This is a genomic window from Streptomyces sp. NPDC057900, from assembly GCF_042887885.1.
Taxonomy (GTDB): Bacteria; Actinomycetota; Actinomycetes; order Streptomycetales; family Streptomycetaceae; genus Streptomyces.
This window is the reverse complement of the sequence record NZ_JBHVOI010000006.1, coordinates 1-40,418: the sequence shown is the minus strand read 5'-3', so window position 1 is coordinate 40,418 and position 40,418 is coordinate 1. Positions and strand designations below refer to the sequence as shown.

Below are 40,418 nucleotides of genomic sequence, written 5' to 3'. Positions count from 1 at the left end.
CCGCCCGGCGCGGGGCGCTCGGGGCGGTGCGCGACACCAAATTCCAGTGGGGGGGGCCCCCGACCTTCCGGTGGGGCCCCCACCCCTGTGCGATGCCCGCGTGTTCAGCCGGTTCAGCTTGGTTCCGCCGGTTCAGCCCGTGATGTGGACCGCCCGGCCGGGCGCGTACGCCGCGACGAGTTCCGCGACCCGGCCCACGTGGTCGTTCAGGAAGAAGTGGCCGCCAGACAGCACATGCAGCTCGAAGGGGCCCGTGCCCTCCTCCTCCCAGGCCCGCGCGCCCTCGACGGAGACCCTGGGGTCCCTGTCACCGGTCAGCGCGACGACCGGGCAGCGCAGCGGCGGCCCGGGAACGTGGGTGTGGGAGAAGAGCATCGCGTAGTCGGCGCGCAGCGGCGGCAGGGCGAGCCGCAGGATCTCCGGATCGGTCAGCAGCTCCTCGCCCGTGCCGGACAGCAGCCGCATCTCGCCGATCAGGTCGTCGTCGCTCGGCGGGTTGGGCAGCCGGGCGTGCCGCGGCAGCGCCGGGGCCTCGCTCCCGGAGACGAACAGGGCGGCGGGCGACCGTCCCTTCGCCGCCAGCCGCCGCGCCGTCTCGAACGCGAGGAGCGCGCCCATGCTGTGGCCGAACAGCACGAGGGGGCGGCCGTCGCCCGTGGGGAGCGAGGCCAGCACCGCGTCCACGACCTCGCCGAACCGCTCGGCGAACGGTTCGGCGATCCGGTCGTGCCGCCCCGGATACTGCACGACCAAGGTCTCCGCCACCCCCGCGAGCTCGGTCGACAGCGGGTAGTAGCCACTGGCCGAACCTCCCGCGTGCGGGAAGCACAGCACCTGGACCCCGGCTTCGGGGGCCGGGCTGAAGCACCGTATCCAGTCGTTCACAACTGTCCCTTCTCTCGTGCTCGGTCCGGTCCGCGACCGGCTCCTTGAGCGGACACGCACAGTGAGCGGGCCCGCTCCGGTGAACGGACCCGCTCCTGTGAACGGCTCATCTCATTGTGCGGCGGCAACCCAGCTCTCCAGCTGTTCGCGGGTGGTCGCCGGGTCCGCGACGAGAACGGCGAGTTCGTTGTCGCGGGGTTCCAGCGTGGTGAGGGCGGGGCAGCGGTGGCAGGCCTCCACACCGGTCTGGTTCCACCACTTGCAGTGCGGGCGGAGGTGGCACCGCGGCACGGCGGCCGGTACGTTCCCGGCCGGCACGGTCGTGATCCGTTCGATCAGCCCGCAGGCCTCACCGACCCGGTTCGCGCAGTCCGACACGCAGTGCGAGGCGAACCGGAGCACCCTGTTGGGGGCGATCCCCTCCGGAATGGCTCCGAGTACGTCGACGGCCGGTACGGGCTCCGCCAGGTACACGACCTGGCCGTCGTCCCCGGACCGCACGCCGAGGACGACGGACTCCGGACGGCTCACATCGCCGCTCGGACACCATCTCAGAGGAGTCTCCTGCCCGTCCCGGGCAAGGTCCGCAGTGCTGTCCACGGTGCTCACCTCCTCTTCGTCAGCAGGAACTCGCGACAGATGTGTTGAGTACTATTCCGCCGATGACCCCGTCGGTGACGGCGCCGCTCTGCTGCTCGGCGGCGACCGCCTTGGCGATGCTCTGTGCGAGCTGCTCCTGTCCGGTGATCCGGTCCGGACGCTCGGCGGCGTCGGCGGTACCGCTCACCGTGACGAGACCGGCGACGAGAGCCGCGGCAGCGGCAGCCGTACGAATGCTGTTGTTCATGCCTGTCCTCCAAGACGTCGGATATGGCTTACAGGAGTTGACGGTAAGTTCCCCATCCCACCGCGATCGGCAGTTAGGGCGGCATCTTCGGCCACCCGGTTCCGACGGGACACTGCCCCGGCAGCTCCCCGAATCAGACGCGTCGACCCAAGTCCACCCGTACGGGTCGGGCGGGGCCGGGCCGGGCTCGCGGGATCCGGCACGCGGCCCCGTCCGATCTGGTACAAACCTGGGTAACTCATTAACTGGAGGGCCCTGTTGAGCACTTCACCGGTGAACCCCGCCGCCGACCTCCCGCACCGCATGGACCCGGCGGGCGGCTGTCCGCACGCGGCCAACGCCCGGCTGCTGGCCCGGGGCCCCGTCGCCCCGGTGACTCTCCCCGGCGAGGTGGCGGGAATGGCCGTGCTGGGCCACGACGCGCTCAGGGAGTTCCTCTCGCACCCCGATGTCGCCAAGGACGCCCGGCACTTCGCGGCGCTCAGGTCCGGTGAGATCGACGACGGCTGGCCGCTGCGGACCTTCGCCACCGTGCAGGGGATGACCACCGCCGACGGAGCCGATCACCGGCGACTGCGCTCACTGATGAGCAAGGCGTTCACCGCGCGCCGCGTCGAAGAACTACGTCCGCGCACGGAGGCGTTGACGGCCTCGCTGCTGGACGGTCTCGAATCGGCGGCCGCTAACGGCGGCGGTGTCGTCGATCTGCGTGCGCGCTTCGCGCTGCCGTTGCCGATGGGCGTCATCTGCGAACTGCTGGGCGTGGACGCCGCGCTCCACGACCGGCTGCACGAGCTGTCCAACCGGATCGTCGCCACGGACATCGGTCCGCGGGAGGCGAGGGCGGCCAACCGGGAGATGGTGGAGCTGCTGAGCGCGGTGGCCGCCGCCAGGACGGAGAGTCCGGGGGACGATCTCACCAGCGCCCTGATCGCGGCCCGCGAGGACGGCGGCGACCGGCTCGGTCCGCACGAGCTGATCGGCACCCTGATGCTCACGATCATCGCGGGCCACGAGACGACGCTCAATCTGATCACCAACGCCGTACGGGCCCTGTGCGCCCACCGCGACCAGCTCGACCTGGTGCGCTCCGGCGGCGCGAGCTGGGCGGACGTGGTCGAGGAGACGCTGCGCTGGGACAGCCCGGTCAGCTACTTCCCGTTCCGCTACCCGACCCGCGACCTCGACATCGGCGGCACCGTGATCCCCAAGGGCACCCCGGTGCTCGCCGGATACTCCGCCGCCGGCCGCGACCCGTCGGCCCACGGCCCCGATGCCGGACGCTTCGACATCACCCGCGACAGCGGGGTCCGGCACCTCTCGCTGGGCCATGGCGCGCACTACTGCATGGGCGCCCAACTGGCCCGGATGGAGGGCGTCACGGCACTTGAGCGGCTCTTCGCGCGCTTCCCCCGCCTCGATCTGGCCGTGCCCGAGTCCGAACTGCCCCGGCACGCGTCGTTCGTCGGCAACAGCGTGCGGCGGCTGCCCGTACGGCTGCGCGGCTGAGGAGGCCGGTGGCTCCGGCGGATTCCGACCTGTCATGGTGTCGCCATGACTCCCCCCGCCGACGCCCCGGCCCCCGCACCCGCGTCTCCACCTGCCGGCGCCACAGCCGATGCCCTCGCCACCGCTGCCGAGCGGTTCCCGCTCCAGTTCGCCCGCACCCGGCGCTTCTCGCTCGGGGTGCCCCGGCAGTTCACCGTCTCCCCGGACGGCGAGCGGGTGCTTTTCGTACGCGGCACCTCGGGCACCGACCCGGTGAGCCGCCTCTGGCTCTACGAGAACGGCGCGGAGCGGATACTCGCGGACCCCGTCGGGCCCGGCCTCGCGGACGGGCCGTCGGGCGAGGTGCCGGCGGAGGAGCTGGCGCGGCGGGAGCGGGCCGGGGAGACCTCCTCCGGGGTGGTCTCCTACGCGACGGACAAGGCCGTACAGCTGGTGGCCTTCGCGCTGCGGGGCACGCTCTGGACGGTGCGCTGCGACGGCGGGGAGCCGCGCCGGATCCGCACGCCGGGACCGGTGGTGGACCCGCGCCCCTCGCCCGACGGTTCCCTGGTCGCGTACGTGTCGGACGGCGCGCTGCACGTCGTCCGGGCCGACGGGACGGGCTCCCGGACGCTCGCCGGTCCGGACGGCGAGCAGGTGACGTACGGGTTGTCGGACTACGTGTCGCAGGAGTCGATCGGGCGCTCGCGCGGCTACTGGTGGTCGCCGCGCGGCGATGCGCTGCTGGTGGCGCGGGTGGACACGGCGGGGGTCCGGCGCCGGTACATCAGTGATCCGGCGGATCCGGAGCGGCCGCCGCGCGCGGTGCCGTATCCGGCGGCGGGCACACCGAACGCGAAGGTGTCGCTGCATCTGGTCCGGGTGTCGGGGGAACGGACCGATGTCCGGCTGCCGTCGGCCGCCGGCCCGGACCACCCCGAGGGCACCTGGACCGACCGGGCCTTCGAGTACGTCGTGTCGGCGGGCTGGGACAGCCGTGGGCCGCTGGTCTCGGTGCAGACGCGTGACCAGCGGTCCGTCCACGTCCTGGAGGTGGACGAGCACACGGGCGGCACCCGGGCCGTGCACATGACCCACGATCCCGCCTGGGTGTCGCTGCGGCGGGGCACTCCGCTACGTCTCGCCTCAGGCGCGCTCACCGTCGCCGCCCGGCCGGGCGGCGACAGCCAGGGGCTGGACATCGGTGGTACCCGGACGCCGGCGGGCCTTGAGGTCCACGAAGTGGTGGGCGAGGCGGACGGGCTGGTGTACTTCACCGCCTGCGAGGAGCCGACCGAGACCCACGTCTGGTCGTACGCGCCCGACTCGTCCGAGGCGGGTTTCGTGCGGGTCAGCGGCGCACCCGGTGTGCACACGGCGTCGGTCGGCGGGCCGACGGTCGTACTGGACAGCAGGACCCCGGACGGCCACACCGTGACGGTGCTGCGGTCCGGCGTTCCGGCGGGCCGGATCGCGGTACTGGCGGAGGAACCGCTCGTCACCCCTCGGCCGCTGACGCTGAGCCTCGGGGAGCGGGAGCTGCGGAGCAGGCTGTACCTGCCGTCGTGGCACCGCCCGGGCGACGCTCCGCTGCCGGTGCTGCTCAGCCCCTACGCGGGGCACGGCATGCAGGTGGTGCTGAAGGTGCGTACCTGGTGGGTCGCGGTCGCCCAGTGGTTCGCGGAGCAGGGCTTCGCGGTCCTGGTGACCGACGGGCGGGGTACGCCGGGGCGTGGCGAGGACTGGGAGAAGGCGGTGCACGGGGACCGTCTCACCGCCGTGCTGCGGGACCAGATCGACGCGTTGCACGCGGCGGCCGCGCTCCACCCGGAGCTGGACCTGACCCGGGTGGCGATGCGCGGCTGGTCGTTCAGCGGCTATCTGGCGGCGGCCGCGGTGCTGCGTCATCCGGAGGTCTTCCACGCCGCGGTCGCCGGTGCCGCGTCGGTCGACCGGCGGCTCTACGACACCCATTGGGAGGAACGGTTCCTGGGCCACCCGGAGGTGTTTCCCGAGCGCTACTCCCGCAATTCCCTCCTGGACGAGGCCGGTGCCCTGGTCCGGCCGCTCATGCTGGTGCACGGTCTTGCCGATGACAATGTGGCCGTGGCTCACACGCTGCGGTTCTCCGCAGCGCTGCTGGCCGCCGGCCGGCCGCATACGGTGCTGCCGCTGTCGGGCGCCGGCCATCTGGTCAGGCAGGAGCGCACAGCGAGCGGTCTGTTGCTGCTGGAGCGGGATTTCCTGAGGAAGTCCCTGGGGCTTTGACCACGGGGTGCCCGCCGGACGCGCCCGTGGACGGAGCTCCGGAGCCGAGTACACCGTGGAAGGGACAGCAAGTATGAGCGCATCGCAGGACCACGAGGCCCGTCCGGGACGCCGCGGCGTCGTCACGGCGGCCGGTGCCGTCTCCGTGGCCGCCGTACTCACCGCGTGCGGCGGACCGAAGGAGGCGTCCGCCGGTTCCGGTGCCGTGAAGCAGAGCGGCGAGAGCGGGGCCGGCGGCGGGGGTTCCGTCCTCGCGAAGACCACGGACATCCCGGAGGGCGGCGGCAAGATCTTCACGGAGCAGGGAGTGGTGGTGACGCAGCCCGCGGCCGGTGAGTTCAAGGCGTTCTCGTCCAAGTGCACGCACATGGGCTGTGCGGTGTCGAGCGTCGCGGACGGCACCATCAACTGCCCATGCCACGGCAGCAAGTTCGACGTGGCTACGGGCGATGTGAAAGCGGGCCCCGCCACCGAGCCGCTGCCGGCCGCCCCGATCAGCGTGCAGGGCGACTCGATCAGCCTCGCTTCGTAGGGCCCCGGCCCAGCCAGCAGCCGAGCACGTCGTCCGTGGTGGCGACGGTGGCGACCAGGGCAAGGGTGTTGCGGATCATCGCGGGGGTGTATTCGGCGGGCACCCCCGCGATGGCGTCGGACGGCACCACCGCCGTGTAGCCGAGGTTCACGGCGTCGAACACGGCGTTAGGGATGGCCACGTTGGCCGACACCCCGGTGACGACGAGCGTGCGGCAGCCGAGGTTGCGCAGCAGCGCGTCCACGTCCGTGCCGGCGATGGGCGAGAGCCCGTGGAGTCTGCGGACGACGAGATCCTCGTCCGCCACCTCGATCGGCTCGGCTATCCGTACCGCCGTGGTTCCGGAGTGCTGCTGCACGGGCAGCCGCCCGGCGGCGCGGAAGAGCCGGGCGTTGTGGTTGGCGCCGCGGCCGTCCGGGCGGCGTTCGGCCACGGCGTGCAGCACCTGGACACCGCTCTCGTGAGCCGCGGCGACCAGCCTGGCCACGTTGTGCAGCGCCCCCGACGACCTTGCCTCCTTGGCGAGTTCGGGCAGTGCGCTGTCGGTCCCCACCACACCCTGCTGGCACTCCACCGTCAGCAGGACGGTGGAGGCCGGATCGATCTGCTCCGCGAGCTGTTGCCTGGACGGCACGGGCTGCCCCTCTCGGTGAAGTCGCATCGGGTGAAGTCGCATCGGTGAAGTCGCTGAAGGAGCGGGCGCGCGAGGCTAACCGCCATTGCGCGATGAGGGAAGAGCCTCCATGATTTCTGACACATAGTCAGCTAACAGGAGGAGGCTCTCCATGGCCGTCACACAGCGACGGGGCCGCCGGATCATGATGACGGACGAGGAGCGCGACGCCTATCTCGCGCAGCAGCGCACCTGCCGGGTCGCCACCGTCGGCCCCGACGGACGCCCGCACGTCGGAGCGCTCTGGTTCTGCTGGGACGGCAGCTCGATGTGGCTGTACTCGATCACCCGGAGTCTGCGCTGGTCACAGCTCGGCCGGGACCCGAGGATCGCGGTGGTCGTCGATGACGGAGTGGAGTACGGGGAGCTGCGCGGCATCGAGCTCTCGGGCGACGCGGTGTTCGTCGGGGAGGCCCCGCGCACGGGCGATCCCTGCCCGGAACTCGCCGTCCCGGAGCAGCTGTTCGCCGCGAAGTACTTCGGCATGGAGGTGATGCCGCACGACGGCCGGCATGCGTGGCTGCGGCTCACACCGGAGGCCGTCACCTCCTGGGACTTCGGTAAACTCGTCGCCCTGCCCGGCATCTGACGGCGACGGGAGGGGCGTACGTCGTCGCCTCGGCCCTACTCCCCCTCCAACGGCTCGTTCAGGGCCCGGCCCGCCCCCCGCAATGCCGCGACCGCCGCCCTGATCGAGGGCCGCCGGTCCGCGTCCACCCGCCAGACGGCATGGACGTGACGCCGCATCCGCTGCCGTACGGGCACCAGCCGCACCCCGTCCGGCACCGGACCGCGCCCGAGCCTGGGCGCCACGCATACCCCCATTCCGGCGGCGATCAGGGCGAGTTGGGTGTGGTGCTCACCCGCGAGATGGGTGATGCGCGGCTCGATGCCCTTGGAGCGCAGGGTGAACATCAGCCACTCGTAACAGAACTCACCCTCGGGCCAGGAGACCCAGTCGTCGTCCGCGAACTCCTCCAGATCCACCTCCGCCCGGTCCGCCAGCCGGTGCCCGGCCGGCATCGCGATGTCCGGTACGTCGTCCAGCAGTTGAGCCGTGGCCAGACCACCCGGCACCGGCAGCCGCTTGTTGCTCCAGTCCAGCACCACCGCGAGGTCGACGTCCCCCCTGAACACCGCACGGATTCCGGCCTCGGGCTCCAGCTCGCTGGTACGCACCCGGAGTTCGGAGTGATCCGCGCGCAGGGCGAGCAGGGCGGACGGGAAGAGGCCGCGCGCCGCGGTGGGGAACGCTGCCAGCCGGATCTCACCGACCACCTCGCCCCGCTGCGCCTCGATGTCGGACTGGGCGAGCTCGACCTGGGAGAGAATCCGGGCCGAGTGATCGGCGAGCAGCTGCCCCGCGTCGGTGAGCCGGACCCCGCGGCCGTTCTTGGCGAGCAGCTGCTGCCCGACCTCGCGTTCCAGCTTGGCCAGCTGCTGAGAGACGGCCGACGTGGTGACGTGCAGACCCTCGGCGGCGGCACTGACAGAGCCGAGCCGGGCCAGGGCATCCAGGGTGCGGAGGCGCTCCAGGTTCAACATATAAGCGATGCTACGCGGATGGTCGCACAAACTCTCACTTGTGCTACGAGATCGCCTTCGTCATCGTGGACCGCATGAGCGCACCGCCTGCTTCTCCCCCGCCTCCCGCGTCTTCCGCAGCCCCCGCATCTCCCGCAGCGGCCCGGCCGGCTCTGGACTGGCGGCTGCGTTTCGCGGCGCTGTCGCTCATCTGGGGTTTCAGCTTCCTCCTGATCAAGGTCGGCACCGACGGGTACGCGCCGTTCCAGGTCACCCTCGGCCGACTGCTGTCGGGCACGGCGGTGCTGGTGGTGGCGATGACGGTGAAGCGGGAGCGGCTGCCACGCACGGCCCGCACCTGGGGCCATCTGGCCGTGGCCGCCTTCTTCCTCAACGCGCTGCCGTTCTCGCTCTTCGCGTACGCCGAGCTGACCATCCCCTCGACGCTGGCCGGAATCTGCAACGCGACCTCGCCCCTGTGGGGCATGGCGCTGTCCGTGGTCGCGCTCTCGGAGGACCGGCCCACCCGACGCCGGGTCGCCGGTCTCGGACTCGGCTTCCTCGGAGTGCTGACCGTACTGGGTGCCTGGCAGGGCTTCTCCGGACTGGACGTCACCGGTACCGCGATGGCTCTGCTGGCCTCCCTCAGCTATCCGGTCGGCTGGATCTACGTCCGCCGGACACTGGCGGGCAGCGGCTCCTCCGCGCTCGCACTGACGGGCAGCCAGCTCTTCCTCGGTACCGTGCAACTCGCTCTGGTCACCCCGTTGTTCACCTCCGCCCCGGCAGGGTTTCCGTTGCTTCCCACCCTGGCCGTGGTCGCTCTCGGGGCCCTCGGTACGGGACTCGCGGTACTCCTCCAGTACGGACTGGTCACCGAGGTCGGCCCGACGACCGCGCAGATGGTCACCTATTTCATCCCGGTGATCGCCACCGCCGCCGGAGTCACCGTGCTGGGCGAACAGCTGAACTGGAACACCCCGGTCGGCGCCCTCGTGGTCCTGGCGGGGGCCGCTCTGACCCAGAGCAGACCCCGGCCCACCAGGCACGCCGCCCCAGCCTGCGAAGCGCCCGCGACCGGCTGCGGAGACCGGTCAGCCCCAGGTGAGCGGGTCGAGATGGAGGTAGAAGCGCAGCCGGTCGTGGTCGAGCGCGATGCCGTACCTCGCGGCGAAGGCCGTGTCGGCAGCCCGAGCCCGCTCCTCGTCCGTCCAGGTTTCCCGCGCGTTGGCGAGCAGCAGTGCCAGGTCGGCATAGCGGTCGGCCAGTCCGAGGCGGCCCAGGTCGATGAAGCCTGACACCTCCATGGTCCGCGGATCGAGGATGATGTTGGGCAGGCACAGGTCCCCGTGACACACGACCGTGTCGGCGGCTTCCTGCTCCCGTCGCCGGGAGACCTGCCGGGTGAGGCGGGCCAGCAGGTCAGGGGCGGGCGTCCGCTGCTGTTCGACGGGGAGGAACTCGGGGCTGACGGCGTCACGGGCCACGACGTCGCGCGCCAAGGCGACCATGTCGTCCAGATTCCGGCGGAACGGGCACTGGGACACGGGCAGATCGTGCAGCCGGCGCACCGCGTCCGCAATGTGTTCCCAGGCGGCCCACAGATCCTCGGCAGGCACCTGGTCAGCGGGTACACCGGGGACAGCACGCGTCACCAGACAGGCGCCGTCGTCACCGGACCGCCAGTCGAGCACCCGGGGGCCTGGTACACCCTGGCCACTCAGCCACGCCACCCGGTCGCGCTCGGCCTCCAGATCAGCCACCTCCGCGGCGGGCACACACTTGGCGTACCGAGTGGCGTCCGCGCTGCGGAAGACGGTTGCTCCCGACTCGCCCGCGGTGACAGGCGACCAGCCAGAACCATCCACGCCGAGCAGCACCGGCGAGGGGGTCCGAGTTCCGCGACGATCGCTCATGGCGGCCACTCTAGCCAGCCCGGCACAGCGGGCCGGGACCGCGGATCTCCACCCCCGGCGACGCGCCCGAGCCTCCGGCCGGCCGGGGCACTCACGCTGTTCCACGTCCGGGCCGGTGCCCCCTCTCCCCCTCCCCGCCAAAGCGCCGGCTCAGGGCTGGCTCAGCCGTAGCTCAGCGGCCGGGCGGGCCCCGCCGCTGCCGCCACCGCGTCCGCCAGCGGGCCGATGTCCGCGTCGACGAGCGGGGACACGGTGATCCGGATCCCCTGCGGCGCGGACAGCCGGAACCGGGCTCCGGGCGCCACCGCCCAGCCCGTGTGCAGGAGCCGCGCCACGGCCCCGGTCTCGTCGCTCACCGGGACCCACACGTTCATCCCGCTCCGGCCGTGCGCCGCGACGCCCCGCGCCTCCAGTGCCCGTACCAGCGCGTCCCGGCGCAGCGCGTACGACCGGGCCACCTCGCGCGGATCCACGGCGCCCGAGGTCCACAGGTGCACCATCGCCCGCTGCAGCAGTTTGCTGACCCAGCCGGGCCCCAGCCGCTGCCGCCCCGACACCCGGTCGGCCGTGACCGCGTCGCCCGTCAGCACGGCGACCCGCAGATCCGGCCCGTACGCCTTGGCCACCGAACGGACCACCGCCCAGCGGTCGGTGGCGCCCGTCAGGGTGTGCAGCGGCAGATCGACGATCGCGTGCCCGTGGTCGTCCTCGATCAGCAGCACGCCCCGGTGCCCCGCGAGCACCGCGCGCAGTTCGGCCGCGCGCCCGGCTCCGATCGCGGCTCCGGTCGGATTCTGCGCCCGGCCGGTGACGACGACCGCACGGGCGCCCGCTCGCAGCGCCGCTTCGAGGGCGTCCGGCAGCGGCCCGTCGTCGTCGAGCGCCACCGGAACGGGGCGCATTCCCAGCGCGGGCACGAGATCCAGCAGACTGCCCCAGCCCGGATCCTCGACGGCCACCGCGTCGCCCGGTCTGAGATGGGCGGTCAGCACCCGCTCGATCGCGTCGAGCGATCCCGAGGTGGCGACCACCGGCCCGGCCGGGACGCCGTCGGCGTCGAACGCGCCTCGCGCGAGCGCGGCGAACTCCGCGTCCACGGGCGCCTGCGCGTACATCCCGGGCGACTGCGCGTAAGCCTCTGTGACCGCCGCGAACGCCTCGCCCAGGGCGGGCAGCAGCGCCGGATCGGGATCCCCCGTGCCCAGGTCCCGTACGCCCGGCGGCGCCTCGACCCGCAGCGACCCCCGCGCGGTGCTCGCGGGGCGCGGCCGGACCCGGCTCCCTCTGCGCCCCGCCGTCTCGATCACCCCGCGCTCACGCAAGGTGCGGTAGGCGGCCGCCACCGTATTGGGATTCACCTCCAGCAGCGTCGCCAACTCCCGCATGGGTGGCAGCACTTGGCCGGGAGCCAGCTCCCCCGAGCCGACTGCCCGCTCCACGCTGGCGGCAATTTCCGATGCCCGCCGTCCGGTGATCCGATACTCTCCTAGCACAAAGAACAGTATGCACTAGTGCAATGGAGTACGCAATGCCGGACACCCAACCACCGCAGACCACGGGCCCGGACGCCGCAGCCGCTTACGAACCGACCGGGCGCACGATCCCGACCCGCTCCCGCGAACGGGCCGGGTACGACCGCGAGCAGATCCACTCGATACTCGACGAGGCCTGTGTCTGTCACCTCGGCTTCGTACGCGACGGCGCCCCCGTCGTCCTTCCGACGCTCTTCGGCCGGATCGGTGAGCGGCTCTACGTGCACGGCTCCACCGGCTCCCGCCCGCTGCGGACGGCCGGCGGGAGCTCCGAAGGACTCGCCGTGTGTCTGACGGTGACGCACGTCGACGGGCTGGTGCTGGCCCGCTCCGCCTTCCACCACTCCATCAACTACCGCTCGGTGGTGGTCCACGGGACCGCGCACGCGGTGACGGACCCCGAGGAGCGGCGCACCGCGCTCGACGCGATCGTGGAGCAGGTCGTTCCGGGGCGCTCACGGGACTCACGTCCGGCCAACGAGAAGGAGCTGGCGGCCACCGCCGTGCTCCGGCTGGATCTGCGGGAGGTGTCCGCCAAGGTCCGCACCGGCGGCCCGAACGACGAACCCGAAGACCTCGCACTGCCCCACTGGACCGGTGTCGTCCCGCTCACACACGGATTCGCGGCCCCAGTCCCCGCGGCCGACCTCGATCCCGCCATCGCGGTTCCGGATTACCTCAAGGCGCTCTGAACCGCACCGGGGAGGGCGGGCCGGCCCGTCATGTGGGACCGGCCCGCCCTCCGTCGGTCATACGTGGGCAGCCGCCGCCTCCCGGCGGGTGTTCGCGGCGCCCCGCATCTCGGTCACCGCCAGCCCGGCCACGGCGATGAGCAGCAGCAGGGTCCCGGTGACCGTGGCCGCGGTGAGCTCCTCACGGAGCACGACGACGGCGATGAACGCCGCGCTCACCGGTTCGAGGAGCATGATCACCGAGACGGTGGCGGCGCGCACCACCGCGGCCCCCTCGAAGTAGAGCGCGTAGGCGAGTGCGGTCGGGATGGCGGCGACGTACACCATCAGGGCCACCACCTGTACCGGGTGCGCGGTCGTCGGCATGATTCCCTCACCGGCCGCCATCGGCAGCAGCAGTACCGCCGCGATGGCGAACGCCCAGGCGCTGGTCGCCAGCGCGTCGCCCCCGCCACCGTCCCGGCCGAGCCAACGGGTCAGCAGGGTGATCGACGCGTAACCGGCCGCGGAGAGCAGGGCCAGCGCGATACCGGCGGGCCGCACCGTACCGGCGTCGCCGCCGAGCACCAGTACGGCGAGCCCGGTCAGCGCGCCCGCCACCGCGGCGATCCCGCCGCCGCCCAGCCGCTCCCCCATGGTGATCCGGGCGCCGACGGCGATGAGGACCGGGCCCGCCCCGAGTGTGACGACGGTCCCGACCGCGAGGCCGGTGACCTGGACCGCGGCGAAGTAGGCCGTCTGGAAGACGGTGAGCCCCACACCGGTACCGACGGTCCGCAGCAGCCGCCGCCGACGGGGCTCGGCAGCGGCCGCCGCCCGCGCGGGCCGCAGCCCCAGCGCGGCGAGCAGGAGTACGAGGCCGCCCGCGCACCGCCAGAACGACAGCGCGAGGGGTCCGAGATCACTGGCCCCGAAGATCAGCGAGGCGGCGGCACCGGCCGTGCCCCAGGCCACTCCGGCGATGATCAAATAGCACAGGCTCCGCCCGGTGGACAGGCCGGAAGCAGGATTCGACACGTGACTTCTCCAAGGAAGACGGGAAAGTGGTCGCTCGGCCGCGCACGCGGGCAGCGACGAACCGCTCGGGGACTGCCCGAGCCCGGTCTTCGTCAGAGGTGGCCGCCCGCGCTAAGCGGCGGGAGGCGGAAGTACGGTGAGACGCATGATCGTCACCCTACGAGGCGGCACGACCGGCGGACAACTCCCCCTCGGCGCCGGCGAGCTCACCGCCCGGCCCTGAAGCGACGGGCCCCGAGGGCGCCTTCGGTGTCGAGGACTGCGCGATGAAGGCACCGAAAAGCACCAGGAATCCGCCGATGAGCTGCGGCGCCGCCAGATGCTCCCCGAGCAGAACCCAGGCGAGCACGGTCGCGATGACCGCTTCCAGACAGGCGACGACGCCCGCGACGGCCGGGGACAGCATCCGCACCGAGATGACTCCGGTGACGTACGCGATGACGGTGGCGAGCAGCACGATCCAGACGAGCAGCGCCCAGGCGGGCACATCCGTGCCATTCATGGTGGTGCTCCCGCCGAGCCGGGACCAGTCCATGCCCCAGGGCCGGGCCACCACGGTGAGGACCGCGGTACCGATCAGCAGCCCGTAGGCGATGACCCCGACCGGGTGCGGAGTCCCGGCACCCGCCGCCTGCTCGCCGCTGCCCTGGTCGGAGAGGACGAAGTAACCGACCTGGCAGCAGGCCGCGCCGAGCGCGAGCAGCAGGCCGACGATGTCGAAGGTCAGCCCGGACCACACCTCGACCACGCACGCCAGACCGCCCACGGCCAGGACCACGCCCACCGCGGCCGCCCTGGTCACCGGGCGGTGCTGGACGAAGCGCACCCAGCCCAGGACGAGCGCCGGGGCGAGGTATTCGACCAGCAGCGCCACCCCGACCGGGATGCGGGAGATCGCCATGAAGTAGCAGGCCTGGACGCCCGCGACGGCGAGCAGCCCGAAGCCCAGCAGCAGCACGGGCCGGCTGCGCACCAGTGCGCGGTGGCGCCAGGCCACCGGCAGCATGACGAGCGCGGCGCCCGCCACCCGGAGCCACACCACATGGAGCGGGTCGATCCCCGCCTCGATCAGCGGCTTGGCCGCCACTCCGGAACCACCGAACGCGAAGGCCGAGGCGAGGGCGAGTCCCAGGCCGGCGCTTCTACCCTGAGACGCGTGCATCGGCACATCATGACAGCTGCCGTCAGGAGCGTCACCCCGGTGACACCTGACGCGGCTGACACCCCGCCGTCACCGCCTCCCCCGCCTACGAGAGCAGACGGACATGGACGCGGCGCTGTTCACGCAGCGCTTCGGCGCCGAGCGCGGGGCCACCGGTCCGGCCCGGCAATCACTCGTGGCCGGAGGTGTCGACGATCCGGTCCGCGAGCAGCCCCGCGTCCACGCCCGCCCGCTCCAGCACCTCGACGGCCCGGCACCGCGGGTCAGCGGCGAGCGCGGCGAGCAGATCGAGCCCGCAGGCCCGTTCCCGGCCCAGGAGCCGGGCGCGACGATGGGCGTCCTCCATCGCGGACCCGGCGGCCGGCGACCAGCCCTCGGCCACCGCGTTCGGCGCGGCCGGGACGACCGGGATGGCACCGGAGTCCTCGATCGCACCCTGCCAGCGGAGCCCGTAGCCGATACTGCGCTGGACGAGATAGCCGAGCACCCTGGCCAGCTGCGGGCCGCCGTCGAAGGCGGTGCGGACCGCGGGGTCGGATTCGATCAGGGAGTGCAGCAGATGAGCCGTGTCGATCTGCTGATCGCCGTCACGGAGGGCTCGCCTGCGCGCACCCGTGACCACGGCGGCCAGCTCGTCGGTGAGCTCGGCGTCGGCCTCGGCACGGTGGTTCGGTGCGGGTTGCTGAGGAATCCGCGGTGTCCGGTTCTGCACTCTCCTACCTCATCAGCCCTGACGGACCGGATCGTCCCCGGAGAGGCCCATTGACGCATCCCACCCGAGTTGGGCACAGAAGCGCGACTCCTCCTCCTTACGGATGAGATCGCGCCGTTCTGGAATCCAATGCCGGGAATCGGCGCGCGCCGCCTTGCCCTGCGCTCCCGGAGCAACCGGAAACGTCTCCGTGCACGTCCCACAGCCCGGAGCACTGTTGCGGCGACGGGAGGGGTGCCGGAGGTGAGCTGGCTGGTCGCCCTGCCCGCACTGGACGGACGTGACTACGTCTACCGGGTCCACGCGCCCCGCGACGCGCTGCCCGCCGACCTGTTCTGGGCGGCGTTCCACTGCCACGACGACGGTCCGCACCCGCGCGCCTCGGACAGCTTCGACTCGGCGCGGATCTGGCGGACCGGAACGGAACCCCGGATCTGACGGTTCATCAGTATTGAGTATTGAAGCCCCTGCGGCTACGTTCCGCGACACCGTAACCCGCCGAGAAGGGGTGGTCGCATGGCCGAAGTCAGTGCAGAGGCGCGCATCGAGGCACCGGCCGAGAAGGTCTGGGCCCAGCTGACCGACTTCAGCACGTACGGGGAGTGGAACGCCACCCACACCAGCTTCCCCAAGGGCGGACCCGCCACGCTGGAGCTCGCCGGCACCTATGAGGAGAACATGAAGCTCATGGGGTTCCCGGCCGAGGTGACGTGGACGATCGCCGAACTGGATGACGGCCGCCTGCTGACGACCACCGGAAAGGGCCCCATGGGTGTCAACCTGAAGATGCGCTACGCGCTGACACCGGACGGGGACGCCACAACAGTCCGCATCGACGGCGAGTTCACGGGGGCGGCGGTCTCCCTGATGGCCGGCAAACTCAAGGACTCGGCCACTGCCGCCCTCATCGAGTCGCTGCGCAAACTGGACGGACTGATCGTCGTCTGAAACCGACGGACGGCCGGACCGGCGGACCGGCCGCACACGCCGGCCGTTCGCACACCGGCGTCGAAAAGGCCCCGCAGGACATTCCGCGGGGCCTTTTCGACGTACAGCTCATCAGCCTTCGCACCACCGGCTCAGTGCTCGTCGGCGAGGATCAGGTAGAGCTTCTTGCGGGCGTCGTTGATGACCGTGAGCGCCTTCTCGCGCTGATCCGCGGAGCCGGTCTTCCAGACCTGGCCGAACGCCTCCATCAGACCGAATCCGGCCTGCCGGATCTCGTTGACGCCTTCCCAGTCGACGCCGCGACCGGCCTCTTCCCAGGGCGCCTCGGGGCCCGACTCCGCCTCGGTGCGGCCGGTGTCGGTCAGCGTGAACAGCTTCTTGCCGCCCTCGCTGGCGCTGACGATCAGGCCCTCGTCCTCCAGGAGCTGGAGGGTCGGGTAGACCGAGCCGGGACTGGGCCGCCAGGCCCCGCCGCTGCGCTCGCCGATCTCCTGAATCATCTCGTAGCCGTGCATCGGCCGGTCCTTCAGCAGGGCCAGGATCGACGCGCGTACGTCACCGCGGCGTGCCCTTCCCCGGCCACCGCCCCGGCCGCGCCCACCCCCGAAGGGGCCACCGCCGAACGGTCCGCCGCCGAAAGGCGGTCCGAACTGCCCGAAGGCCGCCCGGCGCCCTTCGAAGTCACCCCGTCCGCGCTCGCCGTGTCCACCGGGGCCGTGCCCATGCCCATGCCCGTGCCCATGTCCGTGTTCATATCCATGTGATCGCATGACTGTTCTCCTTCTATCGTTGATCGGTCGCGATGCTTCAACGATATATCGGAACCGGTCGCCTGGCAAACCCCCTTCCGGGCTACGCTCGTCGGCATGCTGAATCGTGTTCCGTTCAATGAGGCGCTGCACTCCACCGTGGGCACGCCCGAGCTGGCCGAACTCCTGGACAGCAGTCCGCGGTCACGGGTGTGGCGGGTGCGGCTGACCGACGGGCGGCTGGTGATCGTCAAGCAGATCACCGACGGAGGGGACGCGGGCGCCGACGCGGACACGCGCTTCGCGCGGGAGGTCGCCGGGCTGCGCCTGGCGGGGCGGGCCTCCGGTCCCGCCGTGGCCCCCGTGGTGCTCGCCACGGACCTGCCCTCGCGGGTGATGGTCCTGGAGCACCTGGACGACCTCGGCAGGACGGACGACTGGATGCCGGGGTACGCCGAGTCGCTCGCCCGGCTGCACGCCCTGACCGGACCCGCCGACGCGGGCGCACTACCGGTCTCGTCGGGGCCCACGGCCACCGACGCGGAGTCCTTCCTCACGCTGGCCAGGGCGCTCGACGTGCCCGTACCGCCCACGGTTCCCGATGAACTCGCCGGTCTCCTGGAACGGCTGGACCCCACCCCGCACCATGCGCTGCTGCACGGCGACCCCTGCCCCGGCAATGATCTGCGCACCGCCGACGGCGTCCGCTTCGTCGACTTCGAGCGGGCCTCGCTCGGCAACGGCCTGGTCGAACTCGCCTACTTCCGCATCGGCTTCCCCACCTGCTGGTGTGCCATGTCGGTCACCGCGGCCCCGCTCACGGAGGTCGAGGACGTCTACCGGACCACCTGGCGCGGCCTCACCGGGAAGGACGTGCCGGGCGACCTCGCCGACGCGTGCGCGGGCTGGCTGATCCAGGGCGACGCGCTCGTCGAGCGGGCCCATCGCGGGACCGCTGACCAGCTCGCCCGGGTGCCCGCGGAGGACTTCGAGTGGGGCTACGTCTCCGCCCGTGAGCGGCTCGTCCACCGCCTCGACGTGGTCGCCGGCATGACCCGCGACCACGATCACCTGCACGCCGTCGGCCGCCTCAGCTCCGACCTGGCCGGGCGCCTGCTCGAACGCTGGCCGAAGCTGCGTCCGCTGCCCACGCATGACGCCCGCCCTTGGTACTAGGGCATGTTCCTTCGGCCGGATCCGCACGCCTTGCGGTTGGCGGTGTCGTGAGTGTTCCGGACGGTTTCGCCCGGAACACTCACGACACCGGAGCGGCAGCAACCGGCCTACCTGGCGAGTTCGGCCGGTTCGTCCAGTCGCGTCAGCTTCCGCGGGTTTCTCACCAGGTAGACCCGGGTGATCCGCCCGTTCTCCACCACCAGACTCACCGCTGTGGCCGGCTCGCCCTCGATCTCGATCCGGCCCGCGGGGGCGCCGTTGAGCCACACGGCCGTCGTCGTGAGCACGGCCGCGTCCACCTGGTTGGCGCGCCCGAGCACCTTCGCCACCAGCTCGACCCCGTGGATCGGCGCCAGAGCGGCGGCCGCCAGCCCGCCGCCGTCGGCGATCAGGACCACGTCCGGCGCCATGACCTCGACCAGCTCCTGCAACTGCCCGGTGCGCAGTGCCCGCAGGAACCGCTCCACCACGGCCTGCTGCTCCGACGGGCTCACCTGGACCCGCGGACGTCTGGCCGCCACATGCTCGCGTGCTCGCCGCGCGATCTGCCGCACCGTGGCCGCGGACTTCCCGATGGCCCCGGCGATCTCGCCGTACGGCAGCTCGAAGACCTCGCGGAGCACGAACACCGCCCGCTCCGTCGGCCCCAGCGTTTCGAGGACGGTGAGCATCGCGATCGAGACGCTCTCCGCCAGCTCCACGTCCTCGGCGACATCAGGGCTGGTCAGCAACGGTTCCGGCAGCCACTCGCCGACATAGTCCTCGCGGCTGCGCGCCAACGTCCGCAGCCGGTTGAGCGACTGCCGTGTGACGGTCCTGACGAGGTACGCCCGCGCGTCGTTCACCCGCGACCGGTCGACCTCGGCCCACCGCAGCCAGGACTCCTGCAGCACGTCCTCCGCGTCGGCCGCCGAACCGAGCATCTCGTAGGCGACCGTGAACAGCAGACTGCGATGGGCGACGAACGGGTCCTCGGTCATGACGTCGACGCTGCGTCGGACGTCTCAGGACGCGCGGCCAGCGGGATCCCGCAGGCTTCGGAGTAGCCCTGTGAGGTGATCCCATGTGCCGTGTTGCACCTGGCCGCCAGATTGGCGAAGCCGATGAACACGGTGATCTCGACCAGCGCCGCCGGGCCGAGCCGGCCGAGCAGACTCGCCGACAGCTCATCGGTGACGGTCGGCGGCGTGTTCGTCATGGCCTCGGCGTACTCCATCACCTCCCGCTCCAGCGGCGTGAACACCTCCGACTCCCGCCAGCGCGGCACCTGGCTCGCCTTGGTCAGGTCCAGGTTCTGGTTCAGTGCCGCGAAGTAGTTGATGTCGAGGCACCAACTGCAGCCGATCTGCGCCGCGACGGTCATGTGAGCGAACGTCTTGAGGCTCTCGTCGGCCGCGTCCCAGGTGGCCACCTGGGCCGAGAACGCCAGGTTGGCCTCGGCGAGCTTGGGGTTGTTCCACAGCACCTCGTTGGGCTCGGGCACGGAACCGAGCTGCTTGATCAGGTTCTCACGGAGCTCGGCGGGGAGCTCGGCCTTCGGAACGCGCAGTGCCATCGTGTTCTCCTCTGAGGTTTTCCTGCTTTGGCATGAAGACACCGCCGGGCCCGCGGATGTGACACCCGCCCGGAGGCGGGACAGATCAGTCCGCCGATCCGGAATTGGCCTTGGCCTACGGATTCGCGGCGCGCCTACGGTCGCGGCATGAGGATTCGAATCGTCGACGCGTTCACCGACCGCCCCTTCACCGGCAATCCCGCAGGCGTCCTGCTGCTCGGCCCGGAAGGCTTCCCCGATGACAGCCGGCTCCAGCAGATCGCGGCGGAGCTGAATCTGTCCGAGACCGCGTTCGCGCACCCGCTGCCGCCGGGCGGCGCCGCGGACTGGGCGCTGCGCTGGTTCACCCCGGCCACCGAGGTCGACATGTGCGGCCACGCCACCCTCGCCACCGCCCACGTCCTGCACACCACGGCCGTCGCGAGCGGCACCGTGCGCTTCACCGCCCGGTGCGGCATCCTCACCTCGACCGCCCGGCCGGACGGCTCGCTCACGCTCGACTTCCCCACCGCGCCGCTGACCCCGGAGCCCACGCCGGACTGGCTGGCCGCCGCACTGGGCGCGGAGCCCGTATCCGTACACGACACGGGCCCGCACACCGGCGACCTGCTCGTGGAACTGGCCGACGAGGCGGCCGTACGGGGACTGACCCCGGAATTCGCGGCGCTGACCGCCCACTCGCGGCGCGGCGTCATCGCCACGGCCGCGGCCACCGGGTCCGGCTACGACTTCGTCTCCCGCGGCTTCTTCCCCGCCGTGGGCATCGAGGAGGACCCCGTGACGGGCAGCGCCCACACCGCCCTGGCGCCGTTCTGGTCGGCCCGGCTCGGCCGCGACGACCTGACAGGCCTCCAGGCGTCCGCCCGGTCCGGTCTCGTCCGCACCACGCTGCGGGGCGACCGGACCCTGCTGACCGGCGACGCCGTCACGGTCCTGGACGGAGAACTGCTCGTCGCCCCGTAGCGGGCAGGATCCCCGCCTCCGGCCGCTCACGGCGTGGGCAGCCAGCCCACCTTCCCGGCGAGCAGCGCGTATCCGACGAACGCCCCGATGTCGAGCAGGGCGTGCGCGGCCACCAGCGGCCCCACCCGCTGCCAACGGCGGTACAGCAGCACGAAGACGACGCCCATCACCATGTTCCCGATGAACCCGCCGATCCCCTGATAGAGGTGGTACGAGCCCCGCAGCACCGAACTGGCCAGCAGGGCGGCCATCGGGGTCCAGCCCAACTGCCCCAGCCGGCGCAGCAGGTATCCGACGACGATCACTTCCTCCAGTACGGAGTTCTGGACCGCAGAAAGGATCAGTACCGGGAACTTCCACCACACGTCGGGCAGCGACTCGGGGACGACCGTGAGGTTGAATCCGGCGGCCCGCGCCACCAGATAGAAGGCCAGCCCGGCGCTGCCGATGCCCGCCGCCACCAGCGCGCCGCGCCCCAGATCCGGTCCCGGCCTGGTCCGGTCGAAACCGATCGCCCGCAGGCCCGTCCCCTCGCGGAGCAGGAGATGGGCGACCAGCGCGACGGGCACCAGCGCGGTCGCGATACCGAAGAGCTGCCAGGCGAGATCGAGCCAGGGACGGCCGGGTGCGGCGGAGCTGTTGAGCGTCGCCGCCTGGTCCTTCAAACCCCCTGGTTTCGTCAGCGATCCGACAAAACTGATCAGGGCAGACACCCCGCTGGCTCCCAGTGAGAGCGCCAGCACCAGCACCGTCTCGGACCGCAAGATCCGTCGTGACACGGCCTCCTGAGGATAAGAATCAGCCACGCGCCCCGCCTCCACCTGTACACCTGCCTTCAGTTGTGCATTCACGTCCCATGCCGCTCCCCGCCCCGCTAGGGTCTCGAATACAGGTACGAAGATCATGCGCGACAGGCCGGGGGACAAGCACCATTGCCGATGGTGTGGTCCCCCTTTTCCTTGTTCATCCTCAAGGAGGGGCACCACCGACATGGGACGTCACAGCTTGCCCGACGACTACACGACGGACGGAAGCGGGGACCGTGCACCGAACCGCCGTCGTACCGTAGCCATCGCCACCGCCCTCGTTCTCGCCGTGGCGGCGGGAACGGCGGTAGCGGCCCAGGGGGGCTTGCTGTCGTTCTCGAAGTCCTGCGAGGACTCCGCGGTGCACCTGTCCATGGTGGCCTCGCCCGATATCGCGCCCGCCGTGCGCGCGGTGGCCGACAAGGCCCGCAAGGACGATCTGAGATCCGACGGCCACTGTCTCGACGTCGAGGTGCTGGCCCGTGACTCGTACAAGGTCGCCGACGCGCTCGCCGCCGGCACCGGCAAGCCCGACTACCAGATGTGGCTGCCGGATTCCGACCTCTGGCTGAGCCGGGCGAAGGGGACCGGCGACGCCGTTCCCGTCACCCCGGGCGACTCCGTGGCCTCCTCCCCGGTGGCCCTGGCCATGGTGCCCTCCGCCGCCAAGACCCTCGGCTGGCCGGAGAAGAAGTACACCTGGGCCGAGCTGATGGCCACGGCCATGGAGTCCGACAAGGTGCGGCTGGGCTCGGCCGACCCGGCGCGCAGCGCCACCGGGCTGCTGGCGCTCACCAGCATCGGCGCGTCCTCCGACAAACAGGGCGGCGACAGCGACACCAGGGTCGCGGCCACCGCCAAGCTCCTCGCCCAGCGGATGTCGGACGGCGACACCCAGGTGCTCGGGACCCTGGCCGGCGACGACTCGGGCGCCGAGGAGGGCAACCCCGCCCGCAACCAGGCGGTGCTGCTGTCCGAGCAGGCCGCGTTCACCCACAACGCCGAGTCGACCGGGGCCGGGAAGCTCAACCTGTTCTACCCGAAGGACGGCACCCCGCTGCTCGACTATCCCTTCGCGCTGGTCAACGAGGACCAGCTCAGCACGGACAAGAGCCGGGCGGCGCTGCGGTTCATGACCCTGCTGTCCGAGGAGAGCGCGCAGCGCACACTGGAGGAACACGGGTTCCGGACGGTCGACGGGACGGCGGGCGACACACTGGTTGCCTCCGCGGGCGGCAGGTCGCCGCAGCCGTACGCCACCTCACCCGCCACGGCGCCTTCCGACGAGACGCTTCAGGAAACCCTCGGGATGTGGACGATCACCGTCCAGAGCGCGCGGCTCACCACCGTCGTCGATGCCTCGGGATCGATGGCCACGATCGTGCCGGGCCGCAACCAGTCCCGGATGGACGTCACCAAGGCCTCCCTGATCGAGGCCCTCAACCAGTTCACCCCGAACGACGAGATCGGCCTCTGGGAGTTCGCCACCCGGCTCGACGGCGACAAGGACTACCGCCGGCTGGTGGCGACCGGCCGGCTCGGGGAGAAGACGAAGGACGGCGGCACCCACCGTGCGAAGCTCACGGACGCCTTCTCCGCCCTGCATCCCGTGCCTGACGGGGCGACGGGGCTGTACGACACCACGCTGGCCGCCTACAAGGAGGCGCAGCGCACCTATGTGAAGGGCAAGTTCAACGCCGTCGTGATCCTCACCGACGGCTCGAACCAGGATGACCATTCCATCTCGCGCAGCGCCCTGATCGCGGAGCTCACCCGGATCGCCGACCCCGAGCGACCGGTGCCGCTGCTCGCCATCGCGGTCGGCCCCGACGCCGACCGCGAAGAGGTGAACGAGATAGCCAAGGTGACCGGCGGCGGTGGTTACCAGGTCAACGACCCGGCCGAGATCCAGGCAGTGATCCTTCAGGCGGTCATGACCGCCGGGCAGAGCGGCCGCGCCGCCCAGGAATAACCACCGGCCGCTCATGTTCCCGCGATGCCCACCGGCCAGCTGTGCACAGGCTCCCCGGCCTGCATCAGTTCGACGTACCGCCGGGTCATGGCGGCGAGCGCGTCGTCCCGCCCCAGTCCGGACTCGCGCGCCCGGTGGTAGGTGTCCGCCTGCCAGGAGGCGCCGTTGGTCCGCCGTTTGCAGCGCTCCTCGATGATCCCGAGGTAGTGGTCGCGGTCGGCGGGTTCGATGTTCCACGCGTCGAGCCCGGCGGCCGCCAGCGGCAGCAGTTCGTCCCGTACGAGCTTGGCGGCCGGGACCCGGGTCAGCCCGCCGGCGCGGCCGGGCCGGGGCCAGAGCAGCTCGGCGTCGATGCCCCGGCGGCAGGCGGTGTCGAAGTTCTCGGCGGCGGCGGCGAACGGCATCCTCGTCCACACCGGGCGGGCCTCCTCCGCCAGGGCCCGCACGAGCCCGTAGTAGAGCGCGGCGTTGGCGATCACGTCCGCGACGGTCGGCCCGGCGGGCAGCACCCGGTTCTCCACCCGGAGGTGGGGAACACCGTCGGCCAGCCCGTACACCGGCCGGTTCCAGCGGTAGACCGTGCCGTTGTGGAGCACGAGTTCCTGGAGCCGGGGCACCCCGCCCTCGTCGAGGACCCGCAGCGGCTCCTCCTCGTCGCAGATGGGCAGGAGCGGGGGGAAGTAGCGCACGTTCTCCTCGAAGAGCTCGTACGCCGAATCCGTCCACCGCTCCCCGAACCAGGTCCTGGGACGCACCCCCTGGTTCTGCAGTTCGGGCGGCCTGGTGTCCGTGGCCTGCTGGAAGAGCGGCGGACGCGACTCCCGCCACAGCTCCCGTCCGAACAGGAAGGGCGAATTGGCTCCCAGGGCCACCTGGACCGCGGCAACGGCCTGGGCCGCGTTCCAGACGTCGGAGAACCGTTCCGGGGTCACCTGCAGATGGAGCTGGACCGAGGTGCAGGCCGCCTCCGGCGCGATCGAGCCGGAGGTGCAGACCAGGCGCTCCACACCTTCGATATCGAGGGAGAAATCCTCGCCGCGCGCCGCCACCATTTGGTCGTTCAGCAGCGCGTAGCGGTCCACGTCGGACAGGTTCCCGCGGACCATGTCCGCACTGCCGACGGTGGGCAGGATTCCGATCATCATGATCCCGGCATCGACCTCGCCGGCCTTCCGGTCGGCATATCCGAGGCCGGTCCGCAGCTCTTCGGCCAGCTGATCGAGAACGCGGCCGTCCAGCCGGTGGGGAACAATGTTCACTTCCAGATTGAACATCCCGAGTTCCGTCTGGAAATCCCGGCTCGCGATGCGCTCAAGAACCTGTCCATTCAACATCTTCGGCATGCCGTCGGAACCCGCCAGGTTCAGCTCGATCTCCATGCCCATGAGGTTGCGCGGCCGGTCGAATCTCCGCTCCGCCAGTAGCCTCTCCAGCCCCTCAAGGCACTGGTGGAGCTTCCGTCGGTACCTCTGCCGATCGGACAGGTCAAAGGCTCCCGCCACGACCTTCTCCCCCATCGACGTGTCCCTCCATGAGTGGGCGGCCCGCGGCCCAGACCGCTCGCGTCACGATCGATAATGCCCAGACGGGGTGATCCATAACGCCCCGCGGACGGTGCGCACCCGCTAATCTGATGACCGCGGCCCGGGGCACATTCACTCGGCATGAGGCAGTGAGCGGTTTCCACCGTTCGGGGTGTGAGAAAAGCACCGACGTGTTTCGGCCTACCGCGTCGGAGGGAAAACCCGAGGCGGCAGCTGCGCCGCTCACACCGAATCAGCATAATCTCCGCATAATAAAGTCTGGATACTGCCTTGCCGGCAATAGTAGTGACGGCTAGTGGAATCACCGCGTGAACACGTGTCGTATAAACTCCGCGGACGAGGCAGAGAGTTGACGCACCGGCTCAGTCACCGGCCTCCTCTGGCCCCGCACGCCGACAGCGCCGTCTGCACCCGCCCACGCTCCACCGTGTCTCCGAAGTGAGAGGCGACCCACTATGCCCCTGCATGTTCCTCCGGCCCCCGCGCCCGCGCTGAGAAGCGTCCTCGCGGCACTCGGTTCACCCACCGCGGTCCGCGAGGCCCGAACACCTGCCCTGCGGTCGGCCCACGGCCCCCTGAGCCCCGAACACCCGCTCCCCGTACACATGCTGGACCGCGGCGGGCCGGGCGGACTCGCACCCACCACCCGGCTCACCGCCTGGCGCTTCCAGATCCGCGGCGCGGAGCGGGCGATCGCCGCGGCGGACACCATGCTCACCCCCGACGGCTGGACGTTCTCGCACTTCTTCGAGGGCCCCTACATCGCCTCGACGGAACTCGCCCTGCGCCAGGCGGAGGCGGCGAGCACGCACTACCAGCCGAGGCTGCTGTCCATTCCGGAGCTCTACATGCTGGCGCTGTGGCTGCACGAGGACACCGAGGCCGACGCGTCCACCGGGTCCCCCGCCCCGGCCGATCTACTGGTACCACTGGCTCCCGCCCCTCCGGGCATCGCGGCACACCGTCCGCACCAGGTCGCCGAGCTGCTTCCCGTGATCACCACCCGCATCACGCCCGGCCCCGGCCCCCTGCTCGGCTCCCCGGCCTGACCTCCGGCCGCCCCCCACTTCACTGTGCCCCGCCTCCGATTCCGGTGGCGGGGCACAGTGCGCGCGGCAGCGCGCGGGGGACAGTGCGCGGGGGCGCGTTCGCGCCCCATCCGGACTAGCCCCATCCGGCCACCCCGAACCACCCGAATTGACAGGGCAGTTGCGTTGAACCGTCCGGCCGGGTGACGCGTCATGAGAGGAGAAGCAGCGCTGCCGCGAAATCCCTGCGGATTGACGCCCGTGGGGCAACACTGGGACCGGACCGATCGATACGGGGGGCGGCCATGAACACCTCTTCAAGCCGCAGGACACTCAACTCAACGCAGCGAAAGAACCCAGCCATGTGTCAGCACCAGCCACCCTGCCCCACAGCCGACTCAGCCGACCGGGAGGCAGCACGCCCGGTGGCACACCATCCGGAACAGGGCTGGAGCCTGCTGTGCAACGGCGTCCTGCTCTTCGAGGACACCGGTGAGCTGCTCCCGGACGGGCAGATCATCGCGCCCCACCGGCCGCTGGAAACGGGCCGGGTGGTGAAGGCCGCCTGACCGGGGCGGACAGGCGGATACGGGGAGGGGCCGGCCCGGAGAGATCTCCGAACCGGCCCCGACGCAGTCGCGCGTCACACGGCGACGTCCATGACGTCGGTCCCGTCAGTTGTCGTACTCGTCCAGCGGCGGGCAGGAGCAGACGAGGTTACGGTCACCGAACGCACCGTCGATCCGGCGCACCGGCGGCCAGTACTTGTCCGCGGCGGTGACCCCGGCCGGGAAGACCGCCACCTCACGGCTGTAGCCGTGCGCCCAGTCCCCGCCCAGCGCGGCCGCCGTGTGCGGGGCATTGGCCAGCGGGTTGTCGTCCGCGCCCCACTCGCCGGAGGCCACCTTCTCGATCTCGCCGCGGATGGCGATCATCGTGTCGCAGAAGCGGTCCAGCTCCGCGAGGTCCTCGCTCTCGGTCGGTTCGATCATCAGCGTGCCGGCCACCGGGAACGACATGGTCGGCGAGTGGAAGCCGTAGTCGATGAGCCGCTTGGCCACGTCGTCGATGCTGACACCGGTCGCCTTGGAGATCGGCCGCAGATCCACGATGCACTCGTGCGCGACGAGCCCGGCCGGGCCGTTGTACAGAATCGGGTAGTGCGGCTCCAGCCGCTTGGCGATGTAGTTCGCGGCGAGGACGGCGACCTGCGTCGCACGCTTCAGGCCCTCCCCGCCCATCAGGCGTACGTACGCCCAGGAGATCGGCAGGATGCCCGCAGAGCCCCACGGCGCGGCCGAGATCGGGCCGACCCCCGTCTCCGGACCGGCGGCGGGCTGCAGCGGGTGGTTCGGCAGATACGGCGCCAGGTGCGCGCGCACCCCGACCGGGCCGACGCCGGGGCCGCCGCCGCCGTGCGGGATGCAGAAGGTCTTGTGCAGGTTCAGGTGCGAGACGTCGCCGCCGAAGTGGCCCGGCTTGGCGAGCCCGACCAGCGCGTTGAGGTTGGCGCCGTCCACGTACACCTGGCCGCCCGCGTCGTGCACCTCCGCGCAGATGTCCGCGACGTGCTCCTCGAAGACACCGTGCGTCGACGGGTAGGTGATCATGAGCACGGCCAGCTCGTCGCGGTGCTGCTCGATCTTGGCGCGGAGGTCCTGGATGTCGACCTCACCGTCGTCGGCGGTCTTCACCACGACGACCCGCATACCGGCCATCACCGCACTGGCCGCGTTGGTGCCGTGCGCGGAGGACGGGATCAGGCAGACGGTCCGCCCCTCGTCACCGTTGGCACGGTGGTACGCCCGGACAGCCAGCAGCCCGGCGAACTCGCCCTGTGAGCCGGCGTTCGGCTGGATGGACACCGCGTCGTAGCCGGTGACCTCGGCGAGACGCTCCTCCAGCTCACGGATGAGCGTCAGGAAGCCCTGGGCCTGCCCGGCCGGCGCGAAGGGGTGCAGCGCACCGAACTCGGGCCAGGTGATCGACTCCATCTCGGCGGTCGCGTTCAGCTTCATGGTGCAGGAGCCGAGCGGGATCATGCCGCGGTCCAGCGCGTAGTCGCGGTCGGCGAGCTTGCGCAGGTAGCGCAGCATCGCGGTCTCGGAACGGTGCTGGTGGAAGACCGGGTGGGTCAGCACGTCGTCGGAGCGCAGCAGCCGCTCGGGCAGCGCGTCGGCGGTCGTGGCGTCCAGCGCCTCGATGTCACCGCTGACACCGAAGGACGCCCAGACGGACGCGATCTCGGTACGCGTGGTGGTCTCGTCACAGGCGAGCGAGACGAGGTCGCCGTCGACGAGGCGCAGGTTCACACCGCGCTCGCGGGCGTCGGCCACGACCTCGGCGGCCCGGCCGGGCACCCGGACGGTGAGCGTGTCGAAGTGTGCGGCGGTGACGACGTCCACGCCGCCGGCCCGCAGGCCCTGGGCGAGGATCGCGGCGTAACGGTGGGTGCGCCGCGCGATCGTCCGCAGCCCGTCGGGGCCGTGGTAGACGGCGTACATGCCGGCCATCACGGCGAGGAGCACCTGGGCGGTGCAGATGTTGCTGGTGGCCTTCTCGCGGCGGATGTGCTGCTCGCGGGTCTGGAGGGCCAGCCGGTAGGCCTTGTTGCCGTCCGCGTCCACGGAGACGCCGACGAGACGGCCCGGCAGGCTGCGGGCGAACTTCTCGCGGACGGCCATGAAGCCGGCGTGCGGTCCGCCGAAGCCCATCGGCACGCCGAAGCGCTGCGTGGTGCCCACCGCGATGTCCGCGCCCAGCTCCCCGGGCGAGGTGAGCAGGGTGAGCGCCAGCAGGTCGGCGGCGACGGTGACGATCGCGCCCAGCTCGTGGGACTGCTCGATGACGGGCCGCAGATCGCGCACGGCTCCGGAGGCGCCCGGGTACTGCAGCAGTACGCCGAAGACGCCGCGCTCGGCGATCTCCGCCGGGATGCCGTCGGTCAGGTCGGCGACGACGACCTCGACACCGGTCGGTTCCGCGCGGGTCCGGATCACGGCGACGGTCTGCGGGAGGGCTTCGGCGTCGACCAGGAAGACGCCGTTCTTCACCTTGCCGACGCGCCGCGCCAGCGCCATCGCCTCCGCGGCGGCGGTGCCCTCGTCGAGCAGCGACGCACCGGAGGTGGGCAGTCCGGTCAGGTCCGCGACCATCGTCTGGAAGTTCAGGAGGGCTTCGAGACGGCCCTGGGAGATCTCCGGCTGGTACGGCGTGTAGGCCGTGTACCAGGCGGGGTTCTCCATCACGTTGCGCAGGATCACCGGCGGGGTGAACGTGCCGTAGTAGCCGAGCCCGATCATCGGGGCCAGCACCTGGTTGCGGTCGGCGAGCGCACGCAGCTCGGCCAGCACCTCGGCCTCGGTGCGGGCCGTCGGAAGCCGCAGCGCCTCTGCGCTCCGGATGACATCGGGCACCGCGGCGGCGGTGAGCTCGTCGAGCGAGCCGTAACCGACCTGGGCGAGCATCTTCGCCTGCGCCGCGGCGTCGGGACCGATATGACGCTGCTCGAACGGGATCCCCTGTTCGAGCTGGGAGAGCGAAGTGCGGCTGGGGGTCATGGTGGAGGCCTCCTGGTCTGTCACGACCTGCGAGGGGCACCGCGGCGCGGGGTGCCCGAACGGCCTCCCCCTCTGTCATCTCAACCTGAGAGCTTCACCGGTGCCCATTGCGTGCACCGGCTTTCACCGTCGGTGAGGGAGGGACCCACTCGGCACCCGGCCGTGCGGAGCCCGCCCTGCTTTCCAGAGTGACCTCGTCCGTGCGGTACGGGGGCCTGAGAGATTCCGGGGAGGATTTGCTCCTTCGGCGCCTCCGGATTCGCTCCGGAGGACTCTCCCGCACGGGGTAAGCAGCCGCCTCCAGCCTACCAGCGGGGTGCCCGGCAGAGTTTTCGAGTGGCCAACCCCACGGTTCTGCACTTCTGTGGTTCCTGTGGAGTACCCGCGACCCGTGGGAGGGACCGTGCAGACCGACATCGATCCGCGCAGCCTGATCGGCCGCAAGGCCTTCGACCGCGAGGGCACCAAGATCGGAACCGTGGACGAGGTCTACCTCGACGACGCGACCGGTGTGCCGGAGTGGGCGGCCGTACGCACCGGGCTGTTCAGCCGGGACGCCTTCGTTCCGCTGGAACCCAGTGAATTCGTCGAGGACACCCTCCGCGTCCCCTTCGACCGCGCGCTGATCAGGGACGCACCCGACTTCGGGGTCGGCCGGCACCTCTCGCCGGAACAGGAACTCCAGCTCTACCGGCACTACGGTCTGGACTCCCCGCCGGAGGAGACCGCCCCCGACCGGGACTTCGGCAGGCTGGCCGGCCAGGACGAGTAGTCGGCCGGGTCCCGCACGAGCGGCAGCGGATCGGCCGGCCGGAGTTCCGGATCGTCGACGCGGAACGTACGCACCCGGCCGGGCGCCGATTCCGGCTCCTCGAAGCGCACGGTGACCCGGCCGACCCCGCTGCCCTGCACCCAGCCGTGGCCGTGGGTGTCGTGCCGCACGTCGTGTCCGGCCGGCCAGCGCCGGGCGGCGAGCTGCTCGGCGCTCTCCGGTTCCGGCTCCGCGGGCTGCGGACCGGCCTCGACCGCTCCGGTGTCCCCGACGGCCTCCGCGCCACCGGCCGGCCCGGCGGCGGCGAGGGCTGCGGCGAGCCCGGCCGCGGCGCGCTCGTCGGCCGCCTGCGCGAACAGGTCCTCCTGGGTGTAGTCGGCCAGCCCGGTGACGCCCACTCCCAGCAGCCGCACTCCCCCGGTGGTGTCCACCGACTCCAGCAGCCGCGCCGCGGCCTCCCGGACCACCGTGGGATCGTCGGTGGGCCCGCGCAGCGTCTCTGAGCGGGTCAGGGTCGAGAAGTCGTACCGCCGCACCTTCAGCACCACGGTCCGGCCCGAGCGCTCCGCCGCGCGCAGCCGCTGGACGCACCGGTCGGCGAGCCGCTCGACCTCGCTCCTGACGCGGACCCGGTCGTGCAGGTCCGTGTCGAAGGTGTCCTCGACCGAGACCGATTTCGCGTCGCGCTCGGCGACGACCGGCCGGTCGTCGTGGCCGGAGGCCATCCGGTGCAGTGAGCTGCCGTGCGCCTTGCCCAGCAGCCGTACGAGCTCCGCCTCGCCCGCCTCGGCCAGATCGTCCACCGTGGTCATCCCGGCGCGCCGCAGATGGTCCGCGGTGGCCGGTCCGACGCCGGGCAGCGTGCGCACCGGCATGGGCGCGAGCATCTCCCGCTCGGTACCCGGCTCTATCAGCATGATCCCGTCCGGCTTCGCCTCCTCCGAGGCGATCTTGGCCAGCATCTTGGAGCCCGCCAGACCGACGGACCCGCTGAGCCCGGTGACCGCCTCGATCGCCTCGCGCAGCTGCTCGCCGATGGCCAGCGCGGACGCCGTGTCGTCCGCGGTGCCGCCCGCCTCCAGGTCGACGAAGGCCTCGTCCAGGCTCAGTGGCTCCACCAGCGGCGACAACCTACCTAGCAGCTCCATGACCTGGTCGCTGACCGCCCGGTACAGCGCGAAGCGCGGGACGAGATACGCGGCGTTCGGCGCCAGCCGTCTGGCCTGCGCCATCGGCATGGCCGAGTGGACCCCGAAACGCCGGGCCTCGTACGAGGCGGTGGCGACGACCCCGCGCGGACCCAGCCCGCCCACCACGACCGGTTTGCCGCGCAGGCTCGGCTTCGACGCCTGCTCCGCGGAGGCGTAGAAGGCATCCATGTCCAGATGCAGGATGGTCGGCGCGGCTCTCACATCAACCGATGCTGCCCCATGGCACTGACAATCGCCGGACGGCGACCGCCCGCCGGCCCCGGACACCCCGGAACCGGCCGGATCTCACTGGATCAGCCTGCCCTGTTGCGACGTCGGGCGAGCTCATCGGCGGGGTTGTTCCCGATCAGCGTCTCGCCGGTGTCCACCCGCTCGCCGTGCAGTTGTGACAGCGCGGCGTCGACGTCCCGCCAGACCACCCCCACGGCGATACCGAAGACGCCCTGACCCCCTTGGAGCAGCTCCACGACCTCGGCGGGCGAGGAGCACTCGTAGACCGTCGCGCCGTCGCTCATCAGCGTCATGCGCTCCAGGTCCTGGAACCCGCGGGCCCGCAGGTGCTGGACCGTGGTGCGGATGTTCTGCAGGGCCACCCCGGTGTCGAGGAAGCGCTTCACGATCTTCAGCAGGACGACGTCCCTGAAGCTGTAGAGCCGTTGTGTGCCCGACCCGTAGGCCGGACGGACGCTCGGCTCGACCAGGCCGGTGCGGGCCCAGTAGTCGAGCTGTCGATAAGTGATGCCCGCCGCCGCGCATGCCGTCGGCCCCCGGTAGCCGATGTCCTTGGCCGATGCCACGCCGCCCCCCGCCACCGCAGCCGGTACAGCCGGCTGCCTGATGGTCTGGTCGGCTGAACTCCCCTGCTGCGGATACGGCCCACCCACTGCCGCACCGTCGCCGCTGCTTCCCACGCCGACCTCCGTCCTTGACCTGCCCACTCGAAGGTAGGCAGTCACCCGGGGTGCGTCAACGATCGCCACACTCGGCACGCCGAGTGATAATCACCCTGAGGGTGGTTTCCCGTGACTCTCGACCGGGAAAGGCTTGTCGGATGCGCTGACGGCGCCCCTTCGGGACGTCACTGGCTGTTCGTGCCGAAGTCCTCCGGCGAGATCTGGTCGAGGAATTCGCGGAACTTCTCCACCTCGTCCTCCTGCTCGTCGGGAATCGCGATTCCCGCGTCGTCGAGCACCCCGTCACTGCCGTAGATCGGCGTTCCGGTACGCAGGGCGAGCGCTATGGCGTCGGACGGCCGCGCACTCACCTCGACTCCGCTCGCGAAGACCAGCTCCGCGTAGAAGACCCCTTCCCTGAGGTCCGTGATCCGGACCTCGGTGAGCTCCTGGCCCACGGCCTCAAGCACATCCTTGAAGAGGTCATGGGTCAGCGGCCTCGCCGGAGCCATGCCCTGCTGGGCGAAGGCGATCGCGGTCGCCTCGCCAGGACCGATCCAAATGGGGAGGTACCGGTCGCCTCCCACTTCACGCAGGAGCACGATCGGCTGGTTGGAGGGCATTTCCACCCGGACACCCACAACGTCGAGCTCGTTCACACAGCAACCCTAGGACGTGCTCGGCAGGTTTGGGTAGTCGGGGCCCACGCGGATCAGTGGAGTCTGATCTGGAGCGCGGTCTGCACGAGGGCCGAATGCAGCCGTACGGAGAGCTCCGCCAGCTCCTTCGCGGTGGCCTCCGCATGGGCTCTGGTCTGCGGATTCCGGTGCCGGCGCAGGGGTGCGACCACTTGCTCGATCAGCCCGGCCTCCCGGTCCGCGGCCGCCCGCATAGCACGCAGATGCCGCGGTTCCAGACCGAATCGGCCCAGATCCGCCACGAGCCTGGCGACGGTGACCGCCTCCGCGTCGTATCCGCCGTCGGCCGACGGCACGACCAGGCCGTAGGACTCCCACGCGTCGAGGTCGCTCTCTGTGACCTCCGCGGCAGCGAGCAGCTCGGCCCGGCCGATGCGGGCGGCGGTGGCCCGGCCCGTCCCGCCGGTCCAGCTGCCGTCGGTGAAGTCCCGCTCACTGTCCGGGGCCGGCAAGGGGGCGCGCTCGCCCCGGGCGACGGCGTCCAGGTGCTCGCGGATGACCTTGAGCGGAAGGTAGTGGTCCCGCTGCATCCGCAGCACCTGGGCGAGCCGCTCGACGTCGTCGTGGCGGAACTTGCGATAGCCGGAAGGTGTCCGCTGCGGCTCGACGAGCCCCTCCGCCTCCAGAAACCGGATCTTGGAGATGGTGACTTCGGGGAACTCGTCCCGCAGCCGCAGGAGCACCGTGCCGATGCTCATCGGGCGGTCGTCTGCCGTGGCGGTGCCGTTTCCGGCACCGCCCGTCGGTGTTCTCAGCATGGACCTTCCTCGGGGTCCCCCCGACGGAGTCAGGGGCGGTCAGATGGCCCGCTGGCTCGCGTAGAAGACCAGCCGGTACTTGCCGATCTGCACTTCGTCGCCGTTGGACAGCGCGACGGAATCGATGCGCTCACGGTTGACGTACGTGCCGTTGAGGCTGCCCACGTCCCCGACCGTGAAGCTGCCGTCGGGACTCCGGCGGAACTCCACGTGGCGGCGCGAGACCGTCACGTCGTCGAGGAAGATATCGCTCTGCGGGTGGCGGCCGGCCGTGGTCAGCTCACCGTCCAGCAGGAAGCGGCTGCCCGAATTCGGACCGCGACGCACCACCAGGAGCGCCGAACCGAGCGGCAGGGCATCCACAGCGGCCTGGGCCTCGGGCGAGAGCGACGGCGCCGACGTCTGACCGGTGGCCTCCGCCTCGTAGGCCTCAAGGCCCGAGATGGAGATGGTCGACGTCGTCTCCGAGGCCCGCTCGGGGACCCCGCCCCTCAGCGGCGCGCCGCAGTTGGAGCAGAAACGGCTGGCTTCGGCATTGCGATGGCCGCACCTCGTACAGACCGGCATGGACGCGCCCTCCTGCCTCGGGGTGAACCCTCCACCCGTACCTGAGGTTGAAGGTTCTCCGAAACCTATGCGGCCGGGACCAGCGGGGTCAACAGACGACGCGCCCGAATTGTCACCCCCCGGGCCTCCCACCTGATCGCGGAAGAGCGGGCGCTCGGAGCCCTGCTCGTCGGCTTGACCATTGCGCGGCGCGCGATGGCGGGCAGCCTCATCGCGTGCGCTCTTGCCGAACAACTTTCCAAACAACTTCACGGGCGATTCCCCTTGACCGAAACAGACCCGCCCGTGGGGCAGGACGAACCCTGAATGAACACACCTGCCGACCCGGACATCTTCACAACGTCCGTATCTACTCGACAGTTTCCACCACGCGCCACCAATACGATGCGGCGACCCCCCGCAACCTTCTGCCCGTGTCCCCAGACGCCCACGCGTCCCGGTTTCACTGGGCCGACGACCGAGCGTAGTCAGGCCGCTCCGCCGGTCGCAAGGCGTTCACGACAATGTCCTCGGCCTGCGACACATGCACGGTGGCCTGCTCCTTCTCCAGCGTCTGCACCACGCCTCCCGGGATGTTCAGCGCCGGCTCCAGATCCTGCGGCTTGCCGATGACCTTGAAGACGTACGGGGCCGAAATCTTCCGCCCGTCGACCTTGATGGCGCCGCCGTCACCGGAGAAGTACGTATTGGCCACCACCCGCACGCCGTTGACCTCGATGGCCTCGGCGCCGGCGGCCCGGAGCTCCTGGAGCGCGTCGAGCAGCTTGTCGGCCTCGACCGCGTCACCCGGGTCGTTGACGGTGAGGGTGATTCCCGGGCCGTGCGCCGCCACCGTGCCCGCGAGGATGCCGAGTTGACGTTCCTTCTCGACGGTCTGCTTGCGGGCCTCCTCCGCCTGGTCGGAGCTGTTCTCCAGCTCCGTGCGCTGGTCCTCCAGGCGCTGCTTCTCGTCCTCAAGCCGCTGCGAACGGTCGTCCACCTCGTCGAGGATACGGACCAGGTCCTCCTGGCGCGCGCCACGCAGAGCGCTGTTGTCGCTGTTGGACCGCACCTGGATCGCAAGCCCGAGGCCCAGGACGAACAGCAGTACCGCGACGATGAGTTGGGCGCGGGTGACCCGCGGGGGCCAGATGCCGGCGATCAGCCGCTGGCGTCCGGTGAGCTCCTTGGGCGCGTCCACGGGCCGCTCGCCGGGCTGTTCCCGGTCGCCGGTGAATTCCTCGTCGTTGCTCATCGGCCTCAGGCCCGGAAGACGTGCCGGCGGATGGCGGCGGCGTTGGAGAAGATCCGGATACCCAGGACGACCACCACACCGGTGGAGAGCTGGGCGCCGACGCCCAGCTTGTCGCCCAGGAAGACGATCAGGGCGGCCACGACCACGTTCGAGAGGAACGAGACGACGAAGACCTTGTCGACGAAGATTCCGTCGAGCATCGCCCGCAGGCCGCCGAAGACGGCGTCGAGAGCGGCCACGACGGCGATCGGGAGGTAGGGCTCGACCACCGCCGGCACTTCGGGCCGGACCAACAGTCCGACCACGACTCCCACGACGAGGCCCAGTACGGCGATCACGATGTGCCCTTCCCTGTGTCTGCCGCACCACTGCCGGTGTCTGCGGCCTTATAAGGCTCTGCTGTCCGTACGATCAGGCTCGGGGCGGCCGGGAGGTTCACCTTCTCCTGGACGGAGATGCTCGTCCTGATGTCGAAGGTGTCCTTCAGCGCCTGCAGATACTGGCCGTCGGCGCTGTCACGGAAGGCGGCAGCGAGCTTCTTCCCGTCCCCCACCGCGAGCACCGAGTACGGCGGCACGAGCGGTTTGTTGTCGACCAGTATGGCGTCGCCGGCGGCCCGGATCGCCGACAGGGCGGTCAGACGCTGCCCGTTGATGGCGATCGCTTCGGCGCCGGACTGCCACAAGCCGTTGACGACCCGCTGCATATCCCGGTCCCGGACCCGTCCGGTGTCGGAGAAACCACTGGTCTCACGCGGCCCGCCGCCGCCCTGGTCGGTGTTCTTCGCGTCATCGACGACCAGTTTCACGCCGGGGCCGTACACGGCGGTCGCACCGGAGAGGAGCGCCACCAGCTCCGCCTGGTCGCCGCCGTGTTTTTCCAGAGCTTTGCGCTGGCGCCTGCCGACATCGTCACGGACCTTCTCGACCTGGTCCTCAAGGGTGTCGGCCGCGTCGGTCTCCGCGTCGATCCGGTCGATCAGCTCTTCGCGTTCCTTGGCGAGGACCGGCGCGGAGACCCGTGCCTGCGCGGCACCCAGAGTGACAACGAGCGCGGCCAGCACCAGGCACGCCGCGAAGCCCAGCTTCGCCTTGAGCGTACGGGGCAGGCCGGCCCGGCCGTCGGCCTCGCGACGGGCCGATGCCTCGGCGTATCCGTCGTCCAGGCTGTGGTCCATCACATTGGTCAGCAGCGACATGGACGCGTCGGGGCGCGCGGGCGGCGAGGCCTTACTCCGATCGGGGGGCTGCTGCGACATGCCGCACATCGTCGCACGTCGCAGCAGCTACCGCCGAATGGCCCCACCGGAGTGACGGGAGGCGCCGGGGTTCAGTCGCCCGAGCTCTCGACGATCGTCGACCACTCGTCCAGCAGGGCCTGCGCAGACGCGTCGTCCGGCCCCTCCGCCCACAGATGGGTAACCGCTTCCGCCCGGTCGGGCAGCACCATCACCCAGCGACCGTCCGCCTCGACGACCCGCACACCGTCCGTCGTGTCGACGTCACGGTCTCCCGCGGCCTCGACGACCCGGCGCATCACCAGCCCCTTCACGGCCCACGGAGTCGCCAGATCACGGCGCAGCACATGAGCACGCGGGATACGTGCGTCGATCTGGCTGAGCGTGAGCTGTGTCCTCGCCACCAGCCCGATGAGCCGCACGAAAGCGGCCGAGCCGTCGAAGACGCTGCTGAATTCCGGAACGATGAAGCCGCCCCGGCCGTCTCCACCGAAGATGGTGCCTTCCTCGCCTCCGACCCGGGTCAGGTCGTCGGGCGAGGTCGTCGTCCACTCGACCTGGGTGCCGTGGTACGCGGCCACCTGCTCGGCGATCCGGGTGGTGGTCACCGGCAGCGCCACCCGTCCGCTGCGCCGCTCTGCGGCGACGAGGTCGAGCATGACGAGCAGGGCCCGGTCGTCTTCGATGATCCGGCCGCGCTCGTCGACCAGGGAGAGCCGTTCGCCGACCGGGTCGAACCGGACGCCGAAGGCTGCCCTGGCCGAGGAGACGATCTCCCCGAGCCGCACCAGCCCGGACCTCCGGGTCTCGGCGGACTCGGTGGGACGCGACTCGTCCAGCCCCGGATTGATGGTCAGCGCGTCCACACCGAGCCGCCCGAGCAGGCTGGGCAGAACAAGCCCCGCGCTGCCGTTGGAGGCGTCGACGACGACCTTGAGCCCGGCGTCGGCGATTCCGGCGGTGTCCACGTTCCGCAGCAGGGATCCGGTGTACGAGTCGAAGACGCTGGACGGGAAGTGCAGGTCGCCGATCTCGCCGGGGAAGGCTCGGCGGTACTCCTGCCGGGCGTAGACGCGGTCCAGCTTCCGCTGCTGGGCCTGGGAGAGGTCCGCACCGCTGGCGTCGAAGAACATGATGTCGACGGAGTCGGGGACACCCGGCGACGTGCGGATCATGATGCCGCCGGCGCTGCCCCGAGCGGTCTGCTGACGCGCCACGGGCAGCGGTACGTTCTCCAGGTCGCGGACATCAATGGCGCTGGCCTGAAGTGCCGAGATCACCGCGCGCTTGAGCGCTCGGGCGCCTCGGGAGTGGTCACGCGCGGTGGTGACCGTCGACCCCTTCTTCAGCGTCGTTGCGTACGCCCCGGCCAGCCTGACAGCCAGTTCCGGCGTGATCTCGACGTTCAGGATTCCGGAGACACCGCGTGCTCCGAACAGATGAGCCTGTCCGCGCGACTCCCAGATCACCGAGGTGTTGACGAACGCGCCTGCCTCAATGGTCTTGAAGGGGTAGACACGGACGTTGCCCTGAATGATCGATTCCTCGCCGACCAGGCATTCGTCGCCGATGACAGCGCCGTCCTCGATCCGGGCGGCACGCATGATGTCGGTGTTCTTGCCGATGACACAGCCACGCAGATTGCTGTGGTCACCGATGTACACGTTGTCGTGCACCACGGCCTTGTGCAGGAACGCCCCGCTCTTCACGACGACGTTCGACCCGATGACCGTGTGTTCACGGATCTCGACCCCGGCCTCGACCTTGGCGTAGTCACCGATGTAGAGAGGGCCGCGGAGTACCGCGTCAGGGTGTACTTCCGCGCCTTCGGCCACCCATACGCCGGGCGAGATCTCGAAGCCGTCGATCTCCACGTCGACCTTGCGCTCAAGAACGTCGGCCTGGGCCTTCACGTAGCTCTCGTGCGTTCCGACGTCCTCCCAGTAGCCCTCGGCGACATAGCCGTAGATGGGCTTGCCTTCCTTCATGAGCTGCGGGAAGACGTCTCCGGACCAGTCCACGGAGACATCGGCCTCGACGTAGTCGAAGACCTCGGGCTCCATCACGTAGATGCCCGTGTTGACGGTGTCCGAGAAGACCTGGCCCCAGGTGGGCTTCTCCAGGAACCGCTCGACCTGACCCGCCTCGTCCACGATCGTGATGCCGAATTCCAGCGGATTCGGGACACGGGTGAGGCAGACCGTGACCAGGCCGCCCTTTTCCTTGTGGAAGGCGATGAGGTCACTGAGATCGAAGTCGGTGAGAGCGTCCCCTGAAATGACGAGGAAGGTGTCGTCCTTCAATGCCTCTTCGGCATTTTTCACACTGCCCGCGGTGCCGAGCGGTTTCTCCTCGTTGGCATAGCTGAGCTCCATTCCGAGCTCTTCGCCGTCACCGAAGTAGTTCTTCACCAGGGACGCGAGAAACTGGACGGTCACAACCGTCTCACTGAGCCCGTGCCGCTTGAGCAGCCGAAGCACATGCTCCATGATCGGCCGATTGGCTACGGGCAGGAGCGGTTTGGGCATGCTTGAGGTCATGGGGCGAAGGCGAGTGCCTTCACCACCAGCCATCACGACGGCCTTCATGTCGGAAACGTCCTCCTCGAAGAGACGACGGTCTAGCCGACTTCACCCGTCAGGGCAGCATCTGTGTCATCAGCCGCGGGCCGGCCACGCTGCGCGGCACCGCATCAACAGGCTCAGTCGGCTACTGCATCCGCCTTCACAAGCCGGCGGACCTGAACCACGTAAAGCACTCCTGCCCACCAGTAGAGCGTTGTACCCCATACTGCGAACGCCCATCCGAAAACAGAGGCCAGCGTTGCAAGCCAACCACCTCCGTCGCTGAGCAGCAACAAGGGGAACGCGTACATCAGATTGAACGTAGCCGCCTTGCCCAGGAAGTTCACCTGGGGCGGCGGATAGCCGTGCCGGCGCAGGATTCCCACCATCACGAGAAGCATCAGCTCGCGCGCGAGTAGCGCTGCGGTGAGCCAGAGCGGCAGGATCTCCCGCCAGGTCAGCCCGACAAGGGTCGAAAGAATGTAGAGCCGGTCGGCGGCCGGGTCGAGTAGTCGCCCGAGGCTGCTGATCTGGTTCCAGCGACGCGCCAGCTTTCCGTCCAGGTAGTCGCTGATACCGCTGAACATCAATACGAGCAACGCCCAGCCATCGCTCTTGGGCCCGCCGAACTCAGGGCGGAGAATCAGCCACAGGAAGACAGGTACGCCGACGAGGCGAGCCATGCTGAGGATGTTGGGGATGGTGAGTACCCGGTTCGTCTGAACGCGGGTCTCCTGGACCTCCACCCGGGGGCCTCCTGTGAAGAACGTGCCAATGATGCCTCCTGACCCTACCCTCAGGGCCGGCCGGCAGGTGCACGGGGGTCCCCGGAACCTGGTCGGGAACGCAGAAAAGCCCCGTGCCACAAGGGCACGGGGCTTAACTATTTAAAAGGAGTTCGGCGGCGTCCTACTCTCCCACAGGGTCCCCCCTGC

General features: G+C 70.6%; 39 protein-coding genes, 1 pseudogene and 1 riboswitch. Of the genes and pseudogenes, 14 read left to right on the top strand and 26 right to left on the bottom strand.

Going from position 1 to position 40,418, the window contains the following annotated elements:
- Positions 1-132: 132 nt before the first annotated feature.
- The 3 genes from ACFVQ0_RS23040 to ACFVQ0_RS23030 form a co-directional block, all read right to left on the bottom strand.
- Positions 133-885 carry a thioesterase II family protein gene (locus tag ACFVQ0_RS23040; protein ID WP_390090847.1) on the bottom strand — a complete coding sequence of 251 codons (753 nt, stop codon included), beginning with the start codon at positions 883-885 and terminating at the stop codon, positions 133-135.
- Positions 886-996: 111 nt separating this feature from the next.
- Positions 997-1,416, bottom strand: a complete 420-nt coding sequence (locus ACFVQ0_RS23035; RefSeq protein ID WP_390090845.1) for a hypothetical protein — start codon at positions 1,414-1,416, stop codon at positions 997-999.
- Between the two features lie 88 nt (positions 1,417-1,504).
- The gene (locus ACFVQ0_RS23030) at positions 1,505-1,732 is read right to left on the bottom strand and encodes a hypothetical protein (RefSeq protein ID WP_390090843.1); all 228 of its coding nucleotides are present in this window, start codon (positions 1,730-1,732) and stop codon (positions 1,505-1,507) included.
- Between the two features lie 303 nt (positions 1,733-2,035).
- On the opposite strand from ACFVQ0_RS23030, the gene ACFVQ0_RS23025 reads away from it, so the two are divergent.
- The 3 genes from ACFVQ0_RS23025 to ACFVQ0_RS23015 all read left to right on the top strand — a co-directional run bounded on the left by ACFVQ0_RS23025 (position 2,036) and on the right by ACFVQ0_RS23015 (position 6,020).
- Entirely contained in the window at positions 2,036-3,241 is a 1,206-nt protein-coding gene (locus tag ACFVQ0_RS23025) for a cytochrome P450 (RefSeq protein WP_390091354.1), read from the top strand.
- Between the two features lie 45 nt (positions 3,242-3,286).
- Positions 3,287-5,488: a prolyl oligopeptidase family serine peptidase gene (locus ACFVQ0_RS23020; RefSeq protein WP_390090841.1), complete on the top strand. Its 2,202-nt coding sequence runs from the start codon at positions 3,287-3,289 to the stop codon at positions 5,486-5,488.
- Positions 5,489-5,561: 73 nt separating this feature from the next.
- A complete protein-coding gene (locus tag ACFVQ0_RS23015) occupies positions 5,562-6,020 on the top strand; it encodes a Rieske (2Fe-2S) protein (protein WP_390090839.1) in 459 nt (152 codons plus the stop codon).
- On the opposite strand, the gene ACFVQ0_RS23010 is transcribed toward ACFVQ0_RS23015, so the two are convergent.
- A complete protein-coding gene (locus tag ACFVQ0_RS23010; protein ID WP_390090837.1) occupies positions 6,004-6,681 on the bottom strand; it encodes a cysteine hydrolase in 678 nt (225 codons plus the stop codon). The genes ACFVQ0_RS23015 and ACFVQ0_RS23010 overlap by 17 nt on opposite strands.
- A 124-nt stretch (positions 6,682-6,805) precedes the next feature.
- Between ACFVQ0_RS23010 and ACFVQ0_RS23005 the strand changes: the two genes are divergently transcribed.
- Positions 6,806-7,282, top strand: a complete 477-nt coding sequence (locus ACFVQ0_RS23005; RefSeq protein WP_390090835.1) for a pyridoxamine 5'-phosphate oxidase family protein — start codon at positions 6,806-6,808, stop codon at positions 7,280-7,282.
- 35 nt (positions 7,283-7,317) lie between these two features.
- Here ACFVQ0_RS23005 and ACFVQ0_RS23000 read toward each other — a convergent pair whose 3' ends face one another.
- A complete protein-coding gene (locus ACFVQ0_RS23000; protein ID WP_390090833.1) occupies positions 7,318-8,238 on the bottom strand; it encodes a LysR family transcriptional regulator in 921 nt (306 codons plus the stop codon).
- A 74-nt stretch (positions 8,239-8,312) separates the two neighbouring features.
- Here ACFVQ0_RS23000 and ACFVQ0_RS22995 point away from each other — a divergent pair.
- Positions 8,313-9,317: pseudogene (locus ACFVQ0_RS22995) on the top strand (DMT family transporter); the annotation flags it as partial.
- Here the strand turns inward: ACFVQ0_RS22995 and ACFVQ0_RS22990 are convergent.
- Complete coding sequence (locus ACFVQ0_RS22990; RefSeq protein WP_390090831.1) at positions 9,312-10,133, bottom strand: APH(3'') family aminoglycoside O-phosphotransferase; 822 nt, start codon at positions 10,131-10,133, stop codon at positions 9,312-9,314. The pseudogene ACFVQ0_RS22995 and the gene ACFVQ0_RS22990 sit on opposite strands and share 6 nt — an antisense overlap.
- 161 nt (positions 10,134-10,294) lie before the next feature.
- Complete coding sequence (locus ACFVQ0_RS22985; protein ID WP_390090829.1) at positions 10,295-11,626, bottom strand: aminotransferase class I/II-fold pyridoxal phosphate-dependent enzyme; 1,332 nt, start codon at positions 11,624-11,626, stop codon at positions 10,295-10,297.
- 35 nt (positions 11,627-11,661) lie between these two features.
- Here ACFVQ0_RS22985 and ACFVQ0_RS22980 point away from each other — a divergent pair, with 35 nt between their 5' ends.
- The gene (locus ACFVQ0_RS22980; RefSeq protein ID WP_390090827.1) at positions 11,662-12,357 is read left to right on the top strand and encodes a pyridoxamine 5'-phosphate oxidase family protein; all 696 of its coding nucleotides are present in this window, start codon (positions 11,662-11,664) and stop codon (positions 12,355-12,357) included.
- A 57-nt stretch (positions 12,358-12,414) separates the two neighbouring features.
- On the opposite strand, the gene ACFVQ0_RS22975 is transcribed toward ACFVQ0_RS22980, so the two are convergent.
- The 3 genes from ACFVQ0_RS22975 to ACFVQ0_RS22965 form a co-directional block, all read right to left on the bottom strand.
- Positions 12,415-13,374 carry a DMT family transporter gene (locus tag ACFVQ0_RS22975; RefSeq protein ID WP_390090825.1) on the bottom strand — a complete coding sequence of 320 codons (960 nt, stop codon included), beginning with the start codon at positions 13,372-13,374 and terminating at the stop codon, positions 12,415-12,417.
- A gap of 157 nt (positions 13,375-13,531) precedes the next feature.
- On the bottom strand, positions 13,532-14,536 hold the full coding sequence (locus ACFVQ0_RS22970) for a DMT family transporter (RefSeq protein WP_390090823.1): 1,005 nt from the start codon (positions 14,534-14,536) through the stop codon (positions 13,532-13,534).
- 169 nt (positions 14,537-14,705) lie between these two features.
- Entirely contained in the window at positions 14,706-15,248 is a 543-nt protein-coding gene (locus tag ACFVQ0_RS22965; protein WP_390090821.1) for a Clp protease N-terminal domain-containing protein, read from the bottom strand.
- A 243-nt stretch (positions 15,249-15,491) separates the two neighbouring features.
- Here ACFVQ0_RS22965 and ACFVQ0_RS22960 point away from each other — a divergent pair, with 243 nt between their 5' ends.
- Together ACFVQ0_RS22960 and ACFVQ0_RS22955 are read left to right on the top strand one after the other, a co-directional pair.
- Positions 15,492-15,686, top strand: a complete 195-nt coding sequence (locus tag ACFVQ0_RS22960; RefSeq protein ID WP_390090819.1) for a hypothetical protein — start codon at positions 15,492-15,494, stop codon at positions 15,684-15,686.
- A gap of 78 nt (positions 15,687-15,764) precedes the next feature.
- Entirely contained in the window at positions 15,765-16,196 is a 432-nt protein-coding gene (locus ACFVQ0_RS22955; protein WP_390090817.1) for an SRPBCC family protein, read from the top strand.
- 131 nt (positions 16,197-16,327) lie between these two features.
- Here ACFVQ0_RS22955 and ACFVQ0_RS22950 read toward each other — a convergent pair whose 3' ends face one another.
- A complete protein-coding gene (locus ACFVQ0_RS22950; RefSeq protein ID WP_390090815.1) occupies positions 16,328-16,966 on the bottom strand; it encodes a PadR family transcriptional regulator in 639 nt (212 codons plus the stop codon).
- A gap of 96 nt (positions 16,967-17,062) precedes the next feature.
- On the opposite strand from ACFVQ0_RS22950, the gene ACFVQ0_RS22945 reads away from it, so the two are divergent.
- Positions 17,063-18,121: a phosphotransferase gene (locus ACFVQ0_RS22945; RefSeq protein WP_390090813.1), complete on the top strand. Its 1,059-nt coding sequence runs from the start codon at positions 17,063-17,065 to the stop codon at positions 18,119-18,121.
- A gap of 107 nt (positions 18,122-18,228) precedes the next feature.
- On the opposite strand, the gene ACFVQ0_RS22940 is transcribed toward ACFVQ0_RS22945, so the two are convergent.
- The gene (locus ACFVQ0_RS22940; RefSeq protein ID WP_390090811.1) at positions 18,229-19,101 is read right to left on the bottom strand and encodes an RNA polymerase sigma-70 factor; all 873 of its coding nucleotides are present in this window, start codon (positions 19,099-19,101) and stop codon (positions 18,229-18,231) included.
- Positions 19,098-19,676 carry a carboxymuconolactone decarboxylase family protein gene (locus tag ACFVQ0_RS22935; RefSeq protein ID WP_390090809.1) on the bottom strand — a complete coding sequence of 193 codons (579 nt, stop codon included), beginning with the start codon at positions 19,674-19,676 and terminating at the stop codon, positions 19,098-19,100. The genes ACFVQ0_RS22940 and ACFVQ0_RS22935 overlap by 4 nt, the downstream gene beginning before the upstream one ends.
- Before the next feature lie 147 nt (positions 19,677-19,823).
- Here ACFVQ0_RS22935 and ACFVQ0_RS22930 point away from each other — a divergent pair, with 147 nt between their 5' ends.
- Complete coding sequence (locus ACFVQ0_RS22930; protein ID WP_390090808.1) at positions 19,824-20,639, top strand: PhzF family phenazine biosynthesis protein; 816 nt, start codon at positions 19,824-19,826, stop codon at positions 20,637-20,639.
- Positions 20,640-20,665: 26 nt separating this feature from the next.
- Here ACFVQ0_RS22930 and ACFVQ0_RS22925 read toward each other — a convergent pair whose 3' ends face one another.
- Positions 20,666-21,445, bottom strand: a complete 780-nt coding sequence (locus tag ACFVQ0_RS22925) for a CPBP family intramembrane glutamic endopeptidase (RefSeq protein WP_390090806.1) — start codon at positions 21,443-21,445, stop codon at positions 20,666-20,668.
- A 184-nt stretch (positions 21,446-21,629) separates the two neighbouring features.
- Between ACFVQ0_RS22925 and ACFVQ0_RS22920 the strand changes: the two genes are divergently transcribed.
- A complete protein-coding gene (locus tag ACFVQ0_RS22920) occupies positions 21,630-23,417 on the top strand; it encodes a substrate-binding and VWA domain-containing protein (protein ID WP_390090804.1) in 1,788 nt (595 codons plus the stop codon).
- Positions 23,418-23,428: 11 nt separating this feature from the next.
- On the opposite strand, the gene ACFVQ0_RS22915 is transcribed toward ACFVQ0_RS22920, so the two are convergent.
- Positions 23,429-24,934 (bottom strand): glutamate-cysteine ligase family protein, encoded by a 1,506-nt coding sequence (locus ACFVQ0_RS22915; protein ID WP_390090802.1) that lies wholly within the window; start codon positions 24,932-24,934, stop codon positions 23,429-23,431.
- Positions 24,935-25,416: 482 nt separating this feature from the next.
- On the opposite strand from ACFVQ0_RS22915, the gene ACFVQ0_RS22910 reads away from it, so the two are divergent.
- Together ACFVQ0_RS22910 and ACFVQ0_RS22905 are read left to right on the top strand one after the other, a co-directional pair.
- On the top strand, positions 25,417-26,010 hold the full coding sequence (locus ACFVQ0_RS22910) for a hypothetical protein (RefSeq protein WP_390090800.1): 594 nt from the start codon (positions 25,417-25,419) through the stop codon (positions 26,008-26,010).
- Positions 26,011-26,351: 341 nt separating this feature from the next.
- On the top strand, positions 26,352-26,558 hold the full coding sequence (locus tag ACFVQ0_RS22905) for a DUF5999 family protein (RefSeq protein ID WP_390090798.1): 207 nt from the start codon (positions 26,352-26,354) through the stop codon (positions 26,556-26,558).
- Between the two features lie 105 nt (positions 26,559-26,663).
- On the opposite strand, the gene gcvP is transcribed toward ACFVQ0_RS22905, so the two are convergent.
- Complete coding sequence (gene gcvP, locus ACFVQ0_RS22900; RefSeq protein ID WP_390090796.1) at positions 26,664-29,549, bottom strand: aminomethyl-transferring glycine dehydrogenase; 2,886 nt, start codon at positions 29,547-29,549, stop codon at positions 26,664-26,666.
- A 193-nt stretch (positions 29,550-29,742) separates the two neighbouring features.
- Positions 29,743-29,839: riboswitch (glycine riboswitch) on the bottom strand.
- 113 nt (positions 29,840-29,952) lie between these two features.
- Here gcvP and ACFVQ0_RS22895 point away from each other — a divergent pair.
- Positions 29,953-30,321, top strand: coding sequence for a PRC-barrel domain-containing protein (locus tag ACFVQ0_RS22895; protein ID WP_390090795.1), 369 nt, complete (start codon positions 29,953-29,955; stop codon positions 30,319-30,321).
- Here the strand turns inward: ACFVQ0_RS22895 and ACFVQ0_RS22890 are convergent.
- The 10 genes from ACFVQ0_RS22890 to ACFVQ0_RS22845 form a co-directional block, all read right to left on the bottom strand.
- On the bottom strand, positions 30,246-31,733 hold the full coding sequence (locus ACFVQ0_RS22890) for a DNA polymerase IV (RefSeq protein WP_390090794.1): 1,488 nt from the start codon (positions 31,731-31,733) through the stop codon (positions 30,246-30,248). The genes ACFVQ0_RS22895 and ACFVQ0_RS22890 overlap by 76 nt on opposite strands.
- Before the next feature lie 92 nt (positions 31,734-31,825).
- Positions 31,826-32,443, bottom strand: coding sequence for a MerR family transcriptional regulator (locus tag ACFVQ0_RS22885; RefSeq protein ID WP_390090792.1), 618 nt, complete (start codon positions 32,441-32,443; stop codon positions 31,826-31,828).
- Positions 32,444-32,610: 167 nt separating this feature from the next.
- Entirely contained in the window at positions 32,611-33,084 is a 474-nt protein-coding gene (locus ACFVQ0_RS22880; protein ID WP_006123076.1) for a bifunctional nuclease family protein, read from the bottom strand.
- 53 nt (positions 33,085-33,137) lie between these two features.
- Complete coding sequence (locus ACFVQ0_RS22875) at positions 33,138-33,881, bottom strand: MerR family transcriptional regulator (RefSeq protein ID WP_390090790.1); 744 nt, start codon at positions 33,879-33,881, stop codon at positions 33,138-33,140.
- Positions 33,882-33,920: 39 nt separating this feature from the next.
- Entirely contained in the window at positions 33,921-34,829 is a 909-nt protein-coding gene (locus tag ACFVQ0_RS22870; RefSeq protein WP_390091353.1) for an FHA domain-containing protein, read from the bottom strand.
- A gap of 61 nt (positions 34,830-34,890) precedes the next feature.
- Positions 34,891-35,682 (bottom strand): DUF881 domain-containing protein, encoded by a 792-nt coding sequence (locus ACFVQ0_RS22865; RefSeq protein ID WP_390090788.1) that lies wholly within the window; start codon positions 35,680-35,682, stop codon positions 34,891-34,893.
- A 5-nt stretch (positions 35,683-35,687) separates the two neighbouring features.
- A complete protein-coding gene (locus tag ACFVQ0_RS22860) occupies positions 35,688-36,020 on the bottom strand; it encodes a small basic family protein (protein ID WP_003970459.1) in 333 nt (110 codons plus the stop codon).
- A complete protein-coding gene (locus ACFVQ0_RS22855) occupies positions 36,017-36,940 on the bottom strand; it encodes a DUF881 domain-containing protein (protein WP_390090786.1) in 924 nt (307 codons plus the stop codon). Before ACFVQ0_RS22855 ends, ACFVQ0_RS22860 begins: the two co-directional genes overlap by 4 nt.
- A 71-nt stretch (positions 36,941-37,011) precedes the next feature.
- Positions 37,012-39,507: a sugar phosphate nucleotidyltransferase gene (locus ACFVQ0_RS22850; RefSeq protein ID WP_390090784.1), complete on the bottom strand. Its 2,496-nt coding sequence runs from the start codon at positions 39,505-39,507 to the stop codon at positions 37,012-37,014.
- Positions 39,508-39,620: 113 nt separating this feature from the next.
- Positions 39,621-40,229 (bottom strand): CDP-alcohol phosphatidyltransferase family protein, encoded by a 609-nt coding sequence (locus tag ACFVQ0_RS22845; protein WP_390090782.1) that lies wholly within the window; start codon positions 40,227-40,229, stop codon positions 39,621-39,623.
- Positions 40,230-40,418 lie beyond the last annotated feature (189 nt).

Excerpts from the sequence above, each read along its gene's own strand:
- ACFVQ0_RS22875 (WP_390090790.1), bottom strand. The coding sequence starts at position 33,881 with ATGCTGAGAACACCGACGGGCGGTGCCGGAAACGGCACCGCCACGGCA.
- ACFVQ0_RS22950 (WP_390090815.1), bottom strand. The coding sequence starts at position 16,966 with ATGCGATCACATGGATATGAACACGGACATGGGCACGGGCATGGGCAT.
- ACFVQ0_RS22910 (WP_390090800.1), top strand. The coding sequence starts at position 25,417 with ATGCCCCTGCATGTTCCTCCGGCCCCCGCGCCCGCGCTGAGAAGCGTC.
- ACFVQ0_RS22865 (WP_390090788.1), bottom strand. The coding sequence starts at position 35,682 with ATGAGCAACGACGAGGAATTCACCGGCGACCGGGAACAGCCCGGCGAG.
- ACFVQ0_RS22955 (WP_390090817.1), top strand. The coding sequence starts at position 15,765 with ATGGCCGAAGTCAGTGCAGAGGCGCGCATCGAGGCACCGGCCGAGAAG.
- ACFVQ0_RS22920 (WP_390090804.1), top strand. The coding sequence starts at position 21,630 with ATGGGACGTCACAGCTTGCCCGACGACTACACGACGGACGGAAGCGGG.
- ACFVQ0_RS22945 (WP_390090813.1), top strand. The coding sequence starts at position 17,063 with ATGCTGAATCGTGTTCCGTTCAATGAGGCGCTGCACTCCACCGTGGGC.
- ACFVQ0_RS23030 (WP_390090843.1), bottom strand. The coding sequence starts at position 1,732 with ATGAACAACAGCATTCGTACGGCTGCCGCTGCCGCGGCTCTCGTCGCC.
- ACFVQ0_RS22970 (WP_390090823.1), bottom strand. The coding sequence starts at position 14,536 with ATGCACGCGTCTCAGGGTAGAAGCGCCGGCCTGGGACTCGCCCTCGCC.
- ACFVQ0_RS23025 (WP_390091354.1), top strand. The coding sequence starts at position 2,036 with ATGGACCCGGCGGGCGGCTGTCCGCACGCGGCCAACGCCCGGCTGCTG.
- ACFVQ0_RS22850 (WP_390090784.1), bottom strand. The coding sequence starts at position 39,507 with ATGAAGGCCGTCGTGATGGCTGGTGGTGAAGGCACTCGCCTTCGCCCC.
- ACFVQ0_RS23020 (WP_390090841.1), top strand. The coding sequence starts at position 3,287 with ATGACTCCCCCCGCCGACGCCCCGGCCCCCGCACCCGCGTCTCCACCT.
- ACFVQ0_RS23010 (WP_390090837.1), bottom strand. The coding sequence starts at position 6,681 with ATGCGACTTCACCGAGAGGGGCAGCCCGTGCCGTCCAGGCAACAGCTC.
- ACFVQ0_RS22905 (WP_390090798.1), top strand. The coding sequence starts at position 26,352 with ATGTGTCAGCACCAGCCACCCTGCCCCACAGCCGACTCAGCCGACCGG.
- ACFVQ0_RS22855 (WP_390090786.1), bottom strand. The coding sequence starts at position 36,940 with ATGTCGCAGCAGCCCCCCGATCGGAGTAAGGCCTCGCCGCCCGCGCGC.
- ACFVQ0_RS22940 (WP_390090811.1), bottom strand. The coding sequence starts at position 19,101 with ATGACCGAGGACCCGTTCGTCGCCCATCGCAGTCTGCTGTTCACGGTC.
- ACFVQ0_RS22935 (WP_390090809.1), bottom strand. The coding sequence starts at position 19,676 with ATGGCACTGCGCGTTCCGAAGGCCGAGCTCCCCGCCGAGCTCCGTGAG.
- ACFVQ0_RS22980 (WP_390090827.1), top strand. The coding sequence starts at position 11,662 with ATGCCGGACACCCAACCACCGCAGACCACGGGCCCGGACGCCGCAGCC.
- ACFVQ0_RS23005 (WP_390090835.1), top strand. The coding sequence starts at position 6,806 with ATGGCCGTCACACAGCGACGGGGCCGCCGGATCATGATGACGGACGAG.
- gcvP (WP_390090796.1), bottom strand. The coding sequence starts at position 29,549 with ATGACCCCCAGCCGCACTTCGCTCTCCCAGCTCGAACAGGGGATCCCG.
- ACFVQ0_RS22915 (WP_390090802.1), bottom strand. The coding sequence starts at position 24,934 with ATGGGGGAGAAGGTCGTGGCGGGAGCCTTTGACCTGTCCGATCGGCAG.
- ACFVQ0_RS23015 (WP_390090839.1), top strand. The coding sequence starts at position 5,562 with ATGAGCGCATCGCAGGACCACGAGGCCCGTCCGGGACGCCGCGGCGTC.
- ACFVQ0_RS23000 (WP_390090833.1), bottom strand. The coding sequence starts at position 8,238 with ATGTTGAACCTGGAGCGCCTCCGCACCCTGGATGCCCTGGCCCGGCTC.
- ACFVQ0_RS22990 (WP_390090831.1), bottom strand. The coding sequence starts at position 10,133 with ATGAGCGATCGTCGCGGAACTCGGACCCCCTCGCCGGTGCTGCTCGGC.
- ACFVQ0_RS22930 (WP_390090808.1), top strand. The coding sequence starts at position 19,824 with ATGAGGATTCGAATCGTCGACGCGTTCACCGACCGCCCCTTCACCGGC.